This is a genomic window from Pedobacter sp. UBA4863 (assembly GCF_002399615.1).
GTDB lineage: Bacteria > Bacteroidota > Bacteroidia > Sphingobacteriales > Sphingobacteriaceae > Pedobacter.
In genome coordinates this window covers 689-58,359 of sequence record NZ_DHDZ01000029.1, presented here as the reverse complement: position 1 = coordinate 58,359, position 57,671 = coordinate 689, and the positions used below count along the sequence as shown (strand labels likewise).

Annotated in this window: 47 protein-coding genes and 1 tRNA gene (1 of these 48 cut by a window edge); 18 read left to right on the top strand and 30 right to left on the bottom strand. The window is 36.6% G+C overall.

Features of this window, described 5'->3' with window-relative positions; all coding sequences use genetic code 11:
- From B3I52_RS05660 to B3I52_RS05615, 10 genes are all read right to left on the bottom strand, one after another.
- Positions 1-113, bottom strand: partial view of a sulfite exporter TauE/SafE family protein gene (locus B3I52_RS05660; protein ID WP_293299465.1) — the beginning only. 586 nt of this gene lie to the left of the window's left edge; 113 of the gene's 699 nt are visible here — the first part of the coding sequence; its start codon is at positions 111-113; its stop codon lies beyond the left edge, outside the window.
- On the bottom strand, positions 110-538 hold the full coding sequence (locus tag B3I52_RS05655) for a FixH family protein (protein WP_293299464.1): 429 nt from the start codon (positions 536-538) through the stop codon (positions 110-112). The genes B3I52_RS05660 and B3I52_RS05655 overlap by 4 nt, the downstream gene beginning before the upstream one ends.
- 80 nt (positions 539-618) lie before the next feature.
- On the bottom strand, positions 619-1,986 hold the full coding sequence (ccoG, locus tag B3I52_RS05650) for a cytochrome c oxidase accessory protein CcoG (RefSeq protein WP_293299463.1): 1,368 nt from the start codon (positions 1,984-1,986) through the stop codon (positions 619-621).
- 126 nt (positions 1,987-2,112) lie between these two features.
- A complete protein-coding gene (locus tag B3I52_RS05645) occupies positions 2,113-3,033 on the bottom strand; it encodes a cbb3-type cytochrome c oxidase N-terminal domain-containing protein (RefSeq protein WP_293299462.1) in 921 nt (306 codons plus the stop codon).
- The gene (locus B3I52_RS05640; RefSeq protein WP_293299461.1) at positions 3,020-3,202 is read right to left on the bottom strand and encodes a hypothetical protein; all 183 of its coding nucleotides are present in this window, start codon (positions 3,200-3,202) and stop codon (positions 3,020-3,022) included. The genes B3I52_RS05645 and B3I52_RS05640 overlap by 14 nt, the downstream gene beginning before the upstream one ends.
- A 4-nt stretch (positions 3,203-3,206) precedes the next feature.
- A complete protein-coding gene (gene ccoN / locus B3I52_RS05635) occupies positions 3,207-5,348 on the bottom strand; it encodes a cytochrome-c oxidase, cbb3-type subunit I (protein ID WP_293299460.1) in 2,142 nt (713 codons plus the stop codon).
- A gap of 70 nt (positions 5,349-5,418) precedes the next feature.
- A complete protein-coding gene (ccoS, locus tag B3I52_RS05630) occupies positions 5,419-5,598 on the bottom strand; it encodes a cbb3-type cytochrome oxidase assembly protein CcoS (RefSeq protein ID WP_293299459.1) in 180 nt (59 codons plus the stop codon).
- A gap of 80 nt (positions 5,599-5,678) precedes the next feature.
- Entirely contained in the window at positions 5,679-8,066 is a 2,388-nt protein-coding gene (locus B3I52_RS05625) for a heavy metal translocating P-type ATPase (protein ID WP_293299458.1), read from the bottom strand.
- An 11-nt stretch (positions 8,067-8,077) separates the two neighbouring features.
- Positions 8,078-9,424, bottom strand: coding sequence for an oxygen-independent coproporphyrinogen III oxidase (hemN, locus tag B3I52_RS05620; RefSeq protein ID WP_293299457.1), 1,347 nt, complete (start codon positions 9,422-9,424; stop codon positions 8,078-8,080).
- Positions 9,424-9,858: a lactate dehydrogenase gene (locus tag B3I52_RS05615; RefSeq protein ID WP_293299456.1), complete on the bottom strand. Its 435-nt coding sequence runs from the start codon at positions 9,856-9,858 to the stop codon at positions 9,424-9,426. The genes hemN and B3I52_RS05615 overlap by 1 nt, the downstream gene beginning before the upstream one ends.
- Before the next feature lie 529 nt (positions 9,859-10,387).
- On the opposite strand from B3I52_RS05615, the gene B3I52_RS05610 reads away from it, so the two are divergent.
- Both B3I52_RS05610 and rnhA read left to right on the top strand, forming a co-directional pair.
- Positions 10,388-10,672 carry a hypothetical protein gene (locus B3I52_RS05610; RefSeq protein WP_293299455.1) on the top strand — a complete coding sequence of 95 codons (285 nt, stop codon included), beginning with the start codon at positions 10,388-10,390 and terminating at the stop codon, positions 10,670-10,672.
- Between the two features lie 113 nt (positions 10,673-10,785).
- The gene (gene rnhA, locus B3I52_RS05605) at positions 10,786-11,262 is read left to right on the top strand and encodes a ribonuclease HI (protein ID WP_293299454.1); all 477 of its coding nucleotides are present in this window, start codon (positions 10,786-10,788) and stop codon (positions 11,260-11,262) included.
- A gap of 134 nt (positions 11,263-11,396) precedes the next feature.
- On the opposite strand, the gene B3I52_RS05600 is transcribed toward rnhA, so the two are convergent.
- The 4 genes from B3I52_RS05600 to B3I52_RS05585 all read right to left on the bottom strand — a co-directional run bounded on the left by B3I52_RS05600 (position 11,397) and on the right by B3I52_RS05585 (position 14,549).
- Positions 11,397-11,924: a DUF2911 domain-containing protein gene (locus B3I52_RS05600; RefSeq protein ID WP_293299453.1), complete on the bottom strand. Its 528-nt coding sequence runs from the start codon at positions 11,922-11,924 to the stop codon at positions 11,397-11,399.
- 133 nt (positions 11,925-12,057) lie between these two features.
- A complete protein-coding gene (gene fbp / locus B3I52_RS05595; protein ID WP_293299569.1) occupies positions 12,058-13,107 on the bottom strand; it encodes a class 1 fructose-bisphosphatase in 1,050 nt (349 codons plus the stop codon).
- A gap of 25 nt (positions 13,108-13,132) precedes the next feature.
- Positions 13,133-13,624, bottom strand: coding sequence for a metallophosphoesterase family protein (locus B3I52_RS05590; protein ID WP_293299452.1), 492 nt, complete (start codon positions 13,622-13,624; stop codon positions 13,133-13,135).
- Between the two features lie 220 nt (positions 13,625-13,844).
- Entirely contained in the window at positions 13,845-14,549 is a 705-nt protein-coding gene (locus tag B3I52_RS05585; protein ID WP_293299451.1) for a tRNA1(Val) (adenine(37)-N6)-methyltransferase, read from the bottom strand.
- Between the two features lie 181 nt (positions 14,550-14,730).
- On the opposite strand from B3I52_RS05585, the gene purL reads away from it, so the two are divergent.
- On the top strand, positions 14,731-18,396 hold the full coding sequence (gene purL / locus B3I52_RS05580) for a phosphoribosylformylglycinamidine synthase (protein ID WP_293299450.1): 3,666 nt from the start codon (positions 14,731-14,733) through the stop codon (positions 18,394-18,396).
- A gap of 37 nt (positions 18,397-18,433) precedes the next feature.
- Here purL and B3I52_RS05575 read toward each other — a convergent pair whose 3' ends face one another.
- The gene (locus B3I52_RS05575; RefSeq protein WP_293299449.1) at positions 18,434-19,606 is read right to left on the bottom strand and encodes a glycosyltransferase family 4 protein; all 1,173 of its coding nucleotides are present in this window, start codon (positions 19,604-19,606) and stop codon (positions 18,434-18,436) included.
- A 74-nt stretch (positions 19,607-19,680) separates the two neighbouring features.
- Here B3I52_RS05575 and B3I52_RS05570 point away from each other — a divergent pair, with 74 nt between their 5' ends.
- Positions 19,681-24,630 carry a C25 family cysteine peptidase gene (locus tag B3I52_RS05570; RefSeq protein WP_293299448.1) on the top strand — a complete coding sequence of 1,650 codons (4,950 nt, stop codon included), beginning with the start codon at positions 19,681-19,683 and terminating at the stop codon, positions 24,628-24,630.
- Positions 24,630-26,462 carry an asparagine synthase (glutamine-hydrolyzing) gene (asnB, locus tag B3I52_RS05565; RefSeq protein ID WP_293299447.1) on the top strand — a complete coding sequence of 611 codons (1,833 nt, stop codon included), beginning with the start codon at positions 24,630-24,632 and terminating at the stop codon, positions 26,460-26,462. The genes B3I52_RS05570 and asnB overlap by 1 nt, the downstream gene beginning before the upstream one ends.
- On the opposite strand, the gene B3I52_RS05560 is transcribed toward asnB, so the two are convergent.
- The 3 genes from B3I52_RS05560 to B3I52_RS05550 all read right to left on the bottom strand — a co-directional run bounded on the left by B3I52_RS05560 (position 26,455) and on the right by B3I52_RS05550 (position 29,529).
- Positions 26,455-27,414 carry a hypothetical protein gene (locus B3I52_RS05560; RefSeq protein ID WP_293299446.1) on the bottom strand — a complete coding sequence of 320 codons (960 nt, stop codon included), beginning with the start codon at positions 27,412-27,414 and terminating at the stop codon, positions 26,455-26,457. The genes asnB and B3I52_RS05560 overlap by 8 nt on opposite strands.
- A gap of 92 nt (positions 27,415-27,506) precedes the next feature.
- On the bottom strand, positions 27,507-28,373 hold the full coding sequence (locus tag B3I52_RS05555; protein ID WP_293299445.1) for an energy transducer TonB: 867 nt from the start codon (positions 28,371-28,373) through the stop codon (positions 27,507-27,509).
- Positions 28,374-28,452: 79 nt separating this feature from the next.
- Complete coding sequence (locus tag B3I52_RS05550) at positions 28,453-29,529, bottom strand: acyltransferase family protein (RefSeq protein WP_293299444.1); 1,077 nt, start codon at positions 29,527-29,529, stop codon at positions 28,453-28,455.
- A gap of 206 nt (positions 29,530-29,735) precedes the next feature.
- Between B3I52_RS05550 and B3I52_RS05545 the strand changes: the two genes are divergently transcribed.
- Positions 29,736-31,919, top strand: a complete 2,184-nt coding sequence (locus B3I52_RS05545; protein WP_293299443.1) for a glutamine synthetase III — start codon at positions 29,736-29,738, stop codon at positions 31,917-31,919.
- Between the two features lie 169 nt (positions 31,920-32,088).
- Here the strand turns inward: B3I52_RS05545 and B3I52_RS05540 are convergent, their stop codons facing one another.
- On the bottom strand, positions 32,089-33,564 hold the full coding sequence (locus B3I52_RS05540; RefSeq protein ID WP_293299442.1) for a glycoside hydrolase family 130 protein: 1,476 nt from the start codon (positions 33,562-33,564) through the stop codon (positions 32,089-32,091).
- 111 nt (positions 33,565-33,675) lie between these two features.
- Here B3I52_RS05540 and B3I52_RS05535 point away from each other — a divergent pair, with 111 nt between their 5' ends.
- On the top strand, positions 33,676-33,921 hold the full coding sequence (locus tag B3I52_RS05535; protein WP_293299441.1) for a hypothetical protein: 246 nt from the start codon (positions 33,676-33,678) through the stop codon (positions 33,919-33,921).
- An 18-nt stretch (positions 33,922-33,939) separates the two neighbouring features.
- Here the strand turns inward: B3I52_RS05535 and B3I52_RS05530 are convergent, their stop codons facing one another.
- The 4 genes from B3I52_RS05530 to B3I52_RS05515 all read right to left on the bottom strand — a co-directional run bounded on the left by B3I52_RS05530 (position 33,940) and on the right by B3I52_RS05515 (position 37,768).
- Positions 33,940-34,473, bottom strand: coding sequence for a DUF892 family protein (locus B3I52_RS05530; RefSeq protein ID WP_293299440.1), 534 nt, complete (start codon positions 34,471-34,473; stop codon positions 33,940-33,942).
- 188 nt (positions 34,474-34,661) lie between these two features.
- Positions 34,662-36,692, bottom strand: a complete 2,031-nt coding sequence (locus B3I52_RS05525; RefSeq protein WP_293299439.1) for an FUSC family protein — start codon at positions 36,690-36,692, stop codon at positions 34,662-34,664.
- 134 nt (positions 36,693-36,826) lie between these two features.
- Positions 36,827-37,288, bottom strand: coding sequence for a MaoC family dehydratase (locus B3I52_RS05520; protein WP_293299438.1), 462 nt, complete (start codon positions 37,286-37,288; stop codon positions 36,827-36,829).
- A gap of 15 nt (positions 37,289-37,303) precedes the next feature.
- A complete protein-coding gene (locus B3I52_RS05515; RefSeq protein ID WP_293299437.1) occupies positions 37,304-37,768 on the bottom strand; it encodes a nucleoside triphosphate pyrophosphohydrolase family protein in 465 nt (154 codons plus the stop codon).
- A 174-nt stretch (positions 37,769-37,942) separates the two neighbouring features.
- On the opposite strand from B3I52_RS05515, the gene B3I52_RS05510 reads away from it, so the two are divergent.
- Positions 37,943-40,030, top strand: a complete 2,088-nt coding sequence (locus tag B3I52_RS05510) for a tetratricopeptide repeat-containing sensor histidine kinase (RefSeq protein ID WP_293299436.1) — start codon at positions 37,943-37,945, stop codon at positions 40,028-40,030.
- A 158-nt stretch (positions 40,031-40,188) separates the two neighbouring features.
- On the opposite strand, the gene B3I52_RS05505 is transcribed toward B3I52_RS05510, so the two are convergent.
- Positions 40,189-40,914 (bottom strand): RluA family pseudouridine synthase, encoded by a 726-nt coding sequence (locus tag B3I52_RS05505; RefSeq protein ID WP_293299435.1) that lies wholly within the window; start codon positions 40,912-40,914, stop codon positions 40,189-40,191.
- A gap of 298 nt (positions 40,915-41,212) precedes the next feature.
- Between B3I52_RS05505 and B3I52_RS05500 the strand changes: the two genes are divergently transcribed.
- Positions 41,213-43,663, top strand: coding sequence for a penicillin-binding protein 1A (locus B3I52_RS05500; RefSeq protein ID WP_293299434.1), 2,451 nt, complete (start codon positions 41,213-41,215; stop codon positions 43,661-43,663).
- Between the two features lie 55 nt (positions 43,664-43,718).
- Positions 43,719-46,835, top strand: a complete 3,117-nt coding sequence (locus B3I52_RS05495) for a basic secretory protein-like protein (protein WP_293299433.1) — start codon at positions 43,719-43,721, stop codon at positions 46,833-46,835.
- Positions 46,836-46,977: 142 nt separating this feature from the next.
- On the opposite strand, the gene B3I52_RS05490 is transcribed toward B3I52_RS05495, so the two are convergent.
- Positions 46,978-47,322, bottom strand: a complete 345-nt coding sequence (locus B3I52_RS05490; RefSeq protein WP_293299432.1) for a GIY-YIG nuclease family protein — start codon at positions 47,320-47,322, stop codon at positions 46,978-46,980.
- A 131-nt stretch (positions 47,323-47,453) separates the two neighbouring features.
- On the opposite strand from B3I52_RS05490, the gene B3I52_RS05485 reads away from it, so the two are divergent.
- On the top strand, positions 47,454-48,230 hold the full coding sequence (locus B3I52_RS05485; RefSeq protein ID WP_293299431.1) for an XRE family transcriptional regulator: 777 nt from the start codon (positions 47,454-47,456) through the stop codon (positions 48,228-48,230).
- 192 nt (positions 48,231-48,422) lie between these two features.
- The gene (locus tag B3I52_RS05480) at positions 48,423-49,601 is read left to right on the top strand and encodes an AIR synthase related protein (RefSeq protein WP_293299430.1); all 1,179 of its coding nucleotides are present in this window, start codon (positions 48,423-48,425) and stop codon (positions 49,599-49,601) included.
- A gap of 36 nt (positions 49,602-49,637) precedes the next feature.
- Here the strand turns inward: B3I52_RS05480 and B3I52_RS05475 are convergent, their stop codons facing one another.
- Positions 49,638-50,081, bottom strand: a complete 444-nt coding sequence (locus B3I52_RS05475) for a 3-oxoacyl-ACP synthase (RefSeq protein WP_349678673.1) — start codon at positions 50,079-50,081, stop codon at positions 49,638-49,640.
- 187 nt (positions 50,082-50,268) lie between these two features.
- Entirely contained in the window at positions 50,269-50,847 is a 579-nt protein-coding gene (locus tag B3I52_RS05470) for a nitroreductase family protein (protein ID WP_293299429.1), read from the bottom strand.
- Positions 50,848-50,912: 65 nt separating this feature from the next.
- On the opposite strand from B3I52_RS05470, the gene B3I52_RS05465 reads away from it, so the two are divergent.
- On the top strand, positions 50,913-51,089 hold the full coding sequence (locus tag B3I52_RS05465; RefSeq protein WP_293299428.1) for a helix-turn-helix domain-containing protein: 177 nt from the start codon (positions 50,913-50,915) through the stop codon (positions 51,087-51,089).
- On the opposite strand, the gene B3I52_RS05460 is transcribed toward B3I52_RS05465, so the two are convergent.
- Positions 51,090-51,680 carry a hypothetical protein gene (locus tag B3I52_RS05460; RefSeq protein ID WP_293299427.1) on the bottom strand — a complete coding sequence of 197 codons (591 nt, stop codon included), beginning with the start codon at positions 51,678-51,680 and terminating at the stop codon, positions 51,090-51,092.
- Between the two features lie 92 nt (positions 51,681-51,772).
- Between B3I52_RS05460 and B3I52_RS05455 the strand changes: the two genes are divergently transcribed.
- Positions 51,773-52,621, top strand: coding sequence for a bifunctional helix-turn-helix domain-containing protein/methylated-DNA--[protein]-cysteine S-methyltransferase (locus tag B3I52_RS05455; RefSeq protein ID WP_293299426.1), 849 nt, complete (start codon positions 51,773-51,775; stop codon positions 52,619-52,621).
- Positions 52,622-52,626: 5 nt separating this feature from the next.
- Entirely contained in the window at positions 52,627-53,232 is a 606-nt protein-coding gene (locus B3I52_RS05450) for an alpha-ketoglutarate-dependent dioxygenase AlkB family protein (RefSeq protein ID WP_293299425.1), read from the top strand.
- Between the two features lie 31 nt (positions 53,233-53,263).
- Here the strand turns inward: B3I52_RS05450 and B3I52_RS05445 are convergent, their stop codons facing one another.
- Positions 53,264-54,601 (bottom strand): DEAD/DEAH box helicase, encoded by a 1,338-nt coding sequence (locus B3I52_RS05445; protein WP_293299424.1) that lies wholly within the window; start codon positions 54,599-54,601, stop codon positions 53,264-53,266.
- Positions 54,602-54,749: 148 nt separating this feature from the next.
- Here B3I52_RS05445 and B3I52_RS05440 point away from each other — a divergent pair, with 148 nt between their 5' ends.
- Positions 54,750-55,298 carry an RNA polymerase sigma factor gene (locus B3I52_RS05440; RefSeq protein ID WP_293299423.1) on the top strand — a complete coding sequence of 183 codons (549 nt, stop codon included), beginning with the start codon at positions 54,750-54,752 and terminating at the stop codon, positions 55,296-55,298.
- Positions 55,299-55,302: 4 nt separating this feature from the next.
- Positions 55,303-56,661, top strand: coding sequence for a hypothetical protein (locus B3I52_RS05435; protein WP_293299422.1), 1,359 nt, complete (start codon positions 55,303-55,305; stop codon positions 56,659-56,661).
- A 137-nt stretch (positions 56,662-56,798) separates the two neighbouring features.
- Here B3I52_RS05435 and B3I52_RS05430 read toward each other — a convergent pair whose 3' ends face one another.
- On the bottom strand, positions 56,799-57,368 hold the full coding sequence (locus B3I52_RS05430) for a UbiX family flavin prenyltransferase (RefSeq protein WP_293299421.1): 570 nt from the start codon (positions 57,366-57,368) through the stop codon (positions 56,799-56,801).
- A gap of 229 nt (positions 57,369-57,597) precedes the next feature.
- Here B3I52_RS05430 and B3I52_RS05425 point away from each other — a divergent pair.
- A tRNA-Lys gene (locus B3I52_RS05425) sits at positions 57,598-57,670 on the top strand.
- The last annotated feature ends 1 nt before the right edge of the window (position 57,671 follow it).

Sequence of the window (57,671 nt, the reverse complement as noted above, 5' to 3'; positions counted from 1 at the left end):
TGCCAATTGCTTTTTTTGTCTAATGGCAAGCCCAATACAATTGGCCCGCACATTACTGCGCAATGCAAACTTCCCAAAAAACCCATTAAAAAAGCAAATGGCAAAAAACTCATATCATAATGTCTTTTTTAAATTGATAATGCTTACCATTGGCCTGCCATTCTATCTTTAAAGACCATAACCCTTTAGCTAAAGTAGTTGCATCTATAATAATCAAATTTGTATCACCTTGTGTTTTACCACTACTTTTTATGTCTTTAGCCGCTGCAGAAGGCCTCATTAAGGTAAGTTGATAATCGGCAGAGTCTTTCAGTTGCAAAATTAGCTGTGTTTCACTTAGCTTAATAATAGGTGCGGCATCGTCTTGTAGCGTATTCGTTTCGGCTTCGTACTCTTTATCGTAATTAATGCCCTTTTCGTAATAGTCTTCTTCTACCAACGCATCTTTATCATGATTTTTAAACATATACGTCACCATGCCAATTATAAATAGCATAAATGCAGCCATGCCTAAAACCAGTTTTGTTCCCCAATTCATTTTAATTAGTATTTAATATTAGATGTAAGTTTTTGTCAACTGTTAAATAAGTGATTAGTTAACTAATGTCTACCTCCTATTTATGGTTGCGAAAAGAAAGTTGTAGTTGTACTGCTAATCACCTCGCCATTTACTTCCACTTCAAATTTCACTTTCGATTTAAACTCTTTGATATTCTTTGGTTGTTTAATAAGAAAAAAAGTAAGGCGGGCAGAACCTTCTTTCTTTAAAACAGTGTCTGCCTGTATCAGTTCTATTTTATCTGTATTATCTACCGACCTAAATACAAACTTCATATCCTTATTGGTTTTATTTATTAACTCTGCATTATATAAATTGGCTATACTACCATCTGCACGTTTTTGATACAATGTACCACTTGCTCTTAGAACTGTAGTCTGCACATCTTCTCTTTTATAGATAAGCGATGAAAAAATAACGATAACCAATGCCAAGACAACGGCATAAGCATAGGCCCTAAGTCCAAACTTAAACTTGTTTCTATTTTGGATGAAATCATGATTATAGAAACCTATTAACTTTTCTGGCTTATTAATTTTAAGCATTACTTCGTCGCAGGCATCAATACAGGCAGTACAGTTCACGCACTCTAATTGTGTGCCTTCCCTAATATCAATTCCGGTAGGGCAAACCTGCACACATAAACCGCAGTCTATACAATCGCCTTTTAAGCTTTGATCAGCATTTTTTTGAATAAACCCTCTCGGTTCTCCCCTAGTTTCATCATAAGCTACTACTAAACTCTTATTATCTAACAATACGCCTTGTAACCTACCGTAAGGACAAATTACAGTACATACCACTTCTCTTACATACGAGAAAACACCATAGAAAACGAAGGTGAAAATCCAAATAGAAATAAAGCCAGCTGTATGCTCGCTAATTGGTTCGGTAATAATTTGATAGAGCTTATCTGAACCAATAATATAGGCCAAGAAAACGTTTGATATTAGAAAAGAAATAACGAGGAATAGGAAATGTTTAAACCCTTTTTTGAGGATTTTCTCTCTGTTCCATTCTTGGGCATCTAATTTTCTTTGCTGGTTGGCATCTCCTTCTATCCAATATTCTATTCTACGAAAAACCATCTCCATAAAAATGGTTTGCGGACAGGCCCAGCCACACCACAATCTTCCCAGGATAACTGTAAAAAACACAATAAACAAGATAAATATCAACATTGCCAAAGCAAACAGATAAAAATCTTGTGGGGTAAATATCAAACCAAAAAAAACAAACTTCCGTTCTAAAAAGTTAAGCAGTATTAACTGTTCGCCATTTAGTTTAATAAAAGGGCTCGAAAACAACAACAGGAGCAATACATAGCTTACCCATTTTCTCTGGTTATATAACTTACCATGAGGTTTTTTTGGGTAAATAAATGTTTTGCCCCCGCTTTTTTTACTATTATTTTGGGATTGTTTCATCGCTATATCATTCTGCACTTATTCTTAAAGATTGCTTCGCTATACCTGCTTATCTCATTGTCCAGTTAAGGGCTTAAATTAGCGAGCTTGTGCGAAGCAATCTTTTACTATCTATTAAAAAACTACTTAATTAGCTGTAGTTTCTGCAGCAGCATCGTATTTCTCGCCTTGTGGTGCTTTTGCATTTGCAGGTTTAGAACCTTGTAATGATAAAATATAATTGGTTACCGCACTAATATTAGCCGAACTCATGTTCTTCTCCCAAGCAACCATTCCTTTTTCTGGCACTCCATATTTAACCACTTTAAAGATATCTTTTACGCTACCACCATGTAAGGTATATTCGTCGGTTAAGTTAGGTCCAACTAAACCTTCACCATTTTGACCATGACAGGCTACGCAATTGGCATCAAACACTCCCTTACCTACGGCAATTTGCGATGGATCTACTTTTACAGTATTCTCATCAATAGATGAGGTAGATTTTGACAGTGATTTCTGTTTTGCAATATCGGCTTTTGCCATTTCAGTTTTGTACTCATCATCTTGTCGTTCGCCGTGTTCGCCAATGTGGTAATAATACATATAGCCTGCAGCAAAAATTAATGTACCATAGAAAAGTACGTTAAACCAAGTTGGCACAGGGTTATTCAATTCTTTAATGCCATCATAAGAATGAGGAATTTCTAAATCCTTTTCTGCCGACAAGGGTTTTAAGCTTAATAATTTATTCCAAATACTTGGCTTGCTTTTATTTAGTTTTTGCCATTCCTCATAGTCCAATAATTTTTCCTCTTTGGTTTTAAAAGGTGTTGGATTTATTCGTTCTTGGTAAATTACTTTAAAGCTATTATATAAGGTAAAAGCTACAAACAACAGGATAATAGAAAATATCAATAAGGTAATAATTAACAGTTCTGTAGTACTTAGCCCTAAAGATGGATTTGGTATGGTTGCAGGAGCTTCTTCTGTGACAGTTGCAGCCTCTTGAGCAAAAACACTTACAGTAGCTGTTAAAACCATCATCAATAAACTAAACTTCTTCATATTCATTAGATTGAGGTTCGTTAAAAGGTAAATTACTCATTTCTGTAATATGGCTTTTGCTCATTTTAATAAGGTAAACACCCACCATAATGAAGAAAACCATAAATATAAGCAGTGATGCGATAAGGTAAAACTCGTTGCCTGCTAAGTCTTTTATTTGTTTAAACATAATTTTACTGGTTAGAAGGAATAGTTGTTTTGTTTGCTTTAATATCAGTTCCCATGCGTTGCAAATAGGCTATTAAAGCAATAATCTCTCTGTCGCTTTTCACTTCAATATTATTCTGCTTCAAATCTGCTGCAATGGCATCTGCCTGCTCTTTTAACTTGGCTTGCGCTACCGCATCAAAATTCTCTCTATAAGGTACGCCCAAAGTTTGCATGGCTCTAATTTTAGCTTCGGTCATGCTGATATCCAATTTTTGGGTAATTAACCAAGGGTAAGCTGGCATGATACTTCCTGGCGACATTGAAGTTGGATCTAACATATGGTTGTAATGCCACGCATTAGAATATTTACCACCAATACGGTGCAAATCTGGCCCGGTACGTTTACTTCCCCATAAAAACGGATGGTCATAAACAAATTCTCCCGCCTTACTGTACTCACCATAGCGCTCGGTTTCTGACCTAAACGGACGGATAGTTTGTGAGTGGCAGTTTACACAACCTTCTTTAATATATAAATCTCTACCTTCTAACTCTAATGGAGAATAAGGTTTAACACTTGCAATAGTAGGCACGTTGCTCTCTATCATAAAAGTTGGCATCATTTCTACCATACCACCAATTAAAATCACGATCATAGAAAGTACCATAAATTTCATTGGTTTGCGCTCTAATACACGGTGCCATTTTTTATCGGCCGCATCTTCGTTGGTTATTACTTTTTCTAAAGGCATTGCTTCGGCCTCTTCATTAGCAACCAGTTTACCTCTTAACATGGTTTTTGCCAAGTTATAGGTCATTACAATAGCACCTATTAAATATAAACCGCCTCCAATAGAACGTAATACGTGCATCGGAATAATTTGTAACGTAGTAGTTAAAAAGTTAGCATATTTTAACAAACCATCTTCAGAAAACTCTTTCCACATTAAGCCTTGTGTAAAACCAGCCCAATACATTGGAATGGCATAAAACAAAATTCCTAAAGTTCCAATCCAGAAGTGGAAAGAAGCTAGTTTTTTAGAGAACAGTTCTGTTTTGTAGATACGTGGGATTAACCAATACAATACTCCAAAGGTTAAGAAACCATTCCATCCTAGAGCACCAACGTGTACGTGCGCTACAATCCAATCTGTAAAGTGTGCTACACCGTTTATTTCTTTTAGAGAAAGCATTGGCCCTTCAAAAGTTGCCATACCATAAGAGGTAAGTGCAACTACCATAAACTTCAAGGTTACGTCTTCGCGAACTTTGTCCCAAGCACCGCGTAGCGTTAACAAACCGTTAATCATACCGCCCCAACTTGGTGCAATAAGCATTACAGAAAATGCAACTCCTAAAGATTGTGCCCACCCTGGCAAAGAAGTATATAATAAGTGGTGAGGTCCTGCCCAAATGTAGATAAAAATTAACGACCAAAAGTGAAGGATACTTAGCTTATAAGAATATACCGGGCGATTAGCCATTTTTGGCAAGAAATAATACATCATGCCCAAATACGGTGTGGTTAAGAAAAATGCTACTGCATTATGCCCATACCACCATTGTACCAAAGCGTCTTGTACGCCGGCAAAAATATAGTAACTTTTAAAAAAAGATATTGGCAGCTGAAACGAGTTTACGATATGCAATACCGCAATGGTTACGAAAGTGGCAATGTAGAACCAAATGGCCACATACAGATGTCTTTCTCTACGCTTAATTATGGTACCGAACATATTGATGCCAAAAACTACCCAAATTAAGGTAATGGCAATATCAATAGGCCATTCTAGCTCGGCATACTCGTGAGATGAGGTAAAGCCTAAAGGTAAGGTAATAACCGCCGAAACGATAATTAATTGCCAGCCCCAAAAATGAATTTTACTTAGCAAAGTGCTATACATTCGTGCTTTTAACAAACGTTGTAATGAGTAATAAACACCCATAAAAATAGCGTTACCCACAAAAGCAAAAATTACAGCGTTAGTGTGTAGCGGCCTAATACGACCAAATGTGGTGTACTGGTTACCCAAGTTCATACTCGGCGAAAACAGTTGCGTGGCAACAAGCAATCCCACTAACATCCCGATAATACCCCATACAATGGTTGCAATACCGAAATCTCGTACAATCTTATTGTCGTAAGTAAATTTTTCTAGCTGCATAATTAATAATAATAGATTTGTAATATTTGACAAAGTTATTTAGGTGCTATAGTGTAGTTGATGATTAGGATTAGTCGGAAATGTGATTTGTATCATTTTTTTCTGTTTTCACTTCATCATCAAATAAAATTCTTACACTGGGTGTGTAAACATCATCGTGTTGGCCATTTTTTAAAGCCCAAAAAAAAGCGCCAAGAAAAATTAGTGCTACCAATACGCTGCATCCAATTAAAAAATAGAGTATGTTCATTGTTCCAGTTGTTTTGTTTTTTGTTTGTCAGTTGCATTGATAGTTGGACATTTAATTTTAAAAAACAGCCATCCAAACAACTACTTTAATCCATTTTTCTTTGCAAAATACCTAGTAGCCAAACTAGTAAAACTGATAATAGTTATTGTGCTTATTGGCATTAATATAGCGGCCACTAACGGATAAAGCGTTCCCTGTACTGCAAAATATACACCAATTAAATTGTACGAGGTAGCTATAGCAAAGCTGATTTTAATAGTTTGCAATCCGTTTTTGCTTTGTTTAATAAAGTTTGGCAATAAATTTAAAGAACTACCGCTCATAATGGCATCGCAACCTGGAGTAAAATTATTGATATTATCTGTAATTGCAATGCCAAAGTTGGCTTGTTTTAATGCCCCCGCATCATTCAATCCATCGCCCAACATCATTACCTTTTTATTTTGGGCCTGCAAACTAGTAATAGCTTCTAATTTTTGGTGCGGACTTTGGTTAAAAAACATCGGTGTTGCTGGTTTAAAAACAGCTTTCAGCATTTGCTCATCTTTATTCGTGTCGCCAGAAAGCACCCTCAAATCGTAACCTTTACTTAAACCATGAATTAAAGGCTTAATACCTTCTCGCCATTGTTGCTCTACAGAGAAGCATCCTTTATAAACCTCATCAATTACAATATGAACCCCACTTTGTTCTTTGGTATCTACCTCAAAAGGTAAAGCTCTTTTACTACCGGCGTAAATCATTTTACCATTCACTTCGCCCATAATACCTTTGCCTGGTACTTCGTTATATTTTTCAATGGTATAAACCTTACTAGGGTTAATGGTTTTTAGTACTTGCCTGCTTAATGGGTGCGAAGAATTATAAATTAAAGATGCCACCAACAATTTCTCTTCATCAGTTAAACTGCCATCAAAATAAATCCCTGAATTGTGCGTAGTGGTCAAAGTTCCCGTCTTATCAAAAACAATAGTATCCAAATCGGCCAATTGCTCTAATGCATCGGTATTTTTTACGTAAAATCCTTTTTTATCGAAAATAGAAAGTATGGCCGATAAGGTAAATGGCGTACTTAAAGCCAACACACATGGGCAGGCCACAATAATAACTGCTGTAAAAGCCGACCACGCCTTTACGCTATCGTTTTGCCATAACCAATAGGCCGTAGCGGCAATAGCCACCGCAAAAACACCTATACTGAAATATTTGGCAATGCTATCGTTAAAGTTTTTTTTCTTAAAATCTGTTTTGTAAAACTCTTTATTCCATAAACCTGTTAAGTAACTTTGCGAAGCCGGCTTAATTACTTCGAGCTCAATAGCCTCACCTATTTGCCTTCCGCCAGCATAAACAATTTCACCCAAAACCTTTTGCTGCGGCTCGGCTTCGCCAGTTACAAAACTCATGTCCAACCAGCCATCTCCCTTCATTAAAATGGCATCGGCTGGCACTAATTCTCCATTGCGTATCAATAATCTATCGCCAACAGCTATTTCGCTAATGGCAATCGGTTTTTCGCGGTTATCTTTAATACTGGTAATAGCTATTGGAAAATACGAACGGTAATCTCTATCAAAAGAAATATGATGATAAGTACGTTGTTTAACCCATTTACCCATTAACAGCAGAAAAACCAAACCCGTAAGCGTGTCGCCAAAACCCGGCCCCGTATCAAAAATGGTAGAAATAGCGGTACGTATAAACAGTACAGCTATAATAAGCGCTAATGGCGTATCTAGGTTAATGTATTTTTGTTTTAAACTGGCGTAGGCCGATGTAAAATATTCTTTAGCACAATAAAAAGTTACCGGAATACAAAAAGCTAAGTTTAACCAAGCAAACAAATACTGAAATTCTTTTTCTAAGGCCGATAGACCAAAATATTCGGGAAAACTGAACAACATTACGTTGCCCATACAAAAACCTGCAATTGCAATCTTCCAGATCAACTGTTTATTTACCGAATTTCCTTTTTCTTTTACTACGTCCTGTAAACTAATTAAAGGCTCGTAACCTGTTTGGTTAAGTATTTCAACTACTTCACGTAAAGACACTTTTTCATGCTTGTAGCTAATGGTTACTTCTTTTTTAAGAAAATCTATACGCGAGCTAAATATAGCCGGATTAATTTTGTACAAATGCTCTAACAACCATATGCAAGAACTGCAATGAATAGCAGGAATATAAAAGGTGACTATCGAATTTTCTTTGTCTTTATAATTGATGAGTTGGGTGATGATACTTGGCTCATCTAAATATTCGAAATGGCCAGTTTCTTTTACCCTTTGCCCTGGCGTACTGTTATAGGCGTAGTAGTTGCACATATTATTTTCAGATAATATCTGATATACACTTTGGCAACCTACACAACAGAAATCTTTTTCGTCGTAGTTTAATTTAACGGCTGGCAACTTATCGCCACAATGGTAACATACCGAACTTTTTTGGGTAAGCGTAGTACTGCTCATAGCTTCTAATTTTATATTGCCGCACTAAATAATTGGGTTTGCGGTTGTTTTTGCCATAACCTATTATCGAAGGCCATACATACGTTACGCATAAAAGTTCTACCTTTAGGCTGTATTTTTATCTCGCCATCTTTAATGGTTAGCAAGCCATCATTAAGCATTGGCTGTAAACGTTCGGTTATTGCTGCCGGTATTTCAGTATCGAAATAAGTATTGCCCTGACACATTAAGTTAAGGATATGTTTTCTAATATACAAATCTTCTTCTGTTAATAAATGACCTTTTTGAACAGCCAACAAGCCATCGTTAATGTACTTTTTATATTCTTCTACCGTTTTTGCATTTTGGGCAAAGGAAGTACCACAATCGCTAATAGAAGAAACACCTAAACCTAACAAAATATGGGTATATTGATCGGTGTATCCCATAAAATTACGGTGTAGTTTATTTTCTGTGTAAGCAATATACAAATTATCTGTTTTCAAAGCAAAATGATCCATACCAATTTCTTCATAGCCCGCAGTCACCAGCATCTCTCTACCTCTTTGGTATAGTGCAAATTTTTCATCGCCCTGCGGAATATCACTTTCGGTAAAGTGGCGCTGACCTGCTTTAACCCAAGGCACATGAGCATAACTGTAAAAAGCAATGCGGTCTGGCCTAATGCCTATCGCTTCTCTAATTGTTTCTTCTAATCCTTTCATGTTTTGGCCTGGCAAACCATAAATTAAGTCAAAATTAATGGATTGATATCCAATTTTTCTGGCTAGTTTAGTAATTGCCTGTACCTGAGCCGGGGTTTGATACCTATTGATCATGAATTGCACTTTAGGATCAAAATCTTGTATGCCAAAACTTACCCTGCGAAAGCCCAAGTTGTACAAAACCTGTAAATGAGCCTCGGTGGTATTATCTGGATGCCCTTCAAAAGAACAGGCGGCATTTTCATGAAATTGAGCAGCGCCAGCAATAGCCTGCAACAAATCTTTTAGATTCTCTGCACTAAAAAAAGTTGGGGTACCGCCGCCTAAATGAATTTCTTTAATCTTTGGTCGTTCGCCCAATAAGGTGCAATACATTTCCCATTCTTTTAGCAGCGCATCAATATAGGGCAACTCTACACCATGATTTTTGGTAATACGTGTATTACAGCCACAATAAGTGCAAAGGCTTTCGCAAAATGGCAAATGAATATACAAACTAATTCCCTCGCTTTTATGCTGCTCGTAGGCTGCCACCAATCTGCCTTGCCATTGCCCAGCAGTAAAATCATCATTCTCCCAATAAGGTACCGTTGGATAACTGGTGTACCTCGGGGCTGCTACATTATATTTTCGTAAAAGTGATTCTTCGCTCATTACTTACCTCCCTCTTTTATAGCAACCGCACAATCATTAGGGCAACAACAAGCCTTTCCTACACATTTACCTACTGCCCAATTGTCTAAGTTTTTAATAATTTGCTGCATACGTGACATCGTCAATTCTTCTCCCTCCTTAAAAGGCACGTTTGCTATTTTGAAACCAGCCACACCCGCAGCTTTAAGATCTATATGGTTAGTTTGAAAAGATGATGTAGCAATATATTTAATGCCTAAAGTTTTTAAGCCCTCAATAAGCTCGGCACTCAACGGATCTTCATTAAACACAATTAAAACCTCTTTTCCCTGCGCAAACGACATGGTTTCTATACACAAACTATTGGCAATAATAGTAATATCATGTTTTTTGTGGTTAGCTAAAACCAAACACTCTTTTTCTTCTGGTTTAATGTTATAAGCTATTGCTTTCATTTTCCTGCCTTCTATTTTTTGATTGGGTGGAACCTTACAATTATTCATTGTAGGGATTTATTCATCCTAACTATGTTCTACAAACATACCGTGACACGCATTACGAAGAGTTGAGCGTAATTATTCAAAAAAATGATATTCGTCACAGTTAAAATGTTTAGGCTTTAGGAACTAGCGAAAGATTGCTTAAAAATTAACATTTAAAAACTGTTCAAAAATGGATAACTATTTTACATTGCGTTTGGCGAGGTCGCCAAACGTTGCACCAGCTGCAGACGACGGCGTCTTCGCCGTCCATACATATATATATAAATACAGACTAAACAGGGATATTATTTATGTTTTACCCGAGTTTAACCTATGTTTGGTAAAACAAACCTCGTATAAATTTAGCCATACCCTTGTGCCGATTTTCGGCATACACAGGTTTTTATTGTTCTTAATTAAGATTGAAGCGAAATATTATGGATCAATAATGGGTTTTGGCAAAAAAACTAAATCCTCCTAGATTTTCATCTCTTTAGCACCTATGGAAAACGAAAAACATTATTGCATGGTCCAAAATAAAAGCATTGACGATTTGAAGAGTTTCTCTTATAACGACGCTTTTACCGATGAAAATGGAAATGTGACCAATCAGCTCCCTAGTTCATATTGGATCAATACTTTTAGTGAGCAAGGGGGTGAAACTTGGGTAAATATTGCTATAAAGCACAAAAATTTAGCAGATTTAGAAATGATTTTAGCTATGGGCTTAAAAGAACGATTTACTGCAGGTCTAAACAATTTAGAAGAAGTATTAGCAAAGCGTTAATTTGCTCTCTACTGTTGGCAAAAGAAGTTTATACGACAATTACAGCCTGCATCTCTTGAAATAAATTAAACCGAACAAGTAAAAATTTAAACAGTTTCTTAGCTTTGCTACCAATGATAGAAATCTACACAGACGGAGCAGCAAGCGGAAATCCAGGGCCTGGTGGTTACGGTGCTATTTTAAAATCGGGCAAACATTATAAAGAATTAAGCGGAGGTTTTAGGCTAACTACCAATAACCGTATGGAGCTTTTGGCAGTAATTGTTGCATTAAAAGCACTAAAAGCACCACAACAACAGGTTATTATATTCTCCGATAGCAAATACGTAGTAGATTCGGTAGAAAAAGGATGGGTATTTGGCTGGGTACAAAAAGGTTTTAAAGACAAAAAAAACAAAGACCTATGGCTACAATATCTTCAATTACACAAAATACACCAAATTAAATTCAAGTGGATTAAGGGCCATAACGACCACCCAGAAAACGAACGTTGCGACCGTTTAGCTGTTGCCGCTTCGCAAGACAAAGCAAACTGGCAAATAGACACTGCATTTGAGGCAGAAAGAAATAGTGCCAGTAAGTTATTATAATAGATTTTTTTGAACTTTTGTCGTCATTTCGAACGCAGAGAGAAATCTGTTAGACAATAGCACTTAGTTAACAGATTTCTCCTGGTTCCTCTCCGAATGGTCGGAGCAAGCCGTCGAAATGACGTGATTAATAATTATTTAAGGCTAACCGGCACAGAGATCTTATCCCAGTTTAAAGAAAAGCCTTTAGCAGTAATATTATAAACTAATCTTTCCTGCGTTTCTGCTAATGTTTTAGTTTTCACATCAACACGTAAGGCATCCTTAGATTCGTCGTATTTTCCAGCGCCCCATTGCTTAGGTTCTTTGTTAAAAATTGCTGTCCAAGTACCGCTTTCTCTAGGAATTAAAAAGAAACTGTATTTTCCGGCAGGTAAGTTTTTACCTTCTACTTTAATGTCTTTGTCGGTTTCAAAGGTGGTAGCTTCGTTAGCTCCTGCACGCCAAACTTTATCAAATGGCACTAATGCTCCCCAAATTTTTCGCTCCTTAACCGCCGGACTACTATAGGCAATGGTAATATTTGCACCCTTTATCTTTCCAGTTGCCGTAGCCGCCGGACTAGCTTTTGGTTTTTGCGCAGGCTTGTCTTGAGCTATAGCGCTTACAGACACAACCGAGCTAAATAATAAACAAGCTATCGTTTTAAATGTTGCTTTCATATTTTTTTATTTTTTGATCTAAACTAAGTTAACGCTTTAAAAATCAAAAAAAGCTACACCAACAATAAAATTAACTCAAATAAAAAAAGACGGAATAATTTCCGCCTTTCTTATTCATTCTTATTAAATATTATTATGCCGACTTGATGGTAGCTGAATCTTCCTTCAACTTCTCTACGGGCGAAAACTCGGCCATAAACTCTTCTGCCTTTCTCACCATTGTAGGCGAACCTACAAAAATAGCTACACGCTGATGCAGTTCTGTTGGCTCGATATCCAAAATTCTATTCAAACCATCAGAAGCAATGCCACCAGCCTGTTCAATAATAAAAGCCATTGGGTTACATTCGTAAAGCAAACGGAGCTTTCCTTTTGGAGACGATGCCGTAGTAGGATACATATAGATCCCTCCTTTAATCAAATTTCTATGTATATCGGCCGCCATTGCACCAATATACCTCGAAGTATAAGGCCTGTTGGTAGCGGCATCTTCTACCTGTGCATATTTAATGTACTTTTTCACTCCCTCTGGAAAATGAACGTAATTGCCCTCGTTAATAGAATAAATTACGCCATCTTCTGGTATTTTCATATTTGGATGCGATAGGCAAAACTCTCCTATTGATGGATCTAAAGTAAACCCGTTAACACCTTTACCAGTAGTATAAACCATCATGGTAGATGAGCCATAAATTACATAACCGGCAGCCACCTGTTCTGTTCCCTTTTGCAGAACATCGTTTAAGTTAGCTGGCCCTTCGGTAGATTTTCTTCTGTAAATAGAAAAAATAGTACCTACCGTAACGTTAATATCAATATTCGACGAACCATCTAAAGGATCAATGCAAACAATATAACGGGCATTTTTAGATACGGGAGAATCGATGCGAACAAAATCATCTTCTTCTTCAGAAGCCACAATACAACATTCGCCCCCACTTGTTAAAGCAGAGATAAATTGGTCGTTGGCATAAACATCCAATTTTTTTTGTCCTTCGCCTTGTATGTTAATTGTATCTGCATCTCCTAAAATATCTACCAAACCAGCTTTATTTACTTCTCGATTTACAATTTTTGCAGCGATACCAATATCTCTCAGTAAGCGAGAAAGTTCGCCCTTAGCATACGGAAAGTCTGCTTGTTTTTCAATAATAAACTGGCCTAATGTTTTTATACCCGACATCATTTTACTTAGTGTATTTTTTACGTTATCTATCTCCTAATTCTACGGCCTCTAAGGTATGTATTTTTTCGTCGGAAATGCAAAAGCGAATCAAAGTTCTTTTCTTGTGCCAACCGTGTTTTCCGGCCGCACCGGGATTAATATGCAAACATTGTATTTTTTTATCGAAAATAACTTTTAGAATATGCGAGTGGCCGGAAATAAAAAGTTGCGGAGGCTTAGTGTATATTTCACGCTTAACAGCAGGAGCATATTTATCGGGATAACCGCCTATGTGTGTCATCCAAACATCTATCTGTTCGCACTGAAACCTCAGGTGTTCCAGAAATTGCGCCCGAACATCCATCCCGTCAATATTTCCATACACTCCCTTAAGCGGTTTAAAAGCTGCCAAAGGTTCAATTACACCCGGACCAAAATCTCCAGCATGCCAAATTTCATCCCTATCATCAAAGTATTTAAAAACTGCATCATCTAAATAACCATGCGTATCAGATATTAAACCTATTTTTTTCATTTGTTTCAGATATGAGTATTGAGATTTGAGACTTTACTATCGCAAAACTAAATGTTTATTTTTTTGAAAAGCAATTCCTGTAATACTAGGTTTAGATTGTCAGGCTTTACGCTTTATTCCCGATAAATCGGGAGATACCGATGCAATCCCGTTTATTTAACAAAAGACAGTTTTCCAAATTCTCCAACTATATACGTCATTACAAATGAACGAGGCAAAACTAATAAGCCAAAAAAAAGTCCTTCAACAACAGTTCGTATGCCTTGGTATATCTCTTCTCGCTTTCGTAAATCATGAAATCCTCTTCTACTAAGTCCAACTTTTCTCTTCCCAAACAAACAATTCGTCTAAATTCAGGCTTGGTGTCATCAGAATGCAGCCTAATTATCTTTTGCAAAAACAAGTTGTATTTCTTAGCTCTTTCTACCAATTCTTCAGCCTGTTTAATTGGCAAAACAAACCAAAAGCAACCTTTTTCACTCAACAACTCATGCACTTTCTTTATCAGCTCTGCAAAAAAAGTATGACTGGCATGTCTTGCAATCTCTTTTTTGGGTTCCGCATTTTTATAATCGTTCACAAAAAATGGCGGATTGGTTACAATGAGGTCAAATTTCTCTAGATTGTTAAATTGTTCGATTGATATATTGCTGTTTGTTAACCGCTTACTAAAAACTGATTTTTCAAAGTTTCTTCCAGCAGTTACTGATGCCTGCTCATCAATTTCTACCGCATGCACCTGAGCTTCTGGAAAACGTTGCGCCAACATCAGGGCAATTACTCCGGTTCCTGTGCCAATATCCAATATCCGTTTCGGGTTTTCATGTTGCGCCATCGCTCCTAACAACACCCCATCGGTATTAATTTTCATGGCACAGTTGCTCTGATCTACTTCAAATTGTTTAAAACGGAAGATGTTTTTCATAAATTTAATTTAACGACAGAGATTTTAATAAGTACAACACTTTTTTTATTTCACCCACCCATTAACTTTCCCAATATTAAAACCTTTCCATCTTCAACACACAAAACACACAACAAATAAACCCAAAAATCATCAATTTTCTCAGTAAAAAAACCTAAATTTGCGTCTTCAAAAAATAAGCATGATTTATTTCTTTTTAGGTCAATCTGACGAGATTTTTGTTTTACAAACAAGCAAAACTTTATCCCCAACTGATACAGAAAAACTAGAGTGGCTTTTTGGTGGCGCAAAATTAAACACCGAAAGCACTTTAACTGGTTTTTTTGTTGGTCCACGTGCAGCAATGATTACCCCTTGGAGCACCAATGCTGTAGAAATCACTCAAAATATGACGCTTGATGGCATCATTAGAATTGAGCAATTTAAAAAAGTGGAGGAAGGATTTTCTGCATTTGATCCAATGCTTTCTCAAAAATACAATGGTTTAAATCAAGATATATTTACCATTAACATTGAACCTGAAGCAATTTTAGAGATTACTGATATTGCCGCTTACAATAAACAAGAAGGTTTGTCTTTAAGTGATGAAGAAGTTGATTACCTAAAAGGATTAGCTGACAAGCTAGGAAGATCTTTAACAGATTCAGAAGTTTTTGGTTTCTCTCAAGTAAACTCAGAGCACTGTCGTCATAAAATTTTCAACGGCACTTTTGTAATTGACGGAGAGGCAAAACCTACTTCCCTTTTCAAACTGATTAAGAAAACATCAGAAACACACCCTAATGAGATTGTTTCTGCCTATAAAGATAACGTAGCTTTTGTAAAAGGCCCGAAAGTGCAACAATTTGCACCTGCTAAACCAGATGTGCCATCGTTTTACGAAACTAAAGACTTTGATTCGGTAATTTCTATCAAAGCCGAAACACATAATTTCCCTACTACTGTTGAGCCTTTTAATGGTGCAGCAACGGGTTCGGGCGGTGAAATTAGAGACCGCTTAGCTGGCGGACAAGGTTCTTTGCCGTTAGCTGGAACAGCTGTTTACATGACTGCCCTTTCTCGTTTAGAAGAAAATCGCCCTTGGGAAAAAGGTGTGGAAGAACGTGAATGGTTGTACCAAACACCAATGGACATTTTGATTAAGGCATCAAACGGAGCTTCTGATTTTGGAAATAAATTCGGCCAGCCGCTAATTACGGGTTCTGTGTTAACTTTCGAACACGAAGAACATGACCGTAAATTAGGTTTCGACAAAGTAATTATGCTTGCTGGTGGTATCGGCTACGGAAAATTAGCACAAGCTAAAAAACAAGAGCCAAAAACTGGCGATAACATTGTGGTTTTAGGTGGCGAGAACTACCGTATTGGTATGGGTGGTGCTGCTGTTTCTTCGGCAGATACTGGTCAACATGGTTCGGGTATCGAATTGAATGCGATACAACGTTCTAACCCAGAAATGCAAAAACGTGCAGCAAACGCAGTTCGTGCAATGGTAGAGAGCGATAATAACACCATCGTTTCCATCCACGATCACGGTGCTGGCGGTCACTTAAACTGTCTTTCGGAACTAGTAGAAGCAACCGGTGGTAAAATAGATCTAGATAAATTGCCAGTTGGCGACCCTACCCTTTCGGCTAAGGAGATTATCGGTAATGAATCGCAAGAACGTATGGGCTTGGTAATTAGCGAAGAACATACGGCTACTTTACAGAAAATTGCTGACCGTGAGCGTTCACCAATGTATACCGTTGGTAAAGTAACTGGCGATCATCGTTTTACTTTCGAATCGGCTACTACTGGCGCTAAGCCAATGGATTTAGCTTTAAGTGACATGTTCGGCAGCTCGCCAAAAATGATTATGGACGACAATACTGTTGACCGTAATTACGAAGCGGTAGCCTACGATCAAGGTAAAATCAACGAATATTTAGAACAAGTACTGCAATTAGAAGCGGTTGCTTGTAAAGATTGGTTAACTAACAAAGTTGATAGATGTGTTGGCGGCCGTGTAGCTAAACAACAATGCGCTGGTCCTTTACAATTACCATTGAACAATGTGGGTGTAATGGCCTTAGATTTTCAAGGTAAAGAGGGTATTGCCACTTCTGTTGGTCACGCTCCTGTTTCCGCTTTGATTGATGCTGGCGCTGGAAGTAGAATTGCCATTGCAGAATCTTTATCAAATATTGTTTGGGCACCGTTAAAAGACGGATTGAAAAGCGTTTCACTTTCGGCCAACTGGATGTGGGCTTGTAAAAATGAAGGTGAAGATGCTCGTTTATATGAAGCAGTTGAAGCATGCTCGGCATTTGCCATCGATTTAGGAATTAACATCCCAACGGGTAAAGATTCGCTTTCGATGAAACAGAAATACAAAGATGGTGATGTAATTGCACCTGGAACTGTGATAATTTCTGCAGCTGGCAACTGTAACGACATTACGCAAGTTGTTGAGCCAGTTCTACAGAAAGACGGTGGTAACATCTATTATATCAACCTAAGTAATGATACTTATAAATTAGGTGGCTCTTCATTCGCTCAAGTTTTAAATAAAGTTGGCAACGAAACTCCTGATGTTAAAGATGCAGTTAAATTCGGCACTGCTTTCAATACTGTTCAAGAATTGATTAAAGCTGGCAAAATTAAAGCAGGACACGATATTGGCAGTGGTGGTTTAATTACTACGCTTTTAGAATTGTGTTTTGCCGATCAAAACTTAGGTGCAAATATCGATTTGTCTAGCTTAGGCGAAGCTGATGCTTTAAAAGTTCTATTTGCTGAGAACATTGCCTTGGTTTTTCAAGCTGATGAAAGTGTTGAAGCAACATTAAATGATAAAGGTATTGCTTTTAACAAAATTGGTTCGGTAAGCGATACCGCTACTTTAAATGTAACTAATAACGATAACAATTATTCTTTCGATATTAACCATTTACGTGATGTTTGGTATAAAACCTCTTACTTATTAGACAGCAAGCAAAGTGGCGAAGTAAAAGCGAAAGAACGTTTCGACAATTATAAAAATCAACCTTTAAAATTCAATTTCCCTGCGCAATTTGATGGTAAAAAACCGGTAATTGATGCAAGTAAGCCTCGTCCGAAAGCGGCAATTTTACGTGAAAAGGGAAGTAACTCTGAGCGTGAAGTAGCTAACGCGATGTATTTGGCAGGTTTCGATGTGAAAGATGTGCACATGACCGATTTGATTTCGGGCAGAGAAACTCTAGAAGATATTCAGTTTATTGGTGCTGTGGGTGGCTTCTCTAACTCAGATGTTTTAGGTTCGGCAAAAGGTTGGGCTGGTGCATTCTTGTACAACGAAAAAGCTCGTGTAGCTTTAGAAAATTTCTTCAACAGAGAGGATACTTTATCAGTAGGTATTTGCAACGGTTGCCAATTATTTGTGGAGTTGGGCTTAATCAACAAAAACCACGAAGTAAAACCTAAAATGCTACACAACGATAGCCGTAAGCACGAAAGTATATTTACTTCGTTAACTATTCAAGAGAACAAATCGATAATGCTTTCTACTTTGGCAGGCAGTACTTTAGGTGTTTGGGTATCGCATGGCGAAGGAAAATTCCAATTGCCTTATGAAGAAGCTAAATATCAAATTGTTTCTAAATATGGTTACGAACAATACCCAGCTAGTCCGAATGGCTCTGATTATAACACTGCCATGATGTGCGATGATACAGGCCGTCACCTGGTAATGATGCCTCACATTGAGCGCTCATTATTTCAATGGCATTGGGCAAATTATCCAGCAGGTAGAAAAGACGAAGTTTCGCCATGGATGGAAGCCTTTGTAAACGCTAGAAAATGGGTGGAAAAACACCAGAGATAATATAAAAAGAGCCGTGAAGAAAATCGCGGCTCTCTTTTTATATCTCTACACCGCCGGCACGATAAAAATCAACAAACTGACGAGCGATTACCTCTCCTTTGAATTTTTGAGCAGCTGCTGTTCTTATTTTCTCGCTATCGAAAACTTTCTCTTTTTTTATTATTTGTTTTAGCGCATTTGCCAAAGCATCAACATCATTAGATTCAACTAAAATTCCATTGGTTTCATTAATCATTTCAGGAATACCACCAACTTTGGTTGCAATAACCGGTACGCCTAAACTCAAACTTTCAGTAATTACCACAGGTTGATTTTCGTAATTGCTAAACAAAACCAATGCTGTTGCCTTTTCTATCTCACCGACAACATCTTTACCATATAAGAAACCAGTGAAGTTAACTTCCTTTAAATCTTTTTCTTTAACATACTTAAATGCAGCTTCATGATCTGTCCCATCACCTACCATTGTGAGAGAAAAAACATAACCTTTATTTTTGATTATTTCAAAAGCATCAATAATACCGATTACATTTTTACAGTTTGCCGCAAAATTAGACACATGAACAAAATGATTTTCGACAGTTCTCACGGCTTTACTACTTTCAAAAAACCTACTTTCAGTTACATTAGAAATTACTGTAAAATTTTGATGCTCTAAACCATGACGGCTCATGTGGAATTTCAAATTTTCAGAAACAGCTGTTATCCCTCTCGACTTGCTCACTACCGATTTTGTAAATCTCTTTCTTAAAAAACCTTGATATGAATTATCCTGAGGTAAATATCGAGACCAATGTTCTGTGATAAAATACTTGATATTACTACTGAACAATTTAAGTACATAAGGTAATATTGCAGCTCTAGTTAGTACGTGAACATGAAAAAAATCTGGCTTGGGCGCAATTCTTCGATATTTATAGTAACCATAAAACTGCCCAAACACATATAAAAAAGCCTTAACAAATTGTGAGATTACATGCTTTGATTTTGATTTTCTGTAGTATAGAATATAAGTATTTACATCATTGACCTTTGTTTTTTCGAAACTATATATCATTTTCAACTCTTCATCACCGCATACATGAAAAACATCTACCGAAACCAACTCGTTAACTGCCTCAGCGTGGCTTCTAACAAAAGAACCTACTGACAAATGAGTTCTGTTGGGATACCACCCTGGTAGGAATAAAATCTTTTTTAACTTATCCATCACATCAAAAGATAAAAGTAAAAAATCCTTTAATACAAGCACTCTAAAATCAATATTTAATTGGAATTATTTGTATGTTTGAATCTATGTTGCGCATTTACTTGTCTATTCTTTTAGCACTCTACTGCTTCAGTGTTGTTGGTCAAACTACTTATGGTAACGATTGGATTAATACCAATCAATCGTATTATAAAATCAAGGTGAGCCAAAAAGGGATATATAGATTAAATTACGCTGCATTAAATCAACAAATACCTTCGCTAAGCAGCATTAATCCAAAGAATTTCCAATTATTCAAAAATGGAAAAGAGGTTGCCATTTATGTACCTGGAGAAAGCGACAATACATTTGACAATACCGATTATATAGAATTTTATGGAGAACCAAATGATGGTACATTAGATAAAGAACTCTACGTATCGGCAACAGCGCAGCCGCATAATTATTATAGTTTATTTACCGATACTGCCGCCTATTTCCTTACTTTCAGCGCTACAACAGCTGGCAAACGTATTCAAAACTTCCAAGCTCCAAAAACCGGATTAACTGCTGAAAACTACATTATTCAAGAAAGTTTAGGGGTATATCCGGAAGCTTTTTATCAAGGCAGGTACATAACAGCACACATGAGCTTATCCGACTACCAAGAAGGAGAAGGGTTCTTGGGAAATATGTACGGCAAAGGTCAGAGTCAAACAAGAACGCTAACTACACCAAATTTATATACTGGCACAGGCGCTTTAGGAATTAAACTCGAAACCTATGTAGCCGGGCGATCGGACTCAGACACTCCGCAACCAAACAGAATAAATCACCATTTACGGATCAGTTTAAATAACGGCACCAATACATTTATTAAAAAAGATACGCTATTTTCTGCATACGCTATTTATAAAACTTCTTTTTCTGTATTACCAACCGAGCTTGGCACAAATACCAACATTATTTACGAATCTGTAGATGATTTAAACTTAGGAGTTAATGGGACAGATTACCAAGCTGTTGCTTATGTTAAAATTATTTACCCCCGAACACTTGATTTACAAAGTAGTGGAAATATTCACTTTTCTTTAAGTGGCAACAACCAAAATCGCTATCTAAACTTTAGCAACAATAACAAAAGCCAACCAATAATATGGGACAATACTTCTAATCAGAGAATTTTAGGTGAAATTAACGGCTCAAACGCCGAATTTGTATTGTCTGCCAATAATGAAAATCGTAACTTCTTTTTATATGACGGAGCCTCTTTTAACTCTCCTTCGTTAACAAAAGTTGAGATGATAAATTTCGCACCTAGTACATTTGACAAAAACTTCATCATAGTTACCCATAAAAAGCTATTAGCTAGTGCTCAAAATTATGCGGCTTATAGAAATCAAGGTAATTATAAATCATTTTTAATTACCACAGAACAACTATACGACCAATTTTATTATGGTATTCACCATCCTTTTGCAATTAGAAATTTCGCTAAGTACCTACTGCAATTTGCTGCAACAAAGCCTCAATATCTTCTACTTTTAGGCAAAGGAATGGAAAACAACCTGATCAGGGGTACTGGAGGGATAAATGAAGATTTAGTACCTACATACGGCTCTCCCCCATCTGATGATTTACTTACTGCCCGTATTAACAATACAAGTTTAGCACCTGCTATTGCTACAGGTAGAGTTGGTGCAAAAACAAACGAGGAAGTTGAAATTTACTTAGCAAAGTTGAAACGTTACGAGCTTTATGAAAATGCGCTTTGGCGTAAAAAATTCATCCATATCAGCGGCGGCGGCACTCTCTCCGAAAACTTATCATGGGCTGCATACCAAGCCAACATGTACAACATGGCGAAAGCAGATCCTTTTGGTGCAGATACTGTAAATTTCAACAAAAATGTCACCGTGCCGGTAAGCGTAAACCAGAAACAGCAAATTATTAGTGAAATTAACAAAGGCGCAGCTTTGCTCTCTTTTTTAGGGCATGGCGCTCATCAAGCTACAGAAATTGATTTTGGATTACCACAAGAACTTAACAATAGCAATACTCTTTTAACTTACCTAGTTAATGGCTGTACGACCGGAAATACGTATATCGTTGCTCCCTCCTTAGGAGAAAAACATATTTTCTATCCTGAACGTGGCGCTATTGGCTGGATTGGAACCTCTAGTGAAGGAATAGCTAGTTACCTTTCGAGCTTTAGTGCCACTTTCTATCAAAAAGCATTTACCGCTAATTACGGTGTATCTATAGCTGAAGCGCTAAAGCTGGCTAAAGCTCAGTATCAAAACCATAACGATGTGTATAACGTAATGCATACTACCCAATATACATTTCAAGGAGATCCTGCGGTAAAATTTTATACTCCAGAAAAACCAGATCTTGCTATCGAAAACCAAGATATATTTATATCGCCTGCTAATGTTACTGCCACTAGTCCTTCTTTTTCGCTAGCTATGGTAGCCAAAAATATAGGGAAAGCCGTTAACCAACCAATTAAGGTAGCAGTTACACGCACGCTACCTAATAATTCTGTTGTTTCATACCCTGTGCAAACCTTTACTAAACCCGTTTACTATGCAGATACGCTTGTTTTTAATATAGAAACAAATGACCTTAATGCCGGCGGAATGAACAAGTTTACAGTGACCTTAGATCCCCAAAACGAATTTGACGAAATTTCTAAAAGCAACAATACCGCTACACTCGAGTATTTTATGGCTTCTAATGGTTTAAACACTATATACCCAAAAAAATACGCAATAGTTTCACAAACAGATATCGAACTCGTTGCTCAATCAAATGACTTATTTATTAAGGATGCAAACTGCATTTTTGAAATAGATACAGTAAAAACTTTCGATAGTCCTTGGCGAAAAAGCACTAACTTAATCTCCAACTTTACCCCTAAATGGCGACCAAATTTGTTAACTAATGATAATCAGGTTTACTATTGGCGTGTTCGCCTAAACGTAGATATTGATAAAGGTGGAGCTTGGCAAGAAAGTACGTTTACTTACATTAAAAATAGTCCGGAAGGTTGGAATCAATCACATTATCAGCAGTATCAAAATGGCACTTTAAATAGTTTAGAGTTTAATAATAATGCTAAAAAATTAGAATTTGCAAAAACAGCATTTTATACCGTTGTACAAACCCGAGGAGACGACGGCCCGACTACTGAGGAAAGACGCTATAGAGCTAATCCGGGTGGTGCTTTAGGTTTTAGATGGGACGGTTTTACAGGCTTCACTATTTTAGCATTAAACCCCACTACCATGCGACCGTTAAATCTTCCTTCTCAATTCAACTACAAAAATCAAGATAACCCTGGGGCACCTCTTTATTATTCTGGACAATTTTATTTTGATATTAATAATCCATTAGAAGTAGATAGCTTAATTGAATATATTGACAAAATACCTACTGGATATCACGTAATTGGGTACAATGGTTATGGCATTAATCTTTCTACCCTATCCCAAGCAGCTAAAGATGCGTTTTTAAAAGTTGGCGTTGTTAATATTGGGAATGTTGGAAACGGAGAACCTTACATGTTTTGGGGAGAAAAAGGAATGCCCGCTGGGCAAGCTATTGAAAAAACTGCAGATTTAGGCAGTAGCGTTCTTCCAAGAGAGCAAGTAATTAGATTTGATAAAACCTACCCCTATCCACTAACTCAAGGAAACTACATTACAACGCAAGCTGGTCCTGCTAAGCAGTGGAAAAGTGTTCATTATGAAGTTAAAACAGAAACAAACGATCAGGTTACCTTCGATTTAATAGGCTACAATAAAACGGGTGCTATGCAAGTTTTACAAACTAACTTGCCGACAGACAACCTAGATTTAAGCACCTACGATGCCAAAACATATCCAAAAATGGCCATTAAGGCAAACTTTAAAGATAATATAGATAGAACTCCGCCCCAATTCATAAAATGGAAGTTTTTATATGATGAATATTCCGAGGCTTCGATAAACCCAGAGATAAAATATTCCTTTTATAAAGATTTGATAAACGAAGGAGACTCTATAAAACATGAGATTGCTTGGCAAAACATCTCCAACAAACCATCCGACTCGGTAAACGTTTATTACACAATAACAAAAGCAGACAGAAGTACTATTAGAGAAAAAGTTACGAAAATTGAAGAACTGCTACCTAACCAAAGCAGCAACATTAAAATAAAACTTCCCACAATTGGACTTACAGGAAACAATTCACTTAGAGTTGAATTTATGCCAATTAATGAACTTGACAGTTATTCTTTCAATAATTACGTACAACATCCTTTTACCGTTATTAAAGATACCAAAGAACCTATCATAGACGTTTCTTTCGATGGAAAACATATTATGAACGGCGAAATCGTTTCTCCACAGCCTAATATTTCAGTCAATATTACCGATGAAAATTTATACCGATTAATGAATGACACTACCCAACTTAGCATATACATAAAAAATACTACGGGCAACTATAAAAGAATTGCCTACACTTCTGGGTTATTAACCTTTACCCCTGCTAGCTCCGTTGCAAACAATAAAGCAAATGTTAATTATAAACCTGAAAAACTGCAAGACGGCATATACACCCTAATGGTTGAAGGCAGAGACGCCACAGGCAATATCAATAACACCACCAACTACACCATAGATTTTGAGGTCATCAACGAATCTGCAATTACGCACTTTTATCCTTACCCAAATCCGTTTACCACGGCTATGAAGTTTGTTTTTACCCTAACGGGAGATAAAATTCCTGATAAGATAAAAGTACAGATCATGACCGTTACAGGTAAAATTGTTAAAGAAGTGTTTAAGGAAGAGCTGGGCAATATCAGAATTGGCAATAACATCTCTGACTTTACTTGGGACGGAACAGATATGTATGGAGATCGTTTGGCAAAGGGTGTTTATTTTTACAAAGTGATCGTCGAGAACAACGATAAATCGGAAATTAAACATAGAAGAACAGCAACCGATAATTTCTTTAAACAAAATACGGGAAAAATATACCTGATGAAATAATGTGTGGGATTACTGGCTTTATTGACTATAAAAATCTAATCAGTGAAACGGATTTATTGAACGCCTCGGCCACACTACGACACAGGGGTGGCAATGGCTATGACCACATATACGAAAAGCATGATAAGTATAGTATAGGTTTAGCAAATGAAAGGTTAGCCACTATTGCCCCGTCTCAAGATGGGCAGCAGCCATTTACATCGCTTTGCGGAAACTATACGCTTACCTTTAATGGCACTATATACAACTATCTTGATTTAAGGACTACACTTATTAAATACGGCGTTACCTTTAAAACATTATCAGATACAGAAGTTTTATTAGAATGTTATAAAAAATGGGGAAATCAACTATTTGAAAAAATAGATGGCGCTTTTTCTTTCGCCCTATTAGACAGAAAACAAAACCAACTCTTTTTGGCTAGAGATACCATGGGGGTAAAACCTTTGTATTTTTATAAAGACAATCGTTTTTTTGCATTCTCATCTGAGTTAAAAGGCTTGTTGCAATACCCGATAGAAAAAAGAACAAATACTAACGCCTTAGAAAAGTATTTGCGTCACGGCTATATTACAGGAGAGGACACCATCTTTGAAAATATATGGAATTTCAAAAAACAACATTATTTAATTCTAGATTTAAATAGTGGTAATTACCTGCAAGCTAAGTTCGAAAATAAATCAGTTGTCCCATTTACAGATACCGACAGCGAAAAACAAATTATCGACCAGCTTGATGAAGTACTTACCGAATCTATACTTAGAAGAAATGTAGCCGACGTAAATATAGGTGTAATGCTAAGTGGTGGATATGACAGCGCAACAGTTGCCGCCATACTACAAAAAAAACAAACAAAAAAGGTGAAAACTTTTACGCTAGGCTTTACCGACAAAAGAATTAATGAAGCTCCAGATGCCAAAATTATTGCCCAATATCTTAATACAAGTCACAGCGAATACTATATAGACGATAAGGGAGCTATAAGTACGTTAGAAAGTTTACCAAAAATTTTTGATGAACCTATGGGCGATAGTGGCGCCATTCCCTTAGCTTTTCTAGTTAAACAAATTTCTTATGAAGATATAAATGTGTTGCTAGGTGCCGAAGGCGGTGATGAACTCTTTGCCGGTTATAAAAACTATCAAAGAGCGATTTGGCTTTATCAAAAATCTAATAAACTTCCCCAAGCTGCAAAAAAGCTTGTTATTAACTTTTCTAAAAGTAGAAAAAACAAGCTTAAAGAAATATTCTCTGCTGAAAATCTTTTAGACACCTATGAATCGTTGACTTCATTTTTTTCATTCGACGAAATAAGTATATTGCTAAACAGGGATATAACCATTTATAAGTCTAACGACTATAGGAACAACATAAAATCTCTTTTAGAATTCGATTTAAACAATTATTTACCTAACGATTTATTAGTAAAAACAGATCGTATCACCATGCACTATGGTATCGATAATCGTGACGCATTATTAAAAACCGAACTTGTAGATTTATTGAGCACAATACCTGCTAAATGGTTACTAAAAGATGGTAAACTAAAGTATCTTTTAAAAAATATAACACATAGGTATATCCCTAAAAAGCTAATGGACAGACCCAAAAAAGGTTTTGGTATTCCGTTAACAGCGTGGATGAATACCATATACAAACCTTATTTAGAAGAATATTTATCGCCAGAACAGTTAGACAAACATCGTTTCTTTAATATAATAGAAGTATATAAGTTAAAAAATAGATTTTATGCTAATCCGAATGGTAACGATGCCAGAAAACTTTGGTTATTATTACAGTTTCAGATGTGGTATAAAGAATACTTTAAGTAAAGCGCTTCAGTATCAATTTAGCTAAACTTTTAATTTTATCGACACCATTGTCAATGTAAACTTTCCTTTTGTTGTAACGTACTAAAAAATGCGGTTTTAAATCTGTTTTAAACCTAGATTTAAAAGACGCAATATTCTTCATATCGGCTCCTAATAAATCAACATACGAATACCCATCTTCTTTTAATTGCGTAAAAAAGAAATCATGCAATAAAGAATGTACATCATCCTTATTTATACGAGACGTTTTGTTTAACAACAAAGTATATGCTATCTTAAATTTTTCATCCAACAAAATCAGATTAGAAGCTATTAATTCATCGTCCTTATAACAATTAAAACTTTCTAGATACCCCTGCCCAGATAACGCCATCATTAACTTTCCAATATTAGCTATCTTACGCTTACCGTACACTTTCAAGTCTGAAAACAATTGTAGATTAACGTTTAAGCTTTCTCCATTCATTTTTTCTCTAACACAGGTATAACCCAGCTTCTTTACCTTTCTAATATTTTTTTCGGTCACGCTATGGTAATCTAGCTTATCTAATTTTTTTATATAAGTATAATAGTTTGTTATGGAAAACTTATTCCATAAGAAAGGTCTTATATCTAAAACATCAATAGGAAGTTTAATTTCTATAGTATCATACTGTTTAACTAATGCAGAAATAAATTCATATAAATACTGGCAATATTGGGTATCGCTTAAATTATTTTCTATCCAAAAAGCCGAATAAAAAAAATGAGATGGGTGTCGAATTTGTTCACCTTTTGTATAGGCGATGAAACTAATAATGGCTTTATTGTTAGCTTGATAAATAAAATACACAGGATCTAACGAGGTGAGATTACGAAGAACGTCTATAAAAGCACTTTCTTCATTTATGTTAAGATCTCTATTCTTTAGTATCGCTTCTTGCCACTCTTCTCTTTGTAAAATTCTGAGCATATACTGATAAAAGTACGTTAAATTGTATTTCTTGGCAACAAAAAAGCGATGAAATTTCTTCCACCGCCTACACAAATCAACATTATCTTAAACTAATTCTGCATTACATAGCTAATTGGCATATTGTACCTTACCCTTACTGGCAAGTTGTTTTGCATGCCTGCTTTCCAACGTGGTGATTTTTTAATTACCCTCATAGCCTCTTCATCGCAACCGTAGCCAATGCCACGAGTAACTTTTACATCGGTAATGGTACCATCTTTTTCTACCACGAAACTAACAAATACCTTCCCCCCTATACCTTCTTCTTGCGCCATGCTTGGATATCTTAAGTTTCTTTGAATATATTTAGCCCAGGCTTCCATGCCACCTGGAAATTCTGGACTATGTTCTACCGAAGCGGTATGGTGTACTTCTTCTCCATTTCCACCTGCTCCTACACCAATCCCTAAGCCTGTTCCAGAAGCTTCAGTACCCAATTCGGCATTACCATTTTTACTTAAAGCTCCAACTTGTGTAGTACTGGCAATTACAGCATCTTTCAGCTCATCTGTTGTTGGCGGATGGTGCATTACCAAATCATCTTTTACTACTTTAATATTATCTGTCATACCTACAGTTTTGGTTTTTGGAGCAATAGCTTTCGGTACTTCAACCTCTCGTTTAGCTTCTAACTCCCTTGGTTTTTGTGTCTTCGGTAGTTCACGAATAAAATTATCAATGGTTACACCTTTATTTATAACAGGATCATTCACTATGGCATCTTTTCCTTTAAGAGCGGCAATAATTGAAGGCCCTAAAAAAGCACTTACAAATAATGGTGCAGCAATTAAGAAAGCCTTTAACATCGTACTAGAAGATTGCCTTCTTAATTGGTAAGCACCATACTTTTGGTTTCTGTTTGCAAACACGAGAGCGAGCCACTCGCCACCGTATAAATTTGATGAATTATTTAACATAGCTATTAGGTTTTTTAGCTATGATGGCAAACTATTTAAGAATCCATAAATAATAAACAAGAAATTTTAATGCAATTGCCTACCGTTTCAAAACCTTTTTTTCAATCGCAAACCACGAAAAAAAACCAAAAATTACACATAGGCCTAATGATAATGCAAATTGATAAGGTTTTGTATTTAAATGTAAGTGAAAAAATAAATTAATAATGGGCATCTGATAGATATAAATTCCATAGGAGATATCATTACCCTTCAATATTTTACCAGATAAGCTAGGTCTAGTGTTCGCTATAGAAAAAACCACCGCAACAAGTAAAACCAACATTATAAAACTCAAACCATTAAATACATATCGATAATACATTATTTGAAAGTGGTCTAAAACAAATCCAAAGCTTATAAAAATAAATATCCAGAGTAGTGCTTTTCCTTTAAATATTTTGATAAAAAAAGTTCTATTTAAATAGACCAAAGCTCCCGCTATAAAAAAATATAAATACGATAGCACAAACACGAAAGACAATTTATATGCTAAGCTATCAGGATGTAAATATTTGTTAAAAAGATAATTGTATAATGCAGATATAATGAAACAGATTATAAGAATTGTATTTCGCTTCCATTTATCTATCTTTTTTAATAAGAAATACCATAAAATAGCTACAAATAAATAAAATTGAAGTTCTACAGATATGGTCCATAAAGCACCATTAGGTGGCGAAAAACCAAAATCCCTTACAATCTCGGGATTATAAAACTGAAAGATGGTAAGTTGTGCGACAATCCATTTTCCAAAATCAAAAGTTAAAACTTCCTTAAAACTTAAACTATTAAAGTATACCAGTAACAATATTGTAAGAAAAAAACAAATAATTAATGCTGGATATATCCTTTTAAATCTCTTTTCAATAAATAACTTAAGAGAATTTCTTTCTAAGGATTGAAAAATCAAATACCCAGAAATTATAAAAAACACATTTACACCTGGAAAATTCCAAATAAAACGCTCTAAGAGCTTAGCACTATCATTGTCCAAAAATTGAAAAAAAGCTAAATGATGAAGTAAAAGGACTTGCAATGCAGCAATTAACCTTATTAAGTCAAAGTTATTTCTATGATCTCTTACATCTTTCACGGGATGAAGATAATCATCCAAGACATATTATGAAAATCATCATTTCACCCATATCATCAAAAAATCTATAAAATTATTATTAGGCGTACAAACAAATCAAAAACAACAAAAATCATATGAAAATTTAAAAATATAGAGCTGAAAAATATTTTCTATCACTTTTTTTATAAAATTTTCACAAAAAATCACAAAAAACTATATTTTTGAGAAAAATTTTAATCAAATAAATGAAAAGCTTAAGAACCATAGCACTAAAAGAAGCTCTAAACAGAAAAACACCTGAAATTAAAACGTCATCTACAAAAATTTCAGAATTTTATGGACTAAACGTTTTCGATAAAAAGAAAATGAAAGAATATCTTTCTAAAGATGTCTTTGAAAAGCTCATTTCCTCAATAAACCAAGGCGAATTAATTAACCATGACGATGCAAATCAGATTGCAACAGCCATGAAATCTTGGGCAATGAGCAAAGGTGTAACTCACTATACCCATTGGTTTCAACCTTTAACTGGCTCTACTGCCGAAAAACACGATTCTTTTTTTGAACCAAGTGGCGATGGTGCCATTGAGAAATTCGCAGGTAGTGCATTGGTACAACAAGAACCTGATGCTTCTAGCTTTCCTAACGGAGGTATTCGCAATACTTTCGAAGCTCGTGGCTATACGGCCTGGGATCCATCATCACCAGCTTTTATTATAGAGCACACCGCCGGAAAAACACTTTGTATTCCAACAGTATTTGTTGCTTACACAGGCGAAGCGCTAGACTATAAAGCTCCTTTATTAAAAGCATTATCTGCTTTAGATAAAGCTGCTGTAGATGTTTGTCAATATTTCGACAAGAGCATCTCTAAAGTAAATGTTTCATTGGGAATTGAACAAGAATACTTTTTGGTAGATCTAGCACTATTTAATGCTCGTCCAGATTTAGTAATGACGGGTCGTGCCTTATTTGGACATATGTCTGCAAAAGGGCAGCAACTAGAAGATCACTACTTTGGTTCTATCCCAGAACGTGTATTCGCTTATATGGTTGATTTCGAGAACGAGGCTATTAGATTAGGTATCCCTTTAAAAACTCGCCACAACGAAGTTGCTCCTTCTCAATTTGAGTGCGCTCCTATTTACGAAGAAATTAACTTAGCAATAGACCACAACCAATTGTTGATGGACGTTATGGAAAAAATTGCTCGTCGCCACAACTTTAAGGTACTGTTACACGAAAAACCATATGCTGGCATTAACGGCTCTGGTAAACATAACAACTGGTCATTAATTACCGATACAGGCAAGAACTTGTTAGCACCGGGAAAAACTCCTAAAAATAACTTAATGTTCTTAACCTTCTTTGTAAATACCATTAAAGCGGTTCACGAACATGCAGATTTATTAAGAGCAAGTATTGCATCGGTAAGCAACGACCACCGTTTAGGCGCTAATGAAGCTCCACCAGCAATCATTTCTATATTTTTAGGGCAACAATTAGACGAAATTCTGGATGAAATTGAACATTCTCGTTTAAGCAAAAAGCTAAAAGAAGACAACTCACTTTGGTTGGGCATCCCTAAAATCCCTCAAATTTTATTAGACAATACAGACCGTAACCGTACTTCTCCGTTTGCATTTACCGGCAACAAATTCGAGTTAAGAGCTGTAGGTTCTACCGCAAATTCTTCGGCACCAATGACAGTACTAAACGCAATTGTTGCAGATCAGTTAATTAAATTTAAGGTTGATGTAGATAAGCTGATTAAAAAAGGCGAAAAGAAAGACGTGGCTTTAATGACTGTAATTAAACGTTACATCAAAGAATCTAAAGCAATTCGTTTTGAAGGCAATGGTTATAGCGATGAATGGGCTGTTGAGGCAGAAAAACGTGGCTTATCCAACATTAAAACAACTCCAAAAGCTCTTGATGCCTACATTAGTGAAAAAACCATCGAACTTTTCTCTAAAAACAACGTATTTAACAAACGTGAATTACATGCTCGCCACGAAATTTTGCTAGAAAATTTCTACAAAAAGCTTCAAATAGAAGCTCGTGTGTTTGGCGATATGGCTAACAGCCAAATTATCCCTGCAGTTATTGCATATCAAAATTCTTTAATTGAAAATGCAAAGGGCTTAAAAGAACTAGGCTTAAGCAAAGAAGCCTTAGCTACGCCGTTAGCTATTATAGAGAAAATTTCTACGCACTTAACCATTGTAAAAACAAGCGTAGATAACATGCTAGAAGAGCGTAAGAAAGTTAACAAAATTGAAGACAGCAGAGAAAAAGCAATTGCTTATGACGAGAAAGTGAAAGTTTATTTTGATGCTATCCGTTATCACGTAGATAAATTAGAGCAAATTGTTGACGATAGCATTTGGCCACTACCAAAATTTAGAGAACTATTATTCTTAAAATAAATAACATTTCTTTTATTTATAAGACTGTTTACAGAAGTAAATTAAGGCGCAAGATTATTTTTGCGCCTTTTTGTTTTATAAGCCCCAACAAATTACAAGTACTTTGATATAGCCAGAATTACAACATACAGCAAAGCTCCATTACCTAAAGCCATTCCTAAAAAGTTCTTTAAACCGAACTACCATTGTTAGTTTCCATAATCTTCTCTAACAAATGTGCTAAGTTTACCGTGGCAAACGAAGAACAATAATCGGATAACCCATAGGGAATAATTAGCTCATCGTTATGAATAATAGAACCGCAAGAATATAGTACATTGGGTACATAACCCTCCCTTTCATCGGGGTTTGGCATTAACAAAGGCTCGTGCAGCCTGCCAATTTCTATGGACGGATTATGCAAATCCAACAAACTGGCCCCCAAGCAATACCTGCGCATTGGCCCAACACCGTGAGTAATAATTAGCCAGCCCATGGCTGTTTCTATTGGCGAGCCACAGTTACCAATTTGAATATATTCCCAAGGGTAAAGCGGTGCCTGCAACTTTATAGGCTGCTCCCAAACTGTAACCCTATCTGAATACATTAAGTAATTGTTCCAACCATCAATACGCGACATCATTGCATATTTGCCGTTAATTTTCTTTGGAAACAGCGCCAAGTTTTTGTTCTGTGCTCCTTTCCCATGCAAGGGGCTAACTTTGAAATCGTAAAAATCTGTAGTTTGCATCAACTTAGGAATGATAAACGAACCGTCGAACGCCGTGTAGGTAGCATAGTAAATAACACTACCATCATCTTTGGTAAAACGAACAAATCGGGCATCCTCAATTCCTTTACGTTCAAACTCCGAAATAGGGAATATTACGCGGTCTGATATATCGGTATCTTTAGAAAAACAAATTTCATGATAAGTATCAGACAACCAAAGTATTCTATCGTAATCTAGTTTTTCATCATCATTTTTTTTCTCTTTGACACCAAGCAGAAACTTTCTTAACTGTCCATAATCAAATTTATCCCCCAAATGCTCGTTTATGGCAGCAATTACTTCCATAGCAACACCAGCATCCGAAGCTTTTTTAAGGAACAATCTTTTGTTATAGATGGCATTTTTCACCACCTCGGCCTCGTCTATATAATTACCTGACGGCAGCACATGAATATTGTTATGGCAATCTATCAATGCTCTCCTAAAAACTACCGATGAGATATGCCCTTCTCCCACAGCCCTAAAACTAATAATCACACGCTTTTCGCCTTCTACCAAGTTAGATTGATCTGGATCTTCTACAATCGAGGGGTTAAAAAATGCCGCCGACTCTATAGAATACTCGTGGGTAAAATAAGATCCAATAAGGTATTTAGTAAATTCATCAAGGGCTTTATAATCAATTCCCATCTCCTCTATTAACCATTGTGTTTTTTTGCAATGTTTTAAAAACACTTTGGTAATATTTCTATGTCGTTTAGAAAACTCTTGCAACAAAGGCGATACAATACCAAAAATTTCCTCTTTAGTGAGTTTCATTATTTGCGCAATTAGCTCTCTAGCTCGCTCATCGCCATTATAAAAAAATCTGGCTATTACCCTTTTCGGATCTGGATATACCTTTACAGGTTTTCTGCTTACTGTAATCCTCATTTTAAATTGGTTTAAAATAAATAACAACTTTTAAAGCCGCTATGTTTTAAACGAGCCTAAAACATATCAAACTAAAAATTAAATCAACTGTTAATTAGACAAAACATTGTGATGAAGCCACCAACAATAGACTTTTATATTATTGCCACAATAAATGAGCAAGAAAAACACATTAAAGTGGCACAACTAGAAACTACCGACGGCGTGCCTTATTATGCTTGTTTTATTGGCGAAACCGAAATTACACAGTTAAGAAAAGAAACCTATGGGAAATGGGAGCAGCTCTGGGGCAATTTGGACAATAAAACAATTCAATTTATAGGCTTACAAATAATGGAAAAGACAACACCACCTTAAATATTTAATTGGTTAATATTAATTAATCTCCTCTAGCATTTGGTTAGTACCCGTCATGGTCAAAATTTCTTCTTCTTCTTGTTTATGATTTAGAATAATTTTTATAAGATTGATTATTTTTTCTTTACCATATACCTTAGCCTGCGCCAACAAAGAAATATAGGCCGTAATTTGATATTGCTGTACTTGTTGCACGCCTACAATTAAACCCGCATCACGAATAAAAGTATTTCTAGGGGTAATATCTATAATATCATAGCATTCATCAATCAATACTTCAAAATCTCGATGTTCGGCCGGAGTTATTTTTGCCTCCATAATTTCAACGATATCTTCTAACCTGCGAAGATGTACTGCTCCATCTTTCTGAAATTTTTGAAGGGTTTTTAAAAAATCTTCGCAACCTATGGCCAATTGTAAAATGGGCAATATGGCCAACCATTGCTGTTCGGCAGTATAAACTAACATTAAACTAGCTGTTATTTCCTCTTTTAAATCCTCTTTGTTAGGTATTTTACCTGTGAGCGTGTTAGATTGCGATATTTTTATCATAACTAACCGTTTAAAAATCAAAGAATAACCATCTTATTACCTGATGGTTTACAATACTAATATACGAAAGATATTGGTTTTACAAATACAACTTAAACGTTAAGCACACTACCCAAAAACATTTATTTTGTTTTATTGATTTTTTTTATCCGCTAACGTTAAAAAATGGTGAAACACGAAGAATTTATTTAGGCATTTACAACCTCCGTCAAATGCTCGGAGAGCTGCAACAATTGTAAAGGTTTTTCTCCCCAACTTGGCAAAGTTACCGGCTGCTCTAAATCAATTTGTGCAATATAGGCCAGAGCTTGCTGTAAGTTCATTTCAATGTGGGCAATAGCTGTGGCTTGCAAATAGACTCGTCCCTGTTTTTGGGCACCTGCAAAAGTGGCAATAAGCACATTAAACTGATAATTTAGCAACTGTATGCGATTAATGCGTTGCCAATTAATTTTTTTATGAAACGGTTCTCTAGCTGCTGCTGCTATGGCTTCGCTCAATGCAGAAAGTTGCTGATGGCTTAATTTTCTGGCCAATCTTGTTTGGTGAATAGTATCTAAATCGTGAGGCCTTAATCTAACCACCGCTTGGAAATAGCTCAAGTTGGCTTTAATTACTTCTGTCATTAGATGGCTCAATCGGGGAGCATTCCATATAGGAAATACGAAAGTGGCCCCAAAACACAACAGCACGCCGATAACAGTAAACACGGCCCGGTCTGACACCAATTTCCATAAGTTACCATCATAAACATTTAAACTTAAAATTACGGCAACGGTAATGCAAAGGGCGCTAATACTATAAGCCACTCTATTAAAAGCAAAAAAGCCAAACAAGCCAAGCACACTAACAGCTAATTGCAAAGGAATAGCCGCATACTGACTAAGAAACCACCCTACCAACAACCCTACAGCGGTACCTCCTATGCGTTCTGCATTGCGTTTCATTGTTTGTGTGTAACTAGGCCTACTTACAATTACCATGGTTAAAAGCAACCAATAGCTGTAATGCTCTTCCGTTTGCCAAGTAATTAATAGCATGGCTACCAAGCATAAAGCAGATAAACGTAACGCAAAGCGAAAAATAGGCGAATTTAAAGAAAAATGGCTTTTTAGGGCCTTTGTTTGTACTGGTGTAAGCGTCAAAAAATCACGGTAGCGAGCTGTATTTATATTTACCTGATGGTTAACATTAGGCTGATGAATAGCAATAATCAAAACATAAATTTCATCAATATTAGCTAAAATCTGTTTAAGCAAGGTGCTTTTATTTTCTTCGAGCACAACTATTTTTTGGCTTAATGCCATACGCAACTCTTCAAATTGAGCTACAAATAATTGATGATTTGGTTTATCCAACAAATCCGCAAATAATTCGATACTTTGTTGAATAAGTAACAGCACCCCTGTATTTTCAAATTGCTTGCGTAAATACGGATAATCGTAGTGCACAGCACTTACTTGCTCGTACAAATCTATCAGGTTAATAGATTTTTCTAAAAAAACTGCACTTTTAGCATCCAGTTGCTTTATCGTCTTACGATCGCTTAACAACAAATGCCTTATTAACTCGTGGTGGTTAGCTAATTTTAAATGCAAGCGCATATTACGTTGGTTAAAACCCAACAAACTTATTTCTGGATTATAGCCCTGCGACCTCAACCTTAACAGTGCGGCTGTTTCTCGTTTAGCTTGACCAACTGCCCTGTGTAAAGAACGATACGGAAAAACAGAAATTTGCGCCAAACTAATTAGGGAGTACCAAACACCGCCCCAAAAGATATAGTTGCCATAAAGCAGCGGATCTGCGGGTTTTAAACCGATAGTAAAAGTAGCCAGAACAATCGCCATTAGACCTATACCGGCCATACGCTGCCCCATTACTGCACCCATAGTAAAAAGAAAAGTGAGCAACACTACAACAACAATCATTAACAGCGGAACAACTGTGCTCCAAGCAGTTAAAACTGCCACAAGAGTAAAAACAAGCACACTAATCCAAGCTGCCTTAAATTTATCACTACGGTTGCCGGGCAAATCGGTCATACAAATCATTAATGCCCCAATACCAATGCCTATGCCCGTTGTTGGCCAACCTAAATAAAAAAAAACCATAAAAGGCAATACCACGGCAACAGTGTTGCGTAAAGCATCTACGGTATGTTCGCTTTTTAATACTGCAAAAATAGTTAGCAAAAAATACTGGAATTTACCTTTCATTTACAGCGGTAAAAATAGGTAAATTGTTTAAAACAAGTATTCATTTATCAAACGCCAACTTCTCCCTAAAAAATAGCGTTAAAAAAATAGCCGATATATTCTATCGGCTATTTTATAAGTTAGATTATTGAAAGTTAACTTTCAAAATGGTACAAGAAGAAAACATCGCCTACAAAAGCGGGTTTTGGCTGATCTTTTATTTCTAATACTACCTCAATACATACTTTGCTAATTCCTCTTAAATTTAAAATAGACTTTAGTTTGGTTTTTAAACGCACTTCGCTATCTACAACCACCGCCTGACCAAATTTAAAGCTTTCTATTCCATAATTGATTTCCATTTTAAGGTTACCAATAGTAGCAATCTGTTGCCATAAATAAGGAATCAAAGAAAGTGTAAGATAACCATGGGCAATTGTTTTTTTAAACGGGCTATCTGTTGCTGCCTTTTTTACGTCGGTATGTATCCATTGGTGGTCTAAAGTAGCATCTGCAAACTTGTTAATTTGGTCTTGCGTAATCTGGTACCATCCAGAAACACCTACTTCATTTCCCAAGTAAGCCGCAAATTCATCGTGGCTGTTAATTTTAACCATAATATATTGTTGTTTTTATAGTAATCCTTTAATATTGGCCGGAGAGTAATTAACAGACTTTAAAGTTTTGTCATCTCCCTTACGGTACACTAGGTACAAACCTTCCACTTCTCTAAAATAAGCCTCTACATTATCTTTTTGTTTGTAATGTGCAATGGTTTGCTCGGCCTCTGTTATGGTTTTACAAGCTTTGCTCATATTAGAACGGTGCACTTCATCAAACAGGGTTTTAAACTTGTTGCCCAAGCCAAATTCTAAAACTGCACCTGCTAAAACGTATTGCAAATCGCATAGCGCATCTGCAACTTCAACCAAATCGTTATTTTCTACTGCTTCTTGTAGCTCTTTTAACTCTTCAGCAATTAAATCAATTCTTAGCTGGCTTCTGTTTTTCGGAGGAATTGAAGCCTCTGTTATAATTGGATGTTTAAAAGTCTGATGAAATTCTGCTACTTGACTTAACGCACTTAAATCTTCCATAAAATGTGTTTACGAATGCTAAGTTTTAACAATTTAAGTTCAATAACAAATTTTGTTATCAACAAGTGCATTAACTTTAATCGCCTTAAATATAAATTACTGTCAGACATACAATTCTACATATAGTAGTGATATTTTATTAAATTTGCTACTGATTAACATTAAACCAAAACGTTGAAAAAAAAATCAACTGCATTTACACGTCGTATTTTCGCCAAAACTTATAATTACAGAAAAACTTTCTATCTGTTATATCTTTTGTGCTTTTTTATGTTAAATACAGGATGTAAAAACGAACAAGAAACTACAAATTCTTCTGGCAAAATATCTCCTTTAAAATTCAAAAAGATCGATAGCATATACCTATCGGGAGATATAAACGAAACAAATAAGGAATTAGATAATGTTAAAAGAAATATCAGCAATGCAGATATAGAAGATTTAACCTATTATTATTACTATAAAGGGCAGGTGTCGTATAAAGATACCGTATTAGCAAATAAATACGCCGATAGTGCATTAAGCTTATACCAAGATGTAGCTATACAAAAAAAACACAAAATTGGTTATGCAAAAGCCTTAATGCTCAAAAACGATATTTATATAACGTTTAGAAAATATGATGAAGCATTAGAAGCTTTTTTTAAGATAAAATCTTTACTGAAAAAAGAGGGCAATACAATACTTTACGCCTCCTATATGTCTAAGATAGCTCAATTATATTACCTAAAAGGACATTTTAAGCAGGCTGCTCAGTATAATTACGATACTTACAAAATACTTATTAACGTACAAGAAACGCCCGTTAATGTCCAAAATGTTTTTCACCTTAAACAGGGAGCTTTAAACAATGCAGGTTTTTCTTACGAACGAACTGGAATATTAGACAGTGCTATTTTCTTTTATCAAAAAGGCTTAGCTTACATAGCATCAGAAACAACTAAACAACTAATACCTACCATACAATTAGAAGCTTCTAAACTTGTTTTTTTAGACAATCTGGGCGGTGTAATGCTAAGTAAAGGAGATTTTGTATTGGCTAAAAAATACCTAGAGGAAAGCATTGCATGCAATAACTATCAAGAACACAAAAGTAAAGGCACAGCATATCTTAAATTAGCCAAGGTATATATCCAGTTAAAACAATTCGATAAAGCAGAACCTTTATTAGCAACAGCCGAAAAAGTAAATAATGACTATATAACTGATATATATGAAATAAAACCTAGATTACTTAAAGCAAAAAGCGAGCTTTATCTTGCCAAAAAAGACTATAAACAAGCTTTTTTATACCTCAATGAGCATAACAGAACTTTAGATAGCATCCGCAATGCTGTTAATAAACTTTCTAAAACAGACCTTACGCTTAAATTCGAAAGTATGCAGGATAAGCAAGACCTGCAACTTCTCGCAAAAGCAAACGAAAATAAAACCATCTACCTTGTTTGCATTGGCATTTTTGTTTTTATGCTTATTCCAATTATACTACTGATAAATAAAAATGCCAGACAGGCCGTTAAATCAAAAGAGGCTACACAAAAACACAGCGAAGAATTGGAAAAGGCAATGTCACACTTAGAAGCCCGAAATAAGGATTACGCCAAGATGATGAAGGTAATGGCTCACGACTTAAAAAATCCGTTGGGTGGTATGGTAGGCATTAGCAATTTATTGTTAGAAGAAGACCGTTTCTCTAAGGATGATAAAGAAATGCTACAACTTATTTCTAATTCTGGCGAAAATGCCATCGAGATGATTAATGAACTTCTTAACTCGGGCTTAGCCATAGAAAATGAAGTACTTACCAAAACATCTATAAACATTCAGCAATTGCTTAGGCAATGCACCGAACTTTTACAGTATAAAGCCAGCGAAAAGCAACAAAAGATAATCATGATTAGTGGCGGCCCCGTAACCATCTCCATCAGTAGGGAAAAAATATGGCGAGTACTCAATAACCTTATTGTAAACGCCATCAAATTTAGTCCGCCAAAAACAGAAATTACCGTGGTACTACAGCGCCTTGCCAATAGTATATGTATAAAAATAGTAGATCAGGGCATTGGCGTACCGCAGGCCGATAAACAAAAAATATTTGAAATGTTTACCAGTGCCAAAAGACCTGGTACAGCTGGCGAACAACCCTTCGGCATTGGCCTTTCTATTAGTAAACAAATTATAGAAAGCCACAAGGGCAAAATTTGGCTAGAAGACAATCCAAACGGCGGCACTATTTTTTATATAGAGCTGCCTTTAACTTAATTAAACCGCAACAACTACCAATTCAGTAATTTAGAAGCTGTTTAAATTTAAATGGCAATAAATACTTGGGCTGGTGAGGACACCCGCCTATAGCGAACTGCTAGCACCAAACTTACCTGTAAAATATTTATATCATTTTTAAACAGTTTTCTAATGTATTAAACATCAAACTTATCCAACAATTTTAAAAGCGTTGCAAAATCTTTTGGATAGGGTGCTGCTACAAGAATGTCTTTCCCATCTAACCCCTTAAAAGTGATTTGTTTGGCATGTAACGCAAAACGTTTCATAATTGGTTGCTCTTCTTCATCTGTTAAGCGATAGCCCCTTTTTATTGAAGAAAGAAAAACAGGTTTTCCTCGGTACATTGTATCGCCACAAATAGCCGCACGTTGCGAAGCCAGATGAATACGAATTTGGTGCATACGACCAGTAATTGGCCTACATTCTACCAAAGTGTAATGCTTATAATACTTTAAGGAAGTAAAAAAAGTTTCGGCTCTTTTTCCTTCTTGCCTATCGATAGTTACATTTTTATTTCCATCGTTAAGGATAGGCAAATCTACAAACAGGTTATCAAATTGAAACTGTCCGCCAAGCACAGCATGGTAAATTTTGTTTACCTTACGTTTTTCGAACTGCATAGATAAATTTCGGTAAGCTTCCGGGTTTTTAGCAATTACAATGGCACCCGAAGTTTCCTTGTCTAACCTATGGCATATCTGGGCATCATCAGTGTATTGCCTCGCCAAGCGCAAAATATTGATTTCGCCAGCGCCAGCTGCACCACGCTCATCTAGCGAAGCTATAAAAGGAGGTTTGTTTACCACGATATAATCATCGTTCTCAAAAAGTATAAGATCTTTAAAGTTTGGATATTTCAATTTTAAAAGGAGTTTAAAGCCGTAAAAATACAAATAGATTTTAAGATTTTTATTGCGGTGATATTGGTTAAATATATAAATTAGTTATAGGCTTAAATAGTTAACTATTTAACATAGCAACCTCTTTGTTAAAACCTACTAAGCGAGAACTTTAACAAGTTAGCATCGAATTAGAAGTAGTTATAAGGATCTTTTTAAAGATAGCACTAAAATTAAGTAAATTAAATACGTTAATTTGTATTGTTTGTTTTAACACAATTTAACAGATAGTTTTTTACATTTTTTTCATCTTTATAGCATGTTTAAAGAAATTAAAAATAGATATTTCAGGTATTTAATCATCTTTATATATTTCATCATTTTATTCTTTTGTGCCCTGCAAATCAATTTTTTAGGTTTATTCGGGTACTCTCCTTCTTATGCCGACATTAAAAGTCCATCGCAAAGGGTTGGCTCAGAATTATACACCTCTGATGGGAAATTAATTGGTCGGTATTTTAAAGAGAACCGTACACCGGTAGCGTTTAAAGACATTTCTAAAAACGTAGTAAATGCGCTAATTGCTACCGAAGATATACGTTTTTACAAACACAACGGAATAGATGCACAAGCCTTGGGCAGAGCCATAGTGGGCATGGGCAAAGAAGGCGGAGCCAGCACCATTACACAGCAATTGGCAAAAAACTTGTACAGAACACGTTATAACAAATCGTCGGGTTTGGCTAAAAAAATACCTTTGGTTAGAACTATTATTCCCAAGCTTAAAGAATGGATGACCGCCATTAAATTAGAAGCCAACTATGAAAAAGACGAAATCCTAACCATGTACCTCAATACGGTTTCATTTGGCAATAACACTTACGGAATAAAAACTGCTGCACGTATTTATTTCAACAAAGAAGCCAATCAGCTCAACGTGCCTCAATCGGCATTGTTAGTAGGCATGCTAAAGGCAACCACCTCGTACAACCCTATTAAAAACCCCGAAAAATCTTTAGAACGCCGCAATGTAGTACTCTCCCAAATGAGTAAGTACAACTACCTCAGCAAAGAAGAATTAACAAAGTTTAAAACCGTACCTCTGGGCATTGAACTTGGCAATGAAGAGGAAAGTAGCGATGGCGATTCGTACCTAAGGGCAGCCGTAGATAAGTACTTAGAAAAATGGTGCGAAGAAAATAATTACGATCTGTATGAAGATGGCTTAAAAATATACACCACCATAGATTCGAAACTGCAAGGCTATGCAGAAGAGGCCGTAAAAGATCAAATGCGAATTTTACAACGCAGGTTTTATAGCGTATGGGGCAACGAAGATCCGTGGGAAGATAGCGAGCGCAAGAAAGTAGATTATCCCGATAGGGCAAAAAAATCACTACCCATTTACACGTTATTACAAAAGAAATTCCCTAACCAACCCGATTCTGTAGAAGCCTATTTCAACAAGAAAAAGAGAATGAAGATTTTCTCTTACAAAGGCGACAGAGATACTTTATTCTCTACTATGGATTCTATTCGCTATTACGGAAAAATCTTAAACACCGGAATGATGACCTTAGAGCCCAAAAGTGGAAAAATTAAAGTTTGGGTAGGCGGCATTGATCATAAATTCTTTAAATACGACCACGTAAACCAGGCAAAACGCCAAGCAGGTTCTACATTTAAACCCTTTGCTTATTTGGCAGCGTTAGAAAGTGGTATGAGCCCATGCGATAAATATACCGACAAACCCGTTCGTATTGCTTACCAAGACAAAGGAGAAACCAAGTATTGGGAACCTAAAAATGCCGATTGGAACTACAGCTACCAAGAAATGTCGCTGCGTTGGGCAATGGGCCGTTCTGTAAATACCATTACCGCACAAATAACTGAAACCGTAGGCTGGGACAATGTGGTTAAATGGGCGCACCAATGCGGTATCGATAGTCATTTAGAATCTGTTCCATCGGTAAGTTTAGGTTCTAATGATGTTACGGTTTACGAAATGGTAAAATCTTATGGCACTTTTTTAAACGAAGGCAACAAAGTTGACCCCATATTGGTAGAGAAAATAACCGATAGAAACGACAACCTTATTGAAGAATTTACAGCCAAGTTTAAGCGTGTGCTTAGCGAAGAAATTGCTTGGTTAATGTTATACATGTTTAGGGGCAGCATAGAAGAGCCAAGAGGTACATCGCAAGCCCTATGGGAATGGGATTTATTTAAAAAGAACAACCAAATTGGCGGCAAAACCGGAACATCATCAGACTATGTAGATGCTTGGTACATGGGCATTACCAAAGACTTAGTTACCGGCGTTTGGGTAGGTTGCGATGAACGCACAGCGCACTTCAAAAACGGCGAGCAAGGCGAAGGCTCCAGAACCGCCCTCCCTATTTTTGCAAAATTTATGGAGAAAGTTTATAAAGACCCGCTTACTGGCTATACTTATGGGCCTTTCCCCAAAGCAAAAGCAGAAATAACACGCAGCTATAACTGCCCTACCCCTCGCCCACCGGTTGATACCGTAGCTACAGACTCTGTAAGTATAGACTCTTTAGACTTAGATATACCTATACCAGAAATTACCGAGCCTATTAAAATTGAACCAAGTACCAAGATAGACGAGAAAAAAACAACTGTAGAAACGCAACCAAAACAAGACAATACTGCTACTGTTCCGCTTACCAGAAAAGAAGAAAGAGAACTGAAAAGAAAACAGAAAAAAGAACAAAAAGAGAAAGAGAAAAACCAAAATAACAATTAACCTTCTCTTTTAAATTTATATGCTTACAATGCCATAGCTTTAAAATTATTCGGATATGAACAATTTTCTAAAAAAAACCACTTTAGTTTTATCATTTGCACTGTTATGCTTTTACACCTCAAAAGCACAGTATTTCGGGCAAAACAAGGTTCGATATAAAAACGAGAAATTTAAAGTACTAGAAACCCCACATTTCGACATCTACTATTATTTAAAAAATGATAAGGTAGTGAAGAAATTTGCGCAAGACGCAGAAACGTGGTATAAAATGCATCAAGAGGTTTTTAGAGATACGTTCTTTAAAAAAAATCCGATTATTCTTTACAATAACCACCCCGATTTTCAGCAAACCACGGCTTTACAGGGCGAAATTGGTGTTGGAACAGGTGGTGTTACCGAGGCGTTTAAAAATAGGGTAATTATGCCCGTAATGGAGTTGGGCAGCCAAACTAGGCACGTTTTAGGGCACGAGTTAGTTCACGCTTTCCAATACCATATCTTATTAGAAAAAGATTCTATTCCTTTAGAAAACATTGGCCAAACACCACTATGGATGATAGAAGGAATGGCCGAATACCTGTCTGTGGGCAAAAAAGACGCTTTCACTTCAATGTGGATGCGTGATGCCCTACTCAACAGAGATATTCCCTCGTTAAAAGATTTAACCAATTCTAACAAATACTTCCCATACCGTTATGGCCAAGCCTTCTGGACTTTCGTGGGTTCGCTATATGGAGATACAACTATTGTTCCGCTATTTAAGGCAACAGCCAAGTTTGGTTACGAGAATGGTATCAGATATACATTTGGCTACGATGACCGAACCTTATCTGGTTTATGGAAAAATGCCATAGAACAGCACTATAGACCAATGTTAAAGGCAGATAGTTCGCAGATTAAAATCTCGGGAGCTAAAATTATCGACAACAAAAATGCAGGAAACATGAACGTTGCCCCTGCAATTAGTCCCGATGGAAAATACCTTGCCTTCCTTTCTGAAAAAGACCTGTTCGGCATCGATCTGTTCTTGGCAGATGCTAAAACAGGAAAGATCATTAGAAAGCTAAGCAGCCAAGTCTCCAGCTCTCATATAGACGATTTTAATTTCCTAGAATCTGCCGGAACTTGGTCGCCAGACAGCAAAAAATTCGCTTTTAGTATTTTTAGTAAAGGCCGAAACAAGTTACTGATCATAGACATTGCTAATGGTAATACACTATTAAATACCGGCATGGAAAAGGTAGAGCAGTTTGGTAACCTAACTTGGTCGCCAAATGGCAAAGACATTGCTTTTTCTGGAATGGTAGAAGGACAAAGCGATATTTTCTCTTATAACTTAGACACCAAAAAAGTAACGCAAATTACCGATGACGAATATTCTGACTATGCACCTAACTATTCGCCCGATGGTAAAAAAATAGTGTTCTCTTCAGATAGAGCAGCCATACAAGCTGGCAATTTTGCTGCAGTAAACCCTATCAACCTTACTATTTTTGATATTGAAACTAAAGCGTTGAGCAATATTCCTGTTTTTGTAGGAGCAAATAATTTGAACGCACAATTTTCTGGAGATAGCAAACGTATTTTCTTCCTATCTAACAGAGACGGCTTTAGAAACTTATACGAATACAACCTAGAAAACAAAGGCGTAAAACAACTTACAGACTATTTTACGGGCATTAGCGGCATTACCGAATTTTCTCCAGCAATTACCGTTGCTAGAAACGACGACATTATTTACAGTTATTACCGTTATCAACGTTACACCCTTTACAACTCAGCCTACAGTAATTTTAGAGCCAAAGAAGTTAACGCTAATGAGGTAAATTTCAATGCAGCTATTTTACCCCCAAAAGAAACCGTGGGCGTAAATATTGTAAACTCTAATCTTGGTAATTTTGAAAGATTCGAAAGAACACATACAGATTCTTTACGAAACATTCCGTACCGCCCTAAGTTTCGCTTAGATTATTTAGCAAACAGCGGAGGCATAGGCGTAAGCACCAGCCGTTTTGGTACAGGCATGCAAGGTGGCGTAATGGGAATGTTCAGCGATATTTTGGGTTATAACCAAATTGTAGCCAACTTAGCTATTAACGGCGAAATTTACGATTTTGGGGGCATGGTAGGCTACGTTAACCAGTCAAGCCGCATCAACTGGGGAGGCAGCGTTTCACACATCCCCTATATTACTGGCTTTATGTCGCAGAGCAGGAAAACTGTCGAAAATGTAAACTACGAAGTGATTAGCACCAACATCTTGCGCACTTTTGAAGATCAAATACAACTATTTGGCGCCCACCCTTTCAATAAAGCCCACCGATTTGAAGTAGGAGGTGCTGTTTCCAGATACAGCTATCGCTTAGATCGATTTAACAATTATTATGGTGAAAACTTTACTTATTTTGCTGGCTCAGACCGAGAAAAAGTAAGCAAAGATGAAGCGACCAATATCCTAGGTATGCCTTTAAAAGGCTTTAGTATTTTCCAGTCTAACGCTTATTTTGTTGGCGATAATTCTATTTTTGGTGTTACCGCTCCATTAGATGGGTTTAGGTATAGAGTGGGTGCCGAGAAATATTTTGGCGATTATAATTTTACTGCCATAGCTATCGATGCAAGAAAATATTTTCGATTAAAACCTGTAACTATTGCCTTACGCTCTTATAACTATATGCGTTTAGGTAGAGACGGAGAAAACCTTTACCCGCTTTATGCTGGTTACAGTTATCTAATTAGAGGATATGAGCCTAATTCCTTCTACAATAATCAAAATTTAAACACAAGTACATTCGATATCAATCAATTATCGGGCAGCAAGCTAGCCGTGTTTAATTTTGAACTAAGACTACCTTTTACAGGCCCTAAAAAGTTGGCACAAATACCATCTAACTTCTTGTTCACCGATTTAAACTTGTTCTTTGATGCCGGCGTAGCTTGGACAGAAGACACCAAAGTAGTATTTAAGAGCCAACCCGATCCAAACAAAATAGGCAACTATCCAAATGGCCAGCCATATTTTATAGAACGTGTGCCCGCTTTAAGCGCAGGTATATCTATTAGGGTAAATTTATTTGGAGCAATGATTTTAGAACCTTATTACGCCTTCCCTTTTACTCGTAAAGATGTTAAGGGTGGCGTATTTGGGCTAACCTTTGCACCTGGATGGTAAAATTGATAAAGTATAAAGTAAAAAGGACTAGCACAACCAAAAATTAGCGCTAGTCCTTTTTTATAAAAATTTCTTCATCAACCTTAACTTCTTAAGGTGTAAAAAATAGCCTTAAAAAAATAAATGAATTTAAAATTACTACTTAAACCGCAAAAGGCAATAACGATTGGTTATTGATCTTTTGATGGATGTGTATATTTTCAAAATCCAAACCAATAGTCAAGTCAATCCAATCTGGATTACAAGCACGTACCAACCTTTCCTTTTGAGCTCTCGTAAACCTACTTACGGTTTTAAACCTGCCCAAAGCCTGTTCTTCTGTTCTAAATTCTTCGAAATAAACCAAACGGCTTAGCTGTTGCGCACTATCAAAAAATAGATTTGGCATCTTTTTATAGAAATCCAAGGTTTTCATTAAATCAGCACTCATGCCAACATGTAAAGTAGTACGATTTCTGTCGGTAACGATATAAACTATTTTTTTCATGCCACAACAATTAAGGTTAAAACTAATTATATTAGATATTATTTGTCTGTTAAAATAATAATTACTAATTTTATTGGCACAATAATACTAACTATTTTAGTAAAAACAAATTTATTTTAAAATTATTTTGTATGTCTAATATCTCAGCCAACCTTAAATACCTTAGAAAGAAAAAAGGATTAACACAGCAACAATTTGCTGATAACATGGAAATTAAGCGATCTTTAATAGGTGCCTACGAAGAAGACCGGGCAGAACCAAAATACGATTTACTAAAAAAAATAGCAGAATATTTCGAACTAACAATTGACGAGTTCATCAACGAAAAAATAAACGACAACTGGAAACCCAAGCCCAAAAGCCAGGGCTCTAACTTACGTGTACTGAGCATATCTGTTGACAAAGACGATAACGAAAACATTGAATTAGTACCTGTTAAAGCTAGTGCAGGCTATTTGAATGGCTTTTCCGATCCGCAATACATTCAAGACTTACCAAAATTTCAGCTACCAATACCCTCTTTAAAGCAAGGCACCTACAGGGCTTTCGAAATTAAAGGCGACTCAATGCTGCCAATTCAATCTGGTAGTATTATTATAGGTGAATATTTAGAGAATTGGAACGATATTAAAATTGGTGATACCTACGTGATTATCAGTAAAAACGAAGGTGTGGTTTATAAACGGGCCGGCAACAAGTTTAAGGAAGAAAGAGAATTAAAATTGATTTCGGACAACAAGGTGTACGACCCTTATTCGGTTCCGGCAGAAGACATTTTGGAAATATGGAAAGCAAAAGCATACCTTTCTACGGCTTTGCCAGAACCTACGCCAGAACCAACCATCGAAACCCTGTCTAACATGATGGCACAAATGCAAAAGTCAATTTCTCAACTAAACAAAAATTAATAGTTTTACCATAGCAAACTTTAAACAAAAACTCCTTTAAAAGCCAATTTTATTGTAAACATTAACTAAAACAGCCAAAAACAAACCTAAGGCAACCACAAACAATGCAACAGAAATTAAACAACTTCTTAGCTATTTCTTTGTGCTTTCAGCTTTATGCTTTCGGCTTAATAAACTATCTTTGCAGCAATTATGAGCGACAATAGGTACAACCAACGTGGCGTGTCGGCATCTAAAGAAGATGTTCATGCGGCCATTAAAAATATCGACAAAGGAATTTTCCCTAAAGCATTTTGTAAAATCATTCCCGACATATTGGGCAACGACCCAGATTTTTGCAATATTATGCATGCCGATGGCGCTGGCACCAAATCGTCGTTAGCCTATACGTATTGGAAAGAAACCGGAGATTTATCTGTATGGAAAGGCATTGCGCAAGACGCAATCATCATGAACATTGACGATTTAATTTGCGTAGGAGCCACAGACCAAATCTTGTTATCATCTACCATTGGGCGCAATAAAAACTTAGTGCCCGGCGAAGTTATTGCCGCCATTATTAACGGCACCGAAGAAATTTTAGCAGAACTGAGAGCCTTAGGCATCTCTATCTACTCAACCGGTGGCGAAACTGCCGATGTGGGCGATTTGGTACGCACCATTATCGTAGATAGTACCGTTACCTGCCGCATGAAACGCAGCGAGGTAATTAGCAACGATAACATTAAAGCAGGCAATGTGGTAGTTGGTTTAGCATCGTATGGCAAAGCTACTTACGAAACCGAATATAATGGCGGCATGGGTTCAAACGGCTTAACGTCTGCCCGTCACGATGTTTTTGAAAAAGCCATTGCCAACAAATATCCAGAAAGTTTTGACCCTGGCGTGCCATTTGATTTGGTATTTTCTGGCGGCAAACAATTAACTGATCTAGTTCAGATTAGTGATACCGAAAGCATTACAGCGGGCAAATTGGTATTATCGCCAACCCGTACTTACGCACCAGTTATCAAACAAATTTTAGATAAATATCGTAGCCAAATTGATGGCATAGTACATTGCAGTGGTGGTGCACAAACAAAAGTACTACACTTCGTTAACGATGATGTGCATGTAATTAAAGACAATTTATTCCCAATTCCTCCCCTATTTAAACTAATACAAGAGCAATCTGGTACCGACTGGAAAGAAATGTACAAAGTGTTTAATATGGGACACCGTATGGAGCTGTATGTACCTGCAGAAATTGCAGAAGATATCATTGCTATTTCGAAAAGCTTTAACATTGATGCACAAATTATTGGTCGTGTAGAGAGTGGTATAAAACAAGTAACCATTAATAGCGAGTTTGGCCACTTCACTTATCAATAAAATTGACAAAAAACACTAAAACTTATCGAGTAGTTATTATTGTACCTGCTCGATAAGGTAAGTTTTTCCATTAAAACTAAATTGCTCGCCAATGACTTTACCTAACAGTAATTTACCAATGGGCGAAGCAGCAGAGATTGCGAAATAAGTTTTGCCTTCTAACTGTAATTGCCCTGCACTTATGCTGATATAGAAATTACCATTATTGGTAATTACCAAGCTTCCACTTCTCACTTTTTCGGCTTCTACAACATCGACCAGCCCTAACAAAACAGCTTTTTGTTGCTGCGCATCAGCTAATAATTGTTTGTTGCGGTTAATGTCTTGCTGCGCCATTTCCCTACCCGTTTCAAACTTATCGCCTGCACTGCTTTTGGTGTCATCACTACTGGCTTCTTGCGCTTGCTGTAAAGCTTCGTTAGCAGTATTAACTCGCTGCTCAATAAAAGCTAAGCAAAGCTGATATAATTGACTTTTCAAGATTAACTGCTATTTTTTTAGAAAATTAAACTATTAAAATGCTTCAGAGTTACCAATTTCCAAAGCCCATCTTATTCCGATAGTACTTCTCACTCCTTTAAAGCTCCCACCTTTGGTCTTTGGTCTTTGTTCCTTGCTCTTTGCTCCTTGGTCTTTGGTCTTTGTTCTTTACTCTTTCACCTCTATACTATTCTCCCATCCATTTCACTTTATCGGCCATTGGTGTACGATTTGCCAACCTTGGCTCCTCACTATGTTTGCCCATGTAGAACAAACCGTAGCATTTTTCATTTTCGGCCAAACCTAAAAAACTATCTAAATGCGCTATTAAAGGCGGCGAACTCCAATAAGCCCCAACATTTAAAGATTCGGCAGTTAAGGCCATATTTTGTACTGCACAAGCAACCGCAGCAATTTCTTCCCAATTGGGCACCTTATCTTCGTGAAATTGGATATTTATCGCTATAACCGTATCAGCTTGAGCTGTTTTTTGAGCAAAACTATCGTGCTTTTTCTGCAAAAACTTCTCGGCAGGAGTTTGTTCTTTATAAATTCTACCCATCTCGGCAGCTAATTTTGCTTTTGCATTTTTTCTAATTACGGTAAAACGCCAAGGCTGAGTTAATTTATGTGTAGGTGCGTAATTAGCACTTTCTAAAATTTGCTCAACAATATTAGTAGGGATTTCTTCTTGCGTGTAGCTTTCAGGAAAAACACTTCTTCTATTTTTTATAATTTCCGATAGGATTTCTGCTTTAGTACTCATGGCTCAAAAGTAAGGTTTAATTATAGCTTTAATGCGATGTACTTGTAAAATTGATAAATGTGATAATGGCCAAACGTAAGATGTGGTTAAACGAGCTTTCGCTAAGAATAGCCTTAACCTTATCTAACCTATCTATTTTAAAGACCGGCAAGGCAAAAGCAATTCGTTTTAGCACTTTAGCAGCTATTTGTGAAGCCCTAAATTGCCAACCAGGCGATATTTTAGCATACGCTGAAGAATAGCTAAACTTTAAGTTGTTTCCTAATTTGTTTCACTTTTGCAAAAAAGGCAATACTTTCCTTATCTGCCAAGTAATTCATGGTTTGCACCAACTCGTCTTTTACCCATTGGTGTTTAACACAAAAATTAGCCAAAATATTTAAACAGTGCGATTTAATTGCCACAGGCACATTATCGTCAATTAACCAAGCAAAAGTAGTTTCTACTAATTTTTCAGTATCGTATTCGTTCAAAATCTTTTTTATCTCTTGCGGTGCGTTCTTTTTGGTAAGCAAAGCCAATATTTTACCAAAATGCCTACGTGCAGATAGATTGTTTTGAAGGGAGAAGCTATCCAGAAAACAAGTTGTAAACGGTACAAAACCATGAGGGTTATCGACATAAATATTTTCTAAAATCCAAGCGGCCCTAAAACCAATTTGTTCTTCCGGATGAAAAGTAATCGCTATAATAGTCGCTATAGCATTAGGCTCTTTCGCTACATTTTGGGCCAATAGCACTACGTTGTTTTTTGACAAAGTAGTCTTAAGATTTTTCAAAAGCTGTTCTTCCATGATTAAACCAAAAATAATGCTTTCTATGTAAAAGCCCATTATGGTACACCAATTTGATGTTTATACCAAAAAGCAAGTTTCGGATTTTAAAACTACTTTACTCTTGCCATATTTGTATAATTTTAAAGCTTATGAATACGCAAGAGGAATTGAATTACGAACGGATTGCCAAGGCCATCGACTATATTAAAACAAATTTTAAAAGCCAGCCCAATTTAGATGAGGTGGCCGAAAAGGTGAACTTAAGTTCGTTTCATTTTCAGCGCTTATTTACCGAATGGGCCGGCACAAGCCCTAAAAAGTTTTTGCAATACATTAGTATAAACCATGCTAAAAGATTACTGCAAACCCCACAGGCCAATTTGTTTGAGGTTGCTTTTGAAACAGGACTGTCGGGAACGAGCAGGCTGCATGATTTATTTGTAAATATTGAAGGTATGACGCCTGCCGAATATAAAAACGGTGGTAGCGAACTCCTGATCAATTACAGTTTCAACAACACCACTTTCGGTGCTGTGTTAACGGCTTCTACCAGCAAGGGGCTATGCTACATGGCTTTTTACAAAGATAAAACCCTTGCTTTAACGGTACTGCAAGCAAAATTCCCTAATGCCACCTATGTAGAAAAATTAGATGTGATACAACAAAATGCGCTGTTCATTTTCCAAAACGATTGGACTAAACTAACAGACATTAAGCTACACTTAAAAGGCACCAATTTTCAGTTAAAAGTTTGGGAAGCCTTACTAAAAATCCCAATGGGCAAGCTTGCTACCTATGGCCAACTGGCCACCCAAATAGGTAATAAAAACGCTTCTAGAGCAGTTGGCACCGCTATTGGCAGCAACCCGATTGCCTTTTTAATTCCTTGCCACAGGGTGATACAAAATACTGGAAATTTTGGCGGCTACCTATGGGGAAACACCCGAAAAACTGCGATTATTGGATGGGAGCAGGCTTTTATAAACGAACAAAAGTAAGGCCCATGAACTTGTTTGACCATAATCCTGCTAATGCAAATCTTCTTCCCAAAGATGGAACTGTAAATTATTACGGTACCATTTTCAACAAAACTGAAGCCGATTTTTATTACGAAAGCCTGTTGAATAACATTCATTGGGAAAACGACCAAGCTGTGATCTTCGGAAAACTAATTATTACCAAACGAAAAGTAGCTTGGTACGCAGAAAAGCCTTTTAAATACACCTACTCTAACATCACCAAAACAGCCCTACCGTGGACTAAAGAGCTATTGGCCTTAAAACAAAAAGCAGAAGCACTTTCTGGCGAAACCTTTAATTCTTGCTTATTAAACTTGTACCACAACGGCGACGAAGGTATGGCTTGGCACAGCGATGCCGAAAAAGATTTAAAGAAAAATGGAGCAATAGCCTCTTTAAGCTTTGGTGCAGTAAGAAAGTTTGCCTTTAAGCACAAAGTAGCTAAAACTACCGTTTCGCTTTTACTAGCACATGGCAGCCTATTAATCATGAAAGATACCACACAAACACATTGGCTGCACCACTTACCTCCTACCAAGTTGGTTGCTAAGCCCAGAATAAATTTAACTTTTAGAACTATCGTGAGCTAAGGAAGAATACCTCATTACCTCGCCATAAAACCTATCCGTGCTTTTTCTGTTTGTTCATTTTAGCTTTTTCGCCACTACTATAGTTAGTTGTTTTGGCATTGCTATCTTTTTTAGGCTTAAAAGCAGCATTTCTAAAAACTTCTTCCGCTGCTTTTGCAAGTTCCAATTCCTTAGCGTGCTTACTTTTCTGTTTAGTAGTTTTGTTGCCGCTCTCTTCTATCAATAAATCTTCTGGCAATGCGGCTTCCTCTATTTTCTGTCCTAAGGCCTGTTCTATTTTCCTCAATTCTGGCAATTCTAAATCAGTAACGAAATTTAGGGATACCAAATCCACTTCTTCAGTTTTAATTACCCTGTTAATGTAACGCATCCTATCTTCAGGCAACTCAAAATGAAAGATAAAAGGAATACCACTTAAAGTTGTTTCTTCAAAATTCTCATTGGCCACAATAAGCACCCTAGCCTTGTCATTAATACTAAAAGCTGCTAAGCTTTCAAAGCCTGCCTCGTCAAAAAACAACGGTTTATAAACAAAAACATCGTCAGCTTTGCCATTAAACAAATCTTTTGATAAGGTTTGTGCAGTTAAACGGGTATTTACAAAAACTACTGCCTTATCAAATACTTCGGTATCTTTTAAAAGCAGGTTTAGCAAATTAAGCTTAGTACGAAAATTTGGCACATGATAAACCAACTGAGGAAAAGTTGCTACCTCGGTTTCTAATAATTCGTCTATTTCTATAACGGCTGGTGTCAACATAAAATCTTCAATCATGTACTCCAGCTTTTGGTGCATTACCTCGGTAAAAACCAAATGTTGGCACTTTTGAATACTTCTTGCTAACTCGTTAATGGGCAATTGCAACCATTGCTTTACCAAATCTGCGGCATCGTCCAAAATCATCATTTGAATTTTATTGGTGTTTAGGCCCAGCTTCAAATAAATTGCCCTAGCCCTCGATGGAATGGCAACCACGATGTCAACTCCATCCGTTAAATCTTCGACCTGTTCATCAATAGGCGTATCGGCATGGATCCCCACAATTCTAAAGGTATCGTTTCTGTTCAGCTTGGCAAAACAGTCTAATACCTCCAGCACTTTTTCTTTAGTTGGCACTAAAATCAATGCTCTTGGTGCATCGCCGCCGCCCGTTTTTAAGCGCATTAAAGTAGCCAACACATAAGTGGTGGTTTTACCACTTCCCTCCGGACCAATGGCAATAACATCCTGCCCGCCCAAAATTCTAGACATGGTTCTTAATTGTACTTCTTTGGGCGACAAATAACCCAATGCACTCATGGCCGAAACCAAGGGCTTACTTAATTTTAACTGCTCTAACGACACGCTTTCTTTTTTTATGGAAGCCACAAATTTAAAGAAATAAAAAAGAATAGGTTAATTTTAAAATCTTTGTAGCGTTTTATAACTACAAAACGTATAGAGAGTAGAAATTAGTAAAAAACAGGGATATTTTAATCGCGTACCCTAAACGTACCAAGAAGCTAACAGAAGGAAAATGCCAGACAACGAGAGCCTAATAGAGCTCATTGCTTCTTGCAAGAAAGGCAACTTACGCCAACAAGAATTGCTATATAAACAGTTCTATGGCTACGCTTTGGGTATTTGTATCCGTTATTTAGGGAACCGAGAAGATGCCTTAGAAGCCGCTAACGATAGCTTTATTAAAGTTTTTAAATCGATAGACAGCTTTAACCAAGAAAACGATTTTAAGCCTTGGTTTCGAAAAATATTGGTAAACACTTCCCTCGATTACAAAAGACGGTCGATGCGATTTAGCGAAGCCATAGAACTAACCGATACTATTCCGCAAAGCATCCATACATCGGTCATAGATAAAATAAGTGCACAGGATATTTTAGACCTCATGAAAAGCTTAAATGAAATGCAGCGAATGGTCTTCAACTTATATGAAATTGACGGCTACTCGCACAAAGAAATAGGAAGCCTGCTAAACATCCCCGAAAGTTCATCGAGAACTTACTTAACCAGGGCCAAGCAAGCTTTACAACAATTATTAACCACCCACTCCATCTATAAAAGATAAAGTAATGAAAACGAGTGACGAAGAATTAAAAGAACAGATCAGCGCTGTTTTTGAAGACTACGACGATGGTCTTGGAGAACAAGGCTGGGCCGAGTTACGAAAAAAATATCCGGCAAAGGAAACTAAAAAACTACCAATTTGGTGGTTAAGCGGTATTGCTGCGTCCCTACTTTTGGTTGCTGGTTTATATTTCAGCAATGCTTTCGATAAAGACACCGAAAAAGTAATTTTAAGGGCTGCAACAGCTCAAAAAGAGCATATACTGCCAGAAGAGCCTAAACAGTCTAATCAAGAAAATGCAACTATCACCGAATTAGATACCATTACCGCTGCCATACATTCGCATTCAGCAAAAAATAAAAGCGTTAAACAAGAGAGCGCCGTAAATAAAATTCCGCCTTATATTGCTCAAACTACTACTGCTGCCGCTATTAATACAAGTTCAACAAAAGAAATAAACTCGGCTGTTTCAAACTCAACCATAGCACCCACAACGGCATCGGTTATAGCCGAAAATAACAATTCGGTAATTGCCGCAAGCAACAACGAGGCTAAAGTAATCGCCAATAACGAAATAAACAACGGGGCTGTGGTAGTGGAGCAACCTTCAATACCAAAATTATCTACAGAAGAATTTTTGAAGGAAGAAAGTAGGCTACTGGCCAATAGTACCAATAAAGACACCAAGAAAAACGGCACCTCGAAAACTACATTAGATGTATTTACAGGCACTTTCTTTAATTATTACGACGATAATGAAGCAAAATTAAGTGCCGGAATAGGTTTAAATGCCAACGTAAAAGTGACTAAAAATCTTATCTTAAGCTTTGGAGCCGGAATTAGCCAAAACAAAGTAAGCTTCGAAAATAACGTACCGGCTCAAATTTCGAGCGCTATGACTTCTTCAAAAAACAACGCTTTAAGTGCCCCTTCCAATAGCTTCGCTTATTCTGCTACGGCCACTAACGACTTAAGTTTTAATGGAAGCATGTGGAGTATCGATTTGCCAATGGTAATTAAACTTTACCCTACCAACAAACAAGATTTCTATATTTCTACAGGAGTTAATTCGAGCACTTACCTCTCTCAGAAATACACTTACAACTATAGTTTAAGCAACTTTGCGGTACAAAACGGTACAGCGCAGCCCCAACAGCAAACAGAACACAGCGGCTTAAAAGGATTTGATTTTGCCAACAGTGCCATTATAGCCATCGGCATTAATCAAAACATTGGTAAAAACATCTTAATTTTTGAACCTTATTACAAGCCTGCCCTAAATGCCATGGGCGATAAAAATTTAAGAATCAGCTCTGCCGGCCTTAACCTTAAATTTAATTTTAACGGCAATGGTAAAAAATAAGAAAGTTTCCAGTGGCCTAACGAAAGACGAAGAACGATCAACAACCCCCTCCTTACTCTTTGCTCCTTGTTCTTAACTCCTTGCTCCTAATTACTGGAGCTGCATTGTTTTTGTAAAATCATTTTATTTAATGCCAACTAATTTTCATTCCAACGATAACCGTCTTTTTCTAGCCCAGCTAAATCAATAACCCTATCTATTACGGTCTGTACTACTTCTTCTATTGTTTTTGGCAAGCTGTAAAACGATGGTATTGCCGGGCAAATGATACCACCGGCCTCGGTAATTAGCTTCATGTTATTTAAGTGGATTAAGCTGAAGGGAGTATCTCGTGCTACTACGATGAGCTTTCGGCGTTCTTTCAAAATTACGTCTGCAGCCCTAGAAATTAAGTCGTTAGAAATGCCGTGTGCAATACGCCCCAAAGTACCCATAGAGCAAGGCGCAATAATCATGGTATCGTATTTTGCCGACCCAGATGCAAAAGGTGCATTAAAGTCCATTTTTGCATAAAAATCAAAATGATAGTTGTTATAATCTTCGTTGCCCAGTTCGTAGCGCCAAACCTCTTTTGCATTATCAGACATTACAACGCCCACTTTATCTATTTGCTGGCCTAACGACTGTAAGTTATCTAATAAGCACTTGGCATAAATAGCGCCACTAGCACCCGTAACTGCAACAACAATCTTTTTTCTTTTTTGCATAGGCACAAAGATACAACCTGAAAAGCATACTCCACACAAAATAGCTTGCCATACCAAGCAACAAGAGGTTTTTTAAATTCAAAATTTTGTTTTTCAGCAAGAAATTTCAAATAATTCGACTATAAATCAACACACTACAACTTATCTTTATTTTTTATTTGCAGGTGTTTGTTCATGTTTCTATATTTGCACCTCCTTAACACGAAGTATTTACTTCAGCAGAAAGGAAGATTCCGTAGCTCAGCTGGTAGAGCATTACACTTTTAATGTAGTGGTCCTGGGTTCGAATCCCAGCGGGATCAC

What these genes read in the sequence shown, in the direction of transcription:
- B3I52_RS05655 (WP_293299464.1), bottom strand. Translation starts at nt 538, where the DNA reads ATGAATTGGGGAACAAAACTGGTTTTAGGCATGGCTGCATTTATGCTA.
- ccoG (WP_293299463.1), bottom strand. Translation starts at nt 1,986, where the DNA reads ATGAAACAATCCCAAAATAATAGTAAAAAAAGCGGGGGCAAAACATTT.
- B3I52_RS05645 (WP_293299462.1), bottom strand. Translation starts at nt 3,033, where the DNA reads ATGAAGAAGTTTAGTTTATTGATGATGGTTTTAACAGCTACTGTAAGT.
- B3I52_RS05640 (WP_293299461.1), bottom strand. Translation starts at nt 3,202, where the DNA reads ATGTTTAAACAAATAAAAGACTTAGCAGGCAACGAGTTTTACCTTATC.
- ccoN (WP_293299460.1), bottom strand. Translation starts at nt 5,348, where the DNA reads ATGCAGCTAGAAAAATTTACTTACGACAATAAGATTGTACGAGATTTC.
- ccoS (WP_293299459.1), bottom strand. Translation starts at nt 5,598, where the DNA reads ATGAACATACTCTATTTTTTAATTGGATGCAGCGTATTGGTAGCACTA.
- B3I52_RS05625 (WP_293299458.1), bottom strand. Translation starts at nt 8,066, where the DNA reads ATGAGCAGTACTACGCTTACCCAAAAAAGTTCGGTATGTTACCATTGT.
- hemN (WP_293299457.1), bottom strand. Translation starts at nt 9,424, where the DNA reads ATGAGCGAAGAATCACTTTTACGAAAATATAATGTAGCAGCCCCGAGG.
- B3I52_RS05615 (WP_293299456.1), bottom strand. Translation starts at nt 9,858, where the DNA reads ATGAAAGCAATAGCTTATAACATTAAACCAGAAGAAAAAGAGTGTTTG.
- B3I52_RS05610 (WP_293299455.1), top strand. Translation starts at nt 10,388, where the DNA reads ATGGAAAACGAAAAACATTATTGCATGGTCCAAAATAAAAGCATTGAC.
- rnhA (WP_293299454.1), top strand. Translation starts at nt 10,786, where the DNA reads ATGATAGAAATCTACACAGACGGAGCAGCAAGCGGAAATCCAGGGCCT.
- B3I52_RS05600 (WP_293299453.1), bottom strand. Translation starts at nt 11,924, where the DNA reads ATGAAAGCAACATTTAAAACGATAGCTTGTTTATTATTTAGCTCGGTT.
- fbp (WP_293299569.1), bottom strand. Translation starts at nt 13,107, where the DNA reads ATGTCGGGTATAAAAACATTAGGCCAGTTTATTATTGAAAAACAAGCA.
- B3I52_RS05590 (WP_293299452.1), bottom strand. Translation starts at nt 13,624, where the DNA reads ATGAAAAAAATAGGTTTAATATCTGATACGCATGGTTATTTAGATGAT.
- B3I52_RS05585 (WP_293299451.1), bottom strand. Translation starts at nt 14,549, where the DNA reads ATGAAAAACATCTTCCGTTTTAAACAATTTGAAGTAGATCAGAGCAAC.
- purL (WP_293299450.1), top strand. Translation starts at nt 14,731, where the DNA reads ATGATTTATTTCTTTTTAGGTCAATCTGACGAGATTTTTGTTTTACAA.
- B3I52_RS05575 (WP_293299449.1), bottom strand. Translation starts at nt 19,606, where the DNA reads ATGGATAAGTTAAAAAAGATTTTATTCCTACCAGGGTGGTATCCCAAC.
- B3I52_RS05570 (WP_293299448.1), top strand. Translation starts at nt 19,681, where the DNA reads ATGTTTGAATCTATGTTGCGCATTTACTTGTCTATTCTTTTAGCACTC.
- asnB (WP_293299447.1), top strand. Translation starts at nt 24,630, where the DNA reads ATGTGTGGGATTACTGGCTTTATTGACTATAAAAATCTAATCAGTGAA.
- B3I52_RS05560 (WP_293299446.1), bottom strand. Translation starts at nt 27,414, where the DNA reads ATGCTCAGAATTTTACAAAGAGAAGAGTGGCAAGAAGCGATACTAAAG.
- B3I52_RS05555 (WP_293299445.1), bottom strand. Translation starts at nt 28,373, where the DNA reads ATGTTAAATAATTCATCAAATTTATACGGTGGCGAGTGGCTCGCTCTC.
- B3I52_RS05545 (WP_293299443.1), top strand. Translation starts at nt 29,736, where the DNA reads ATGAAAAGCTTAAGAACCATAGCACTAAAAGAAGCTCTAAACAGAAAA.
- B3I52_RS05540 (WP_293299442.1), bottom strand. Translation starts at nt 33,564, where the DNA reads ATGAGGATTACAGTAAGCAGAAAACCTGTAAAGGTATATCCAGATCCG.
- B3I52_RS05535 (WP_293299441.1), top strand. Translation starts at nt 33,676, where the DNA reads ATGAAGCCACCAACAATAGACTTTTATATTATTGCCACAATAAATGAG.
- B3I52_RS05530 (WP_293299440.1), bottom strand. Translation starts at nt 34,473, where the DNA reads ATGATAAAAATATCGCAATCTAACACGCTCACAGGTAAAATACCTAAC.
- B3I52_RS05525 (WP_293299439.1), bottom strand. Translation starts at nt 36,692, where the DNA reads ATGAAAGGTAAATTCCAGTATTTTTTGCTAACTATTTTTGCAGTATTA.
- B3I52_RS05520 (WP_293299438.1), bottom strand. Translation starts at nt 37,288, where the DNA reads ATGGTTAAAATTAACAGCCACGATGAATTTGCGGCTTACTTGGGAAAT.
- B3I52_RS05515 (WP_293299437.1), bottom strand. Translation starts at nt 37,768, where the DNA reads ATGGAAGATTTAAGTGCGTTAAGTCAAGTAGCAGAATTTCATCAGACT.
- B3I52_RS05500 (WP_293299434.1), top strand. Translation starts at nt 41,213, where the DNA reads ATGTTTAAAGAAATTAAAAATAGATATTTCAGGTATTTAATCATCTTT.
- B3I52_RS05495 (WP_293299433.1), top strand. Translation starts at nt 43,719, where the DNA reads ATGAACAATTTTCTAAAAAAAACCACTTTAGTTTTATCATTTGCACTG.
- B3I52_RS05490 (WP_293299432.1), bottom strand. Translation starts at nt 47,322, where the DNA reads ATGAAAAAAATAGTTTATATCGTTACCGACAGAAATCGTACTACTTTA.
- B3I52_RS05485 (WP_293299431.1), top strand. Translation starts at nt 47,454, where the DNA reads ATGTCTAATATCTCAGCCAACCTTAAATACCTTAGAAAGAAAAAAGGA.
- B3I52_RS05480 (WP_293299430.1), top strand. Translation starts at nt 48,423, where the DNA reads ATGAGCGACAATAGGTACAACCAACGTGGCGTGTCGGCATCTAAAGAA.
- B3I52_RS05470 (WP_293299429.1), bottom strand. Translation starts at nt 50,847, where the DNA reads ATGAGTACTAAAGCAGAAATCCTATCGGAAATTATAAAAAATAGAAGA.
- B3I52_RS05465 (WP_293299428.1), top strand. Translation starts at nt 50,913, where the DNA reads ATGGCCAAACGTAAGATGTGGTTAAACGAGCTTTCGCTAAGAATAGCC.
- B3I52_RS05460 (WP_293299427.1), bottom strand. Translation starts at nt 51,680, where the DNA reads ATGGGCTTTTACATAGAAAGCATTATTTTTGGTTTAATCATGGAAGAA.
- B3I52_RS05455 (WP_293299426.1), top strand. Translation starts at nt 51,773, where the DNA reads ATGAATACGCAAGAGGAATTGAATTACGAACGGATTGCCAAGGCCATC.
- B3I52_RS05450 (WP_293299425.1), top strand. Translation starts at nt 52,627, where the DNA reads ATGAACTTGTTTGACCATAATCCTGCTAATGCAAATCTTCTTCCCAAA.
- B3I52_RS05440 (WP_293299423.1), top strand. Translation starts at nt 54,750, where the DNA reads ATGCCAGACAACGAGAGCCTAATAGAGCTCATTGCTTCTTGCAAGAAA.
- B3I52_RS05435 (WP_293299422.1), top strand. Translation starts at nt 55,303, where the DNA reads ATGAAAACGAGTGACGAAGAATTAAAAGAACAGATCAGCGCTGTTTTT.
- B3I52_RS05430 (WP_293299421.1), bottom strand. Translation starts at nt 57,368, where the DNA reads ATGCAAAAAAGAAAAAAGATTGTTGTTGCAGTTACGGGTGCTAGTGGC.